The 47,202-nt window shown below is 55.5% G+C and carries 48 protein-coding genes (1 of these 48 running past the window's edge); 19 read left to right on the top strand and 29 right to left on the bottom strand.

The genetic code is table 11. The annotated features are described in order from the left end of the window. Positions 1-89: 89 nt before the first annotated feature. The 7 genes from fusA to VSX58_RS14830 form a co-directional block, all read right to left on the bottom strand. Positions 90-2,198: an elongation factor G gene (fusA, locus tag VSX58_RS14860; RefSeq protein WP_327613759.1), complete on the bottom strand. Its 2,109-nt coding sequence runs from the start codon at positions 2,196-2,198 to the stop codon at positions 90-92. A 94-nt stretch (positions 2,199-2,292) separates the two neighbouring features. Beyond that, positions 2,293-2,763, bottom strand: coding sequence for a 30S ribosomal protein S7 (gene rpsG / locus VSX58_RS14855; RefSeq protein ID WP_009111198.1), 471 nt, complete (start codon positions 2,761-2,763; stop codon positions 2,293-2,295). A 96-nt stretch (positions 2,764-2,859) separates the two neighbouring features. Next, entirely contained in the window at positions 2,860-3,234 is a 375-nt protein-coding gene (rpsL, locus tag VSX58_RS14850; RefSeq protein WP_021013355.1) for a 30S ribosomal protein S12, read from the bottom strand. Positions 3,235-3,365: 131 nt separating this feature from the next. Continuing rightward, complete coding sequence (tusB, locus tag VSX58_RS14845) at positions 3,366-3,653, bottom strand: sulfurtransferase complex subunit TusB (protein WP_327618768.1); 288 nt, start codon at positions 3,651-3,653, stop codon at positions 3,366-3,368. A 17-nt stretch (positions 3,654-3,670) separates the two neighbouring features. Continuing rightward, positions 3,671-4,030: a sulfurtransferase complex subunit TusC gene (gene tusC / locus VSX58_RS14840; protein WP_327618767.1), complete on the bottom strand. Its 360-nt coding sequence runs from the start codon at positions 4,028-4,030 to the stop codon at positions 3,671-3,673. A 20-nt stretch (positions 4,031-4,050) separates the two neighbouring features. Further along, positions 4,051-4,440, bottom strand: a complete 390-nt coding sequence (gene tusD / locus VSX58_RS14835) for a sulfurtransferase complex subunit TusD (RefSeq protein ID WP_327618766.1) — start codon at positions 4,438-4,440, stop codon at positions 4,051-4,053. After that, positions 4,440-5,162: a helix-turn-helix transcriptional regulator gene (locus VSX58_RS14830; protein WP_327613763.1), complete on the bottom strand. Its 723-nt coding sequence runs from the start codon at positions 5,160-5,162 to the stop codon at positions 4,440-4,442. The genes tusD and VSX58_RS14830 overlap by 1 nt, the downstream gene beginning before the upstream one ends. Before the next feature lie 473 nt (positions 5,163-5,635). Between VSX58_RS14830 and pmrA the strand changes: the two genes are divergently transcribed. Continuing rightward, positions 5,636-6,304 carry a two-component system response regulator PmrA gene (pmrA, locus tag VSX58_RS14825; RefSeq protein WP_327618765.1) on the top strand — a complete coding sequence of 223 codons (669 nt, stop codon included), beginning with the start codon at positions 5,636-5,638 and terminating at the stop codon, positions 6,302-6,304. After that, positions 6,301-7,395 (top strand): two-component system sensor histidine kinase PmrB, encoded by a 1,095-nt coding sequence (gene pmrB / locus VSX58_RS14820; protein WP_327618764.1) that lies wholly within the window; start codon positions 6,301-6,303, stop codon positions 7,393-7,395. The genes pmrA and pmrB overlap by 4 nt, the downstream gene beginning before the upstream one ends. A gap of 68 nt (positions 7,396-7,463) precedes the next feature. On the opposite strand, the gene fkpA is transcribed toward pmrB, so the two are convergent. Then, positions 7,464-8,279, bottom strand: a complete 816-nt coding sequence (fkpA, locus tag VSX58_RS14815) for an FKBP-type peptidyl-prolyl cis-trans isomerase (RefSeq protein ID WP_327618763.1) — start codon at positions 8,277-8,279, stop codon at positions 7,464-7,466. A 304-nt stretch (positions 8,280-8,583) separates the two neighbouring features. Here fkpA and VSX58_RS14810 point away from each other — a divergent pair, with 304 nt between their 5' ends. Further along, on the top strand, positions 8,584-8,802 hold the full coding sequence (locus tag VSX58_RS14810; RefSeq protein WP_327613767.1) for a SlyX family protein: 219 nt from the start codon (positions 8,584-8,586) through the stop codon (positions 8,800-8,802). A 149-nt stretch (positions 8,803-8,951) separates the two neighbouring features. On the opposite strand, the gene slyD is transcribed toward VSX58_RS14810, so the two are convergent. From slyD to kefG, 4 genes are all read right to left on the bottom strand, one after another. Next, positions 8,952-9,518, bottom strand: coding sequence for a peptidylprolyl isomerase (slyD, locus tag VSX58_RS14805; protein ID WP_327618762.1), 567 nt, complete (start codon positions 9,516-9,518; stop codon positions 8,952-8,954). A gap of 115 nt (positions 9,519-9,633) precedes the next feature. Continuing rightward, positions 9,634-9,828 (bottom strand): YheV family putative zinc ribbon protein, encoded by a 195-nt coding sequence (locus tag VSX58_RS14800; protein ID WP_327618761.1) that lies wholly within the window; start codon positions 9,826-9,828, stop codon positions 9,634-9,636. 34 nt (positions 9,829-9,862) lie between these two features. Continuing rightward, positions 9,863-11,671, bottom strand: coding sequence for a glutathione-regulated potassium-efflux system protein KefB (gene kefB / locus VSX58_RS14795; protein WP_327618760.1), 1,809 nt, complete (start codon positions 11,669-11,671; stop codon positions 9,863-9,865). Position 11,672: 1 nt separating this feature from the next. Further along, positions 11,673-12,224 carry a glutathione-regulated potassium-efflux system ancillary protein KefG gene (gene kefG, locus VSX58_RS14790; protein ID WP_327618778.1) on the bottom strand — a complete coding sequence of 184 codons (552 nt, stop codon included), beginning with the start codon at positions 12,222-12,224 and terminating at the stop codon, positions 11,673-11,675. 254 nt (positions 12,225-12,478) lie between these two features. On the opposite strand from kefG, the gene VSX58_RS14785 reads away from it, so the two are divergent. Then, on the top strand, positions 12,479-14,398 hold the full coding sequence (locus VSX58_RS14785) for an ABC transporter ATP-binding protein (protein ID WP_327618759.1): 1,920 nt from the start codon (positions 12,479-12,481) through the stop codon (positions 14,396-14,398). A gap of 46 nt (positions 14,399-14,444) precedes the next feature. On the opposite strand, the gene VSX58_RS14780 is transcribed toward VSX58_RS14785, so the two are convergent. Continuing rightward, positions 14,445-15,047, bottom strand: a complete 603-nt coding sequence (locus VSX58_RS14780; protein WP_327618758.1) for a LysE family translocator — start codon at positions 15,045-15,047, stop codon at positions 14,445-14,447. 244 nt (positions 15,048-15,291) lie between these two features. Between VSX58_RS14780 and VSX58_RS14775 the strand changes: the two genes are divergently transcribed. Both VSX58_RS14775 and VSX58_RS14770 read left to right on the top strand, forming a co-directional pair. Continuing rightward, complete coding sequence (locus tag VSX58_RS14775; RefSeq protein WP_327618757.1) at positions 15,292-15,528, top strand: YheU family protein; 237 nt, start codon at positions 15,292-15,294, stop codon at positions 15,526-15,528. Positions 15,529-15,670: 142 nt separating this feature from the next. Then, positions 15,671-16,540, top strand: coding sequence for a phosphoribulokinase (locus tag VSX58_RS14770; RefSeq protein WP_327618756.1), 870 nt, complete (start codon positions 15,671-15,673; stop codon positions 16,538-16,540). Between the two features lie 61 nt (positions 16,541-16,601). Here the strand turns inward: VSX58_RS14770 and VSX58_RS14765 are convergent, their stop codons facing one another. Beyond that, positions 16,602-17,009 (bottom strand): OsmC family protein, encoded by a 408-nt coding sequence (locus tag VSX58_RS14765; RefSeq protein ID WP_327618755.1) that lies wholly within the window; start codon positions 17,007-17,009, stop codon positions 16,602-16,604. Positions 17,010-17,327: 318 nt separating this feature from the next. Here VSX58_RS14765 and crp point away from each other — a divergent pair, with 318 nt between their 5' ends. Next, the gene (crp, locus tag VSX58_RS14760; RefSeq protein WP_004090925.1) at positions 17,328-17,960 is read left to right on the top strand and encodes a cAMP-activated global transcriptional regulator CRP; all 633 of its coding nucleotides are present in this window, start codon (positions 17,328-17,330) and stop codon (positions 17,958-17,960) included. Between the two features lie 73 nt (positions 17,961-18,033). Here crp and ppiA read toward each other — a convergent pair whose 3' ends face one another. Continuing rightward, entirely contained in the window at positions 18,034-18,603 is a 570-nt protein-coding gene (ppiA, locus tag VSX58_RS14755; protein ID WP_327618754.1) for a peptidylprolyl isomerase A, read from the bottom strand. A gap of 448 nt (positions 18,604-19,051) precedes the next feature. Here ppiA and cysG point away from each other — a divergent pair, with 448 nt between their 5' ends. The 6 genes from cysG (at position 19,052) to VSX58_RS14725 (ending at position 25,544) form a co-directional block, all read left to right on the top strand. Beyond that, positions 19,052-20,431, top strand: a complete 1,380-nt coding sequence (cysG, locus tag VSX58_RS14750) for a siroheme synthase CysG (protein ID WP_327618753.1) — start codon at positions 19,052-19,054, stop codon at positions 20,429-20,431. Positions 20,432-20,901: 470 nt separating this feature from the next. Further along, positions 20,902-21,618, top strand: coding sequence for an ABC transporter permease (locus VSX58_RS14745; protein ID WP_327618752.1), 717 nt, complete (start codon positions 20,902-20,904; stop codon positions 21,616-21,618). Then, positions 21,618-22,352, top strand: a complete 735-nt coding sequence (locus tag VSX58_RS14740) for an ABC transporter permease (protein WP_327618751.1) — start codon at positions 21,618-21,620, stop codon at positions 22,350-22,352. Before VSX58_RS14745 ends, VSX58_RS14740 begins: the two co-directional genes overlap by 1 nt. Beyond that, positions 22,349-23,113, top strand: a complete 765-nt coding sequence (locus VSX58_RS14735) for an ABC transporter ATP-binding protein (RefSeq protein ID WP_327618750.1) — start codon at positions 22,349-22,351, stop codon at positions 23,111-23,113. Before VSX58_RS14740 ends, VSX58_RS14735 begins: the two co-directional genes overlap by 4 nt. Positions 23,114-23,160: 47 nt before the next feature. After that, positions 23,161-24,030, top strand: a complete 870-nt coding sequence (locus VSX58_RS14730; protein WP_327618749.1) for a transporter substrate-binding domain-containing protein — start codon at positions 23,161-23,163, stop codon at positions 24,028-24,030. A gap of 59 nt (positions 24,031-24,089) precedes the next feature. Continuing rightward, positions 24,090-25,544: a M20 family metallopeptidase gene (locus VSX58_RS14725; RefSeq protein ID WP_327618748.1), complete on the top strand. Its 1,455-nt coding sequence runs from the start codon at positions 24,090-24,092 to the stop codon at positions 25,542-25,544. A 96-nt stretch (positions 25,545-25,640) separates the two neighbouring features. On the opposite strand, the gene trpS is transcribed toward VSX58_RS14725, so the two are convergent. The 12 genes from trpS to pilM all read right to left on the bottom strand — a co-directional run bounded on the left by trpS (position 25,641) and on the right by pilM (position 36,136). Then, positions 25,641-26,645: a tryptophan--tRNA ligase gene (trpS, locus tag VSX58_RS14720; RefSeq protein ID WP_327613782.1), complete on the bottom strand. Its 1,005-nt coding sequence runs from the start codon at positions 26,643-26,645 to the stop codon at positions 25,641-25,643. Next, a complete protein-coding gene (locus VSX58_RS14715; RefSeq protein WP_327618747.1) occupies positions 26,642-27,361 on the bottom strand; it encodes a phosphoglycolate phosphatase in 720 nt (239 codons plus the stop codon). Before VSX58_RS14715 ends, trpS begins: the two co-directional genes overlap by 4 nt. Then, complete coding sequence (rpe, locus tag VSX58_RS14710) at positions 27,354-28,031, bottom strand: ribulose-phosphate 3-epimerase (RefSeq protein WP_327618746.1); 678 nt, start codon at positions 28,029-28,031, stop codon at positions 27,354-27,356. The genes VSX58_RS14715 and rpe overlap by 8 nt, the downstream gene beginning before the upstream one ends. A gap of 252 nt (positions 28,032-28,283) precedes the next feature. After that, positions 28,284-29,096 (bottom strand): adenine-specific DNA-methyltransferase, encoded by an 813-nt coding sequence (gene dam, locus VSX58_RS14705; RefSeq protein ID WP_327613785.1) that lies wholly within the window; start codon positions 29,094-29,096, stop codon positions 28,284-28,286. A 79-nt stretch (positions 29,097-29,175) separates the two neighbouring features. After that, the gene (locus VSX58_RS14700; protein WP_327618745.1) at positions 29,176-30,156 is read right to left on the bottom strand and encodes an SPOR domain-containing protein; all 981 of its coding nucleotides are present in this window, start codon (positions 30,154-30,156) and stop codon (positions 29,176-29,178) included. Positions 30,157-30,304: 148 nt separating this feature from the next. After that, positions 30,305-31,390 carry a 3-dehydroquinate synthase gene (gene aroB / locus VSX58_RS14695; protein WP_327618744.1) on the bottom strand — a complete coding sequence of 362 codons (1,086 nt, stop codon included), beginning with the start codon at positions 31,388-31,390 and terminating at the stop codon, positions 30,305-30,307. A 52-nt stretch (positions 31,391-31,442) separates the two neighbouring features. Continuing rightward, positions 31,443-31,964, bottom strand: coding sequence for a shikimate kinase AroK (gene aroK, locus VSX58_RS14690; RefSeq protein WP_239784401.1), 522 nt, complete (start codon positions 31,962-31,964; stop codon positions 31,443-31,445). A gap of 457 nt (positions 31,965-32,421) precedes the next feature. Next, entirely contained in the window at positions 32,422-33,669 is a 1,248-nt protein-coding gene (hofQ, locus tag VSX58_RS14685) for a DNA uptake porin HofQ (protein ID WP_327618777.1), read from the bottom strand. Positions 33,670-33,732: 63 nt separating this feature from the next. Next, positions 33,733-34,188, bottom strand: a complete 456-nt coding sequence (locus VSX58_RS14680) for a HofP DNA utilization family protein (protein WP_327618743.1) — start codon at positions 34,186-34,188, stop codon at positions 33,733-33,735. Further along, positions 34,181-34,753 (bottom strand): hypothetical protein, encoded by a 573-nt coding sequence (locus VSX58_RS14675; protein ID WP_327618742.1) that lies wholly within the window; start codon positions 34,751-34,753, stop codon positions 34,181-34,183. The genes VSX58_RS14680 and VSX58_RS14675 overlap by 8 nt, the downstream gene beginning before the upstream one ends. Further along, on the bottom strand, positions 34,716-35,282 hold the full coding sequence (locus VSX58_RS14670; protein WP_327618741.1) for a PilN domain-containing protein: 567 nt from the start codon (positions 35,280-35,282) through the stop codon (positions 34,716-34,718). The genes VSX58_RS14675 and VSX58_RS14670 overlap by 38 nt, the downstream gene beginning before the upstream one ends. Positions 35,283-35,284: 2 nt before the next feature. Beyond that, the gene (pilM, locus tag VSX58_RS14665) at positions 35,285-36,136 is read right to left on the bottom strand and encodes a type IV pilus biogenesis protein PilM (protein WP_327618776.1); all 852 of its coding nucleotides are present in this window, start codon (positions 36,134-36,136) and stop codon (positions 35,285-35,287) included. Positions 36,137-36,243: 107 nt separating this feature from the next. Here pilM and mrcA point away from each other — a divergent pair, with 107 nt between their 5' ends. Beyond that, on the top strand, positions 36,244-38,802 hold the full coding sequence (gene mrcA / locus VSX58_RS14660; RefSeq protein ID WP_327618740.1) for a peptidoglycan glycosyltransferase/peptidoglycan DD-transpeptidase MrcA: 2,559 nt from the start codon (positions 36,244-36,246) through the stop codon (positions 38,800-38,802). An 87-nt stretch (positions 38,803-38,889) separates the two neighbouring features. On the opposite strand, the gene nudE is transcribed toward mrcA, so the two are convergent. Further along, positions 38,890-39,441 (bottom strand): ADP compounds hydrolase NudE, encoded by a 552-nt coding sequence (gene nudE, locus VSX58_RS14655; RefSeq protein ID WP_327618739.1) that lies wholly within the window; start codon positions 39,439-39,441, stop codon positions 38,890-38,892. A 588-nt stretch (positions 39,442-40,029) separates the two neighbouring features. On the opposite strand from nudE, the gene VSX58_RS14650 reads away from it, so the two are divergent. The 5 genes from VSX58_RS14650 (at position 40,030) to pckA (ending at position 46,286) form a co-directional block, all read left to right on the top strand. Beyond that, complete coding sequence (locus VSX58_RS14650) at positions 40,030-42,180, top strand: intracellular growth attenuator family protein (RefSeq protein WP_327618738.1); 2,151 nt, start codon at positions 40,030-40,032, stop codon at positions 42,178-42,180. Between the two features lie 164 nt (positions 42,181-42,344). Then, positions 42,345-43,031: a GMP/IMP nucleotidase gene (gene yrfG, locus VSX58_RS14645; RefSeq protein ID WP_327618737.1), complete on the top strand. Its 687-nt coding sequence runs from the start codon at positions 42,345-42,347 to the stop codon at positions 43,029-43,031. Positions 43,032-43,043: 12 nt separating this feature from the next. Continuing rightward, positions 43,044-43,454, top strand: a complete 411-nt coding sequence (hslR, locus tag VSX58_RS14640; protein ID WP_327613795.1) for a ribosome-associated heat shock protein Hsp15 — start codon at positions 43,044-43,046, stop codon at positions 43,452-43,454. Positions 43,455-43,541: 87 nt separating this feature from the next. Further along, the gene (gene hslO, locus VSX58_RS14635; protein ID WP_327618736.1) at positions 43,542-44,414 is read left to right on the top strand and encodes an Hsp33 family molecular chaperone HslO; all 873 of its coding nucleotides are present in this window, start codon (positions 43,542-43,544) and stop codon (positions 44,412-44,414) included. A gap of 252 nt (positions 44,415-44,666) precedes the next feature. Then, complete coding sequence (gene pckA, locus VSX58_RS14630) at positions 44,667-46,286, top strand: phosphoenolpyruvate carboxykinase (ATP) (RefSeq protein ID WP_327618735.1); 1,620 nt, start codon at positions 44,667-44,669, stop codon at positions 46,284-46,286. A 58-nt stretch (positions 46,287-46,344) separates the two neighbouring features. Here pckA and envZ read toward each other — a convergent pair whose 3' ends face one another. Next, positions 46,345-47,202: the 3' portion of a two-component system sensor histidine kinase EnvZ gene (gene envZ, locus VSX58_RS14625; RefSeq protein ID WP_327618734.1), read on the bottom strand. The gene runs 501 nt beyond the window's last position; 858 of the gene's 1,359 nt are visible here — the last part of the coding sequence; the start codon falls outside the window, past its right edge; its stop codon occupies positions 46,345-46,347.

The raw sequence follows: 47,202 nt of genomic DNA, 5'->3' as shown, positions 1-47,202 counted from the left end.
GTTCAAATTTTTCTTTAGACACGGCGATATTCCTTACTCTAATGCTCTCTCCCTTTGGAGAGAGCACGGTTCAATGTTTTAAACCCGGATTATTTACCACGGGCCTCAATAACGGCCTGAGCCACGTTGTTCGGCGCTTCTGCGTACTTCAGGAACTCCATGGAGTACGAAGCGCGACCCTGAGTCTGCGAACGCAGATCGGTAGCATACCCAAACATTTCGGATAACGGTACCTGGGCGCGAATAGTCTTGCCGGTTGCGGTATCTTCCATACCTTCGATGATACCGCGACGACGGTTCAGGTCGCCGATTACGTCACCCATGTAATCTTCAGGCGTTTCAACTTCAACTTTCATGACGGGTTCCAGCAGAACCGGCTTAGCACGTTTAAACGCTTCTTTAAACGCGATAGATGCCGCCAGTTTAAACGCCAATTCAGAGGAGTCGACATCGTGGTAAGAACCAAAATGTAAGCGAACGCCCAAGTCTACAACCGGATAGCCCGCCAGCGGACCTGATTTCAGCTGTTCCTGAACACCTTTGTCAACGGCCGGAATGTATTCGCCAGGGATTACGCCACCCTTGATTTCGTTGACGAATTCATAGCCAGCACCGCCTGGCTCCAGCGGGTACATGTCGATAACGACATGACCGTACTGACCACGACCACCAGACTGTTTCGCGTGTTTCCCTTCCACGTCCTTAACGGTATCGCGGATGGTTTCACGATAAGCAACCTGAGGTTTACCGATGTTGGCCTCTACGTTGAACTCACGACGCATACGGTCAACGATGATTTCCAGGTGCAGTTCGCCCATACCGGCGATGATGGTCTGGTTAGATTCTTCGTCGGTCCATACGCGGAAAGACGGGTCTTCTTTTGCCAGACGACCCAGAGCCAGACCCATTTTTTCCTGGTCGGCTTTGGTTTTCGGTTCTACCGCGATGGAAATAACCGGTTCAGGGAATTCCATACGTTCCAGAATAATCGCGTTATCCGGATCACACAGCGTATCGCCGGTGGTCACGTCTTTCAGGCCGATTGCCGCAGCAATATCGCCCGCGCGAACTTCTTTGATCTCTTCACGTTTGTTGGCGTGCATCTGAACGATACGGCCGAAACGCTCGCGCGCGGCCTTCACAGAGTTCAGTACGGTATCGCCGGAGTTAACCACACCGGAGTACACGCGGAAGAACGTCAGGTTGCCCACAAACGGGTCGGTTGCGATCTTGAACGCCAAGGCGGCAAAGGGTTCTTTGTCGTCGGAGTGACGTTCAGCCGGCGTATCTTTGCCGTCGTCCAAAATACCTTTGATAGCAGGTACGTCGGTCGGCGCCGGCAGATACTCGATAACGGCATCCAGCATCGCCTGTACGCCTTTATTCTTAAAGGCGGAACCACAGGTAACCAGGATGATCTCGTTATTCAGCACGCGTTGACGCAACGCTTTTTTAATTTCTTCTTCGGACAGTTCTTCACCGCCCAAATATTTATCCATCAGCTCTTCAGATGCTTCGGCTGCGGATTCAACCAGGTTCTGGTGCCATTCATGGGCCAGATCCTGCATATCAGCCGGAATATCTTCATAAGTGAAGGTGATGCCCTGATCGGCTTCATTCCAGTTGATGGCTTTCATTTTCACCAGGTCGACAACACCGGTGAAATGTTCTTCAGCGCCGATGGCTAACTGCAGCGGCACCGGATTCGCACCCAAACGGGTTTTGATCTGGCCGACCACTTTCAGGAAGTTAGCGCCCATACGGTCCATTTTGTTAACGAACGCGATACGCGGAACTTTATATTTGTTCGCCTGGCGCCATACGGTTTCAGACTGCGGCTGAACGCCACCAACAGCACAGTAAACCATGACTGCGCCGTCAAGAACACGCATGGAACGTTCTACTTCGATAGTGAAGTCAACGTGTCCCGGGGTGTCGATAATGTTGATGCGATGGGGTTCATACTGCTTGGCCATACCGGACCAGAAAGCAGTCGTCGCAGCAGAAGTAATGGTGATCCCACGCTCCTGCTCCTGCGCCATCCAGTCCATGGTGGCTGCGCCGTCATGAACTTCACCGATTTTATGGTTCACACCCGTGTAGAACAGAATACGTTCGGTCGTGGTGGTTTTACCGGCGTCGATGTGTGCACTGATACCGATATTGCGGTAGCGTGCAATAGGTGTTGTACGAGCCATTTGTTTCCTCTATATCCTAGGGCGTTCAATCAGTAACCCAAGCGGGTTGGCTTTTTGAAGCGCCCGCCTGGTTAGCATAACTACAGCGAAGGGATTACCAACGGTAGTGAGCGAACGCCTTGTTGGCTTCAGCCATACGGTGAACGTCTTCACGTTTCTTAACAGCAGTACCTTTGTTTTCTGCTGCATCAGAAAGTTCGTTCGCCAGGCGCAGAGCCATGGATTTATCACCGCGTTTACGAGCAGCTTCAACGATCCAACGCATTGCCAGAGCATTGCGGCGAACCGGACGGACTTCTACTGGCACCTGATAAGTAGACCCGCCGACGCGACGAGATTTAACTTCGACGGTCGGACGAACGTTGTCCAGGGCTACTTCAAAAGCTTCCAGGTGGTCTTTACCTGAACGCTGAGCCAGGGTCTCAAGCGCGGTATAGACGATTGCTTCGGCGGTAGATTTTTTACCATCTACCATCAGGATATTTACAAATTTGGCCAACAGCTCTGATCCGAACTTCGGATCCGGCAGAATTTTACGTTGACCAATGACGCGACGACGTGGCATGGAAATACTCCGTTGTTAATTCAGGATTGTCCAAAACTCTACGAGTTTAGTTTGACATTTAAGTTAAAACGTTTGGCCTTACTTAACGGAGAACCATTAAGCCTTTGGCTTCTTCACGCCGTATTTGGAACGGGATTGCTTCCGGTCTTTAACACCGGAGCAGTCCAGCGCACCACGAACGGTGTGGTAACGAACGCCTGGCAGGTCTTTAACACGACCGCCACGGATCAGGATCACGGAGTGCTCCTGAAGGTTATGACCTTCACCGCCGATGTAGGAGGTGACTTCAAAACCGTTGGTTAAACGAACACGGCAAACTTTACGCAGCGCGGAGTTCGGTTTTTTCGGAGTGGTGGTATATACGCGAGTACATACGCCACGTTTTTGCGGGCATGCTTCCAGCGCGGGAACGTTGCTTTTTGCAACCTTCAGGGCGCGTGGTTTGCGTACCAGCTGGTTAATTGTTGCCATTAATAAAGCTCCTGGTTTTTGCTTCGTAAACACGTAATAAATCATCTCGTACTTGCGCAGGGCAAAGTATGAGGACGCAGAATTTTATGGCTGGCCGTGGAAGGAGTCAAGAAATATACAAAAATTCAGCGCTACCAGGCCAGATGCCGAGAATATTTCACCGTCAACTGAACAAACTGATTATAGCCAATTAACGTGAATTTGCTCGAAATTCGTTCAGTCACGCCCCTGGCGTCCGCATCGTCTTTTAGCACGTACAGAGGGATGGAAGCGCCAAGCAGCCGATTCGCCCAATGGGTATCGGCCAGCGCGGCGATGACGCCGTCCTGCAGCAGCAGCAGCGCGTCATCCGGCCCTACGCATCGTAAAAGCGCATCGATGTCGCAATAATAAGGAGAGTGGGAAAGCGTATGTAACATGGATAAAAGACCCGCCGCTAAAATGAGAGCACGCTATGGTAATTAGCCAGCCGCAGCCGCAGCGCCTCGGGGGAGAGTGACTCCACGTCCAGAACCCAGTCGGTATCCAAAGCGATTCCCCGCTGCCGCAGAGATTCAACACAGACATAGCAGCGTTCGACGTCATACAGCGGCAGCACGCCGAATGTCGAAATATAATCGCGCATCAGAATTTTTTCCGGCTGCTGCCCCGGCAGTAATTGCAATACGCCATCGCCGATAAAGAAAACGCCGATATTCTCCGTCAGAGCGGACATGGCGAGGAGCGCATCCAGCCCTTCCCTGCCGGAAGCGTTTCCGTGGGGCGAATGGGTAAAAACAAAAGCGATATGCTTCATCACGCCGCCTTAACGTCAGATTAAAACTGGATGACCCGATCGCAGGTCAGAACGGATTGCGCCAGTTCGCCAAGACCGCTTAAGGTAAAGCCATCCTGCAGATTCGCCCCGCTCAATTTTAACTGTTCAGCCTGCTGCCGGTCGGTCACTCCGCGACGCAACGCGGCGGCGACACAGACATTCAACGCCACATGATGCTGCCGTCCCAGACGCTGCCAAGCTCGTACCAGATCAAATTCATCATTCGCCGGCAAGGTAAGCTGGTTGGCGTTCAGCACGCCTTCACGATAGAAGAAAACGCTTTCCAGCCGATGCCCCTCATCCAGCAGAGCCTGAGCGAACTGCAAAGCGCTGCTTGCTTGCTGCGTACCATAGGCCGGGCCGGTAACCAGCAGACAATAATTCAGCATCAGCGATCGTGCCCGCTGAAATCACCGCTTTTAAACTGACGGATATAGAGATACACCGTATGTTTGGAGATATTAAGACGTTCGGCGACCTGATTAATCGCGTCTTTGATATCAAAAATCCCCTTCTCATACAGACTCAGAACAATTTGCCGATTTTTCGCATTGTTAGACACGTTCCGGTCCGCGTTGACTTCTTCGATGGAGAACTCCAGCGTTTGCGCCACCAGGTCATCAACCGACGAAGCAAAGTTCACCGAGGAGGCGACCTCATGCGTTTCAGGGGGAATAAACGTCTGCACAACCTGAGAAAAAGGCACATCCAGGTTCATGTTAATGCAGAGCAAACCGATGACGCGTTGTTCACGGTTACGAATCGCGATAGTCACCGACTTCATCAGCACGCCGCTTTTAGCCCGGGTGAAATAGGCCTTCGAGACGCTGCTGTCTTCGCCGGCCATATCATGCAGCATACGTAATGCGAGATCGGTAATAGGCGAGCCGATTTTCCTGCCGGTATGTTCCCCATTGGCAATGCGTACGGCGGAACATTTCAAATCATCAAGCGAGTGCAGCACGATTTCGCAGTGCCCGCCGATCAGCATGGCCAATCCATCAACCACCGCTTCATACGATTTCAGGATCTCATAATCCGTTTGGCTAAACGGACGTTCATCCAGCAAATCAAGGTCATAAGATTCGCCAGACACAAGCGAACTAGACATGGTAAACACCATCCTCAAACGTCATTTATTTGTTGTCTTGACAGAAAACACAGTCTAGCAAATGTCCTCTCGCGCGTCCCTGAAATTAACAATCCGGATCTTAAGGTTGAATTAATTTAATCCCGCTAGAGTCGGCCTCTACGAATCCGGCCGCCTTGATTATCAAAGAGAGTTTTTATAAAAAGCCTGATTAAAATTGGCGGGCCTGGCTGGGGCGGCATAGCGTTCGCAATGGTTTTTGCCGCTTCCATCACATTTGCGCGAAATATCGCTGACTATCGACAAACGCGGCCCTGATAGATATGACCAACTAACGAGCTATTTTTATCGTCTGCCTTACGCCGTGACGCCAAACCGCAGGCATACTCACAAGGCCGCCTTTTTCATACCATACTGAAGATGTTTAATCTCAAGACTAAAGAATACCATCACCCACCGCTTGATGTTTCCCAGCCATGTCGGAACCGCGCATCATGAAGATATTGATTATCGAAGATGACAAGTTATTGCAGGAAGGGCTATTGCAGGCATTGAGTTATGAAGGCTATGCCTGTGACTGCGCCGGCTGCGCCAAAGAGGCCGACGCGTTGATCAACAACGCGAATTACAGTCTGATTATTCTCGATCTCGGCCTACCGGACGATGATGGCCTCTATCTGTTATCGCGCTGGCGCAAAGGGCAGCATCAGCAGCCGGTTTTAATTTTAACGGCTCGGGATACCGTCGCCGATCGCGTAACGGGATTGGACGCCGGCGCCGATGATTACCTGGTGAAACCTTTCGCGCTGACCGAACTGCTGGCCAGGACACGCGCATTAATCCGACGGGATAAGGGGTCGGGCCATAGCCTGATTCAGGTCGAAAACATTACTCTGGACTTAAACAGCCGGCAGGTTACGGTTGGCGGCAAGCCGGTGATTTTGACACCGAAAGAGTTCGCTATTTTATCCCGGCTGATGCTAAAAGCGGGGCTACAGGTGCACCGCGAAGTGCTGCATCAGGATATTTACAACTGGAAAGACACCCCGTCGTCGAACTCACTTGAAGTGCATATCTTTAACTTACGTCAGAAAATAGGCAAAGACCGTATTCAGACACTGCGTGGTTTCGGCTATTTACTAACAAAAGGCCCCCAGAGATGAAAAAAAAACCATTCAGCGGCCGTATAGCCAGCATGCGTTGGCGCCTGATATTGGTGCTGGGAACGATTCTGCTGGTATGCCAATTGATCAGCGTATTCTGGCTATGGCATGAAAGCGAAGAGCAAATTGGATTTCTGGTCGATAAAACGCTGAGCGCCCATAGTCAGAATATCAAAATCAGCAAGGAAATTCGTGAGGCCATCGCCTCTTTAAGCATCCCCAGCCTGGTGATGATAATCGCAGCCTTACTGCTGTGTTTTCAGGCGGTAAATTGGATAACCCGCCCGCTGTCACAGTTACAGAAAGAGTTGAGCAACCGAACGGCGGAGAACCTGGAACCCTTGCCGCAGCCCGGCAATATCCGCGAGATCGCGGCGGTCACGCAAACCATTAATCAGCTATTTCTGCGGCTGAATGAAACCTTACAGCGCGACAGGCAGTTTACCGCCGATGTCGCACACGAACTGCGCACGCCATTATCCGGCATACGCCTGCATCTGGAACTGCACGAAAAACAGCATCATATTGATTGCCGGCCGTTAATAAAACGCATCGATAAGATGAGCAAAACGGTGGAACAGCTGTTATTGCTCGCTCGGGCCGGGCAAGAGTTCTCTGCCGGTCACTATAAAGCCGTCTCTCTACAAAACGATGTTATTTATCCTATCCAAGATGAATTCAGCGAGATGGTGCAGGCGCATCGACAAACGCTGGAATGGCGGCTTGCCGATGAAGAGGCCATCATTCGCGGCAACGCCATTCTGCTTCAGCTGCTGTTGCATAATCTGGTGGAAAACGCCCATCGTTACAGCCCGGAGCAAAGCACAATAACCATTAGTGTCAGGGCCCATCCGTATATCGAATTGGTGGTGGAAGACATGGGGCCGGGTATTGATGAAAACAAAGTCGGCGAGTTAAGCAGAGCCTTCGTGCGTATGGACAGCCGCTACGGCGGCATTGGCCTGGGCCTGAGCATCGTTACGCGTATCGCTCAGTTACACGGCGGGCAATTCTTTCTGGTAAATCGCCATGAAGGCCCCGGCGCCATCGCCAGCGTTCGCTTTCCTGCGCCGGCGAGACGAGCCGGATAAGAGACTGGCTGTCGAAAAAAAACCGCAGACAGGGTCCGCGGTTTATAGACGTTAATTCAGTCGATGAATTACTTTGCGCTTTTCTCTTCAGCGGCCGGTTTCTCCGCTTTTGCGTCATCGGCCGCCTTCACATCGGCTTCAGATTTGATATCCAGCAGTTCGACATCGAACACCAGCGTGGAGTTGGCCGGGATTCCCGGAACGCCGTTCTCGCCGTAAGCCAGAGTCGGCGGGATAACCAGCTTGATCTTGCCGCCTTTCTTGACGTGTTTTAGCCCTTCGGTCCAGCCGGGGATAACGCCGTCAAGACGGAAAGACAACGGCTCACCGCGTTTGTAGGAGTTGTCGAACTCATTGCCGTCAACCAGCGTGCCTTTGTAGTTGACGACGACCGTATCGCTCTCTTTTGGCGCGCTGCCGCTGCCTTCTTTCTCAACCTGATACAGCAGACCGGATTCCGTTTTCTTCACGCCTTTTTCTTTAGCGAAAGTATCGCGATACTTGGCGCCTTTCTCCGCGTTCTCTTGCGCATCCTGCTTCATTTTGGCTTCAGCCGCCGCTTTTACCCGGCCTTCGAAACCCTGCAGCGTTTTTTCGATTTCTTCGTCAGTCAGCTTGCTCTTATCGGCAAACGCATCCTGAACGCCGGCAATCAGCTGATCTTTATCCAGCTTGATACCCAGTTTTTCTTGTTCTTTAAGGGAATTATCCATGTAACGCCCCAGGGATGCGCCTAACGCATAGGCCGCGGCCTGCTCATCATTCTTGAATTTGGCTGCCGCCGTATCAGACGCCTGCGCCGTTTCCGCCGCCAGAGCCTGGCCTGCGTTCAGAGTCAGAGCCATCGTCGTTGCCAACAGCGTTACTTTAAACAGTGATTTCATCCATTTCTCCAGCATCTGGAGCAATACGCTCCAGCCTTTATTAAAAATAAATTCGCAACTACTATAACTGCGCGCACGAAGACAACACAACGACACACGCGACAATCCGTTGAGAAAATTTTTAACGCCTTGAAGACGGCGCGAGAGTCGGCGTGATTTCACCGCAAACCGCGCGTTCGAAGCGCTCTCAAGCACAAGTCATACTCCCGGATTGCTTATTGCGCCCTACTCCGACCGTTTTTACTACCAGAAGTTTCCGCTTTCTGACAAACTCTCGGGGAAATGGAAAGGAAGAGGAAAACCGATGCCACCGTCTTTATTCGAAGAGCGGCTCGAGCTGCTGGAAAGCCGACAGGCTTTTCAGGAATTAACCATAGAAGAGCTGAATCAGACGATTATCCAACACCAGCGGGAAATCAGCCGGCTGCGCGAACAGCTGCGCCTGCTGACGGAAAGGCTGCGCACCCAGCAAACGTCATTGGTTGCCCCGCAGTCCGAAGAGACGCCGCCGCCTCACTATTGATCAATGCCGGCCATCCGGGGGGACGGCGGGAATAACCGCCGTAAAAAAAACATCAGGGCGACGCATCGCGCCGCCCTGATGTGCTAAGTCAAGCAAACTCTCCGCCATTCACCCGAACGCGGCTTTCAACGGCCGCCGGGCCGGACGGATTAGTGACAACCGCAGCCGCCGTGGCCGCCGCAGCCGCCTTTGCCGTGTTCATGGTCGTGGTCATGACCGCCGCAGCAGCCGTCGCCGTGCTCATGGTCGTGTTCGCCGTGAACATGGCCATGCTCCAGCTCTTCCTCGCTCGCTTCGCGAATAGCGACAACCTCGACGTTGAAGCTCAGGTTCTGACCGGCCAGCATATGGTTGCCGTCAACCACGACGTGATCGTCTTCAACTTCGGTGATTTCAACCGGCACCGGCCCCTGATCGGTTTCCGCCAGGAAACGCATGCCGACCTGAAGTTCGTCCACGCCCATGAATACATCTTTAGGCACGCGCTGAACCAGGTTTTCATCATAATTACCGTAGGCATCGTTAGAGGCGATATTAACGTCGAAACGCTCACCCACTGCCCGGCCTTCCAATGCTTTTTCCAGACCGGAAATCAACGAGCCGTGACCATGCAGATAGTCCAACGGCGCGCTCACCGGAGACTCATCAACCAATACACCGTCTTCTGTTCGTACCTGATAGGCCAGACTGACCACCAGATCTTTTGCTACTTTCATGATATCTCCTACCGTTGGAAATCGAACTGGCGCAAATTGTAGCTGAAAAAGATCCCTATGTACCGTCCGGAATCAAAAATCGTCTGGAACGATTTTCCCTACGCGGCCGGCGCGCCTATTCCGGATGAAAAATGCCGATTATCTCATCCGCCGGACGGCCGGCGACCGTTTCCGACTTGTCCGGCCGAGCCTGTCGATAACCGCACTTTACGCACACCACCACTTCCGTTTGCTCTTCGCGCCCGACGGCCAACGTATCCTGCGCCCGGCACTCGGGACAAACCGCCCCGGCGATAAAACGTTTACGCATATTTATTGTCCCGATCTATTTCAGCTTAGGCGCACTACTCGAATTCATCCCAATCATCCTGCCTGCGGCGCTCGTGCTGCATTTCCCGCTGGAATATGTCTTCCAGCTCGCGCCGGGCCTCCTTCACGCGGGATATCTGCGCCACATCGCTTTGCAGCTGCGGCATCAGTTCGCGCAGCATCCGCATATCCAGACGGCGAAAATGTTGCTGAGCGCGGTAGGCCTGATGAGGATGCATCCCCAGCGACATAAGCGCCTTGCAGCCCAGCTCCAGCGCGCTGGAGAAGGTCTCGCGGGAAAAGTGCTTCACGCCCGCCTGCAAAAGCTCATGCGCCTCGACGCGGCCGCGCGCCCGCGCCAGAATCTCCAGATGCGGGAAATGCTGTCGGCACAAATGCACGATCGCCATGGTATCTTCCGGCGAATTGCTGGTGATGACGATCGATTGCGCCTTTTCCGCCCCCGCCGAGCGCAACAGCTCCAGTTCCGTCGCATCGCCATAGTATACTTTATAACCATAGCCGCGCATCAGACTGACGGCGCTGATATCACGCTCCAGCACCGTGATGCGCATTTTATTCGCCATCAGCAGGCGGCCGATCACCTGCCCGAAACGCCCGAACCCGACCACAATCACCTGCGGTTCATCATCGGCGACATAGGGTTTTTCGTCAGGCACGTCCTGTATGTTATAGCGATGAACCAGAATCCGGTCGATAACCTGCATCAGCAACGGGGTAGTCATCATCGACAGCGTGACCGTCACCAGCAGCAGCGGCAGTTGGTTGCCCTGTAAAACCTTGTACGCCGACGCGGCGGAAAACAGCACAAACGCAAACTCGCCGCCCTGGCTTAAAACGCCGGCAAACTGCAAACGCTCCGAGCGGCGCACCCGGTTAATACGGGCCAACGCATAGAGCACCGTGCCTTTTACCGCCACCAGCGCCAAGACGGCAATCAGCACTTTTACGATATGGACATAGAGAACGCCCAGATTTAACGCCATACCGACGGAGATGAAAAACAGGCCGAGCAGCAATCCCTTAAACGGCTCGATGGCGATTTCCAACTCATGCCGGTATTCGCTTTCAGCCAACAGCACGCCCGCAATAAAGGTGCCCAGCGCCATCGAAAACCCTAACGCCTCCATAAACAGCGCCGACCCCAGCACCAGAAGCAGAGCGGCGGCGGTAAAAACCTCCCGAACTCCGGAAGCGGCGATAAAGCGGAATAGCGGACGCACCAGATAGCGGCCGCCGATCAGCATACCGGCAAAGGCCGCGACCTTGAGCGCCACCCGGCTCCAGTCGTCAATCTCGCCTTGCGCCCCCGCTAGGATCGGCACCAGAGCGAGCGCCGGAATCACCGCCAAATCCTGAAACAGCAGGACGGAAAAGCCCAATTGCCCGGATTCGTTGCGATTCATCCCTTTCTCGCGCATCAGTTGCAACGCCATCGCCGTCGACGACATCGCCAGCCCGACGCCGCCAATCAGCGCCGACTGCCAGGAAAAGTTCGTCAGATAGAGCGCACCCCCCAAGACCAGCGCGCTCAGCCCGACCTGCGCGGCACCGACGCCGAAAATAGAGCGCCGCAGCGTCCACAGTTTTTTCGGATTCAGCTCCAATCCGATGATAAACATCAGAAAAACCACGCCAAGTTCGGAAAAGTGCAGAATAGCGTCAACGTCGCGGATAAAGCCCAATCCCCAGGGGCCGATGGCGATCCCGGCGATCAGGTAACCCAATACGGCGCCAATGCCCATACGCGCGGCGATCGGTACGGCGACCACCGCCACAAACAGGAACAGAACGCCGGCGGTAAGCAGCGCGGAGCTTTCCATATCAGCGCACCTCGGGAGCGAAAGGGGCCGCCAGCCACTGGGCGTAAGCCAGTTCGTGGCTGGACAAGACATCGGGCGGCAGACGGCGCGCGCAATAAACGATCATCGGTTTAATCCAGTGCATGCGGCACAGCGACGCGGTCATTTCGAACGGCCGCAGAAAATCTTCCATCGGATAATGATTTTTCCCCCCGGAGCGGTAGGCCTCTTCCGGTTCGCCGGTGGTAATCACCGTGCGCCAATGCTTCCCCGCCAGCGCGTTGCCGCCGACGCCATTGGCGAAACCGCGCGATAATACCCGGTCAAACCACTCTTTCAGTAAAGCCGGACAGCCATAAGTATAAAACGGGTGCTGGAAGACAATGATCTGATGTTCGCGCAGCAGCTGCTGTTCATGATAAATATCGATGAAAAAATCAGGATAGTGAGCGTACAGATCGTGCACGGTAACATGATCCAACTGCCGCGCCGGTTGCAGTAAAACCCGGTTTGCCACCGAGTCCTGTGATTCCGGATGGGCATACAGCAGCAGGATCTTGGGTGGCTGCGACATCATTCCCCTCCAAAGCGTCGTCATGGTTGCCTTTTTCCGCTACCATGCAGCGCAACGACTAAAAAAACAGGGCGCAATTGCTAATGTCGATCGTTTAAGCATCGAGATACGCGGGGCGACCACCGGGGTGAGGCGTCCCTACGGGAACCTCCCCCGGTGTTTCCCCTAAAAATCGGCTTAAGTGACCCGCATTCGGCGCAATTACTCCTGATATCAAGTCAATAACTTAACATATTCTGAACATATGGCGCTTTATGATTGTATTCTCCTCGCTGCAAATTCGACGTGGTGTACATGTTCTACTGGATAACGCAACCGCGACGATTAACCCGGGCCAGAAAGTCGGATTGGTCGGCAAGAACGGTTGCGGTAAATCTACCCTGTTGGCGTTACTGAAAGGTGAAATCAGCGCCGACGGCGGCAGCGCCACGTTTCCTCAGGGATGGGCCCTGTCCTGGGTCAATCAGGAAACCCCGGCGCTGGATGTGGCGGCGCTTGATTACGTCATCGACGGCGACCGGGAATTCCGCCGGCTTGAGGCGGAGCTGCGACTCGCCAACGAAAATAACGACGGCCACGCCATCGCCACGCTGCACGGCAGGCTGGATGCGATTCAAGCCTGGACGATTCAGGCCAGAGCCGCTAGCCTACTCAACGGTCTCGGTTTCTCGCAGCCGCAATTGCAGCAGCCCGTCAGCGCCTTTTCCGGCGGCTGGCGCATGCGCCTCAACCTGGCTCAGGCTCTCATCTGCCGCTCCGATCTGCTGCTGCTTGACGAACCCACCAACCATCTCGATCTGGATGCGGTCATCTGGCTGGAGAAATGGCTGAAAAGCTACCCGGGAACCCTGGTGCTGATTTCGCACGACCGCGATTTTCTCGATCCCATCGTGAATAAAATATTGCATATCGAGCAACAAACGCTCAACGAATACACCGGCAACTACACTTCGTTCGAGCGGCAACGCGCCACCCGACTGGCGCAGCAGCAATCGCTGTATGAGCATCAGCAGGAGCGCGTCGCCCATCTGCAGCACTATATCGATCGCTTCCGCGCCAAAGCCACCAAGGCCAAACAGGCGCAAAGCCGGATAAAAATGCTGGAGCGCATGGAGATGATCGCCCCGGCGCACGTGGACAACCCTTTCCGCTTCAGCTTTCGGGCGCCGGAGTCGCTACCCAACCCGTTGCTTCGCATGGAGAAAGTCAGCGCCGGCTACGGCGACAGGCTGATTCTGGAGTCGATCAAGCTGAATCTGGTGCCGGGTTCGCGCATCGGTCTGCTGGGCCATAACGGCGCCGGTAAGTCGACGCTAATCAAACTGCTGGCGGGCACGCTTTCGCCGATTCAGGGTGAGATCGGGCTGTCAAAAGGCGTGAAGCTGGGTTACTTCGCCCAGCACCAGCTGGAATTCCTGCGCGCCGACGAGTCGCCGTTACAGCATATGACGCGTCTGGCAGAGCGGGAGACCGAACAGCAGTTGCGCGATTATCTCGGCGGCTTCGGTTTTCAGGGCGACAAGGTGACGGAAATCACCGAACGCTTCTCCGGCGGCGAAAAAGCCCGGCTGGTTCTGGCGCTGATTGTCTGGCAGCGGCCAAACCTGCTGCTGCTGGATGAACCGACCAACCACCTGGATCTCGATATGCGCCAGGCGCTGACGGAAGCGCTGATCGATTTCGAAGGCGCGCTGGTGGTGGTATCGCACGACCGGCATCTGATTCGCTCCACCACCGACGATCTCTATCTGGTCCATGACCGCAAGGTCGAGCCTTTCGACGGCGATCTGGAGGACTATCAGCAATGGCTGACGGATAAGCAGCGTCAGGAGAGCGCCGCCGGCGAGGCGCCCAAAGAGAACGCCGCCAACAGCGCTCAGGCCAGAAAGGAGCAAAAGCGCCGGGAGGCCGAACTGAGGGCCCAAACGCAGCCCCTGCGCAAGCAAATCGCCCGGCTCGAACAGCAGATGGAGAAGCTGGGCGCGGCGCTGGAAACCGTCGAGGCCAGCCTGGCGGACTCCGGGATTTATGACGCCAGCCGCAAGGCGGAGCTGACGGAGTGCTTACAGCGGCAGATAAAGGCGAAAGCGGATTTGGAAGAGAGCGAAATGGCGTGGCTTGAAGCCCAGGAACAGCTAGAGCGGATGAATCGGCAATTCTCGTCCTCGTCGTAGCAGGCCGTTGGCGCAGGCCGGGAGGCGGCTTGCCTGCGCCGCACGGCTAATGCCAAATCAGCAACACGCAGGCCGCCGTCAGCAATCCCATAGAGACGTTGAAGGTAATCCAGGCTTTTTTACTGCGCAACAGGCGGCCGATCAACGTACCGAACCCGAGCCATATCGCGCCGGCGACCAGGTTCACCAGTACGATACCGAAGCTTATCGCCATTACCGAGTGGTGATATTCCGCGCCCGGCAGGCTAAAGCTGGCGACCGCCCCCAGCGCCATCAGCCAGGCTTTGGGATTGAGAAATTGCAGCAGCCAGCCCTGATAAAACCGAATAGGCCGCGGCGGCGCGTCCAGGGTTTCCAGCTTTTCATAAGCGGCGGTGGCGACTTTCCACGCCAGCCAAAGCAGATACAAACTGCCCAGCGCTTTCAGCGCGAAATGCAAAGAGGGATAGACCAGGATCAGACTGCCGACGCCGAATGCCACCAGCAATAAAATGCTCTGCATGCCGAACAGAATGCCCAACATCAACCACAGAGAACGCAAAAAACCGAAATTGGCGCCCGACGTCGTCAGCAACATATTGTTCGGACCCGGCGTAATGGCGGCGACCCAGAGAAAACCTAACATCGACAGAAACAAACTCAATTCCATGTAATGGGCGCTCCTCACCCCGAAGCAATTTTGCGGTTATATCCCCGTCATACTTCAAGTTGCCTATGCGTTGACGTCGTTGCCCGCCCCCGCGGGAGCGCCGCAGGCGGATTTGTCGCAGCAATGCCGCCCTCCTGCAACTCGAATTATTTAGGGTATAGTTGTAAAGCATGGACTGTTAAGCGGCGGCATTGAAGCTAACAGCGTGATATTGATTGCACAACATTTTTTCTGGACAAATATCGTGATCATTCCCTGGCAACAGCTCGAACCTGAAACACTGGAAAATCTCATCGAATCCTTCGTTCTCCGCGAAGGCACGGATTACGGCGAGCAGGAGCGGACGCTGCCGCAGAAGGTTGCCGACGTGCGCCGGCAGTTGGAGTCCGGCGCCGTGGCGCTGGTATGGTCGGAGCTGCATGAAACCATCAACATCATGCCCCGCGACCAGCTTAGCGCCGGCAGACATCACCTAAGCTGAAGGCCAAAAAGAAGATGCATCGGCATCATTAACCATGCTAACAATGGTAGAAACCTTTTCAGCCGACTGAAACCTTGTTTTTTGATGACGCGGCTCCGTGAAGCGCCGGAGCGAGCGTCACCATCATGGAGTGAAGCGCCTTATGTCACATAAGCACCCGATTATTGCGGTTACCGGCTCCAGCGGCGCGGGAACCACAACGACCAGCCAGGCATTCCACAAGATTTTTCAGCAGTTAAACATGCGCGCCGCCCGGCTTGAGGGCGACAGTTTTCACCGCTATACCCGTCCGGAAATGGATATGGAGATCCGCAAGGCGCGGGATCTCGGCCGTCATATCAGCTATTTCGGCCCGGAGGCCAACGACTTTAGCCTGCTCGAGCAATCCTTTATCGAATATGGTCAGCACGGACGAGGGAAAACGCGTAAATACCTTCATACCTACGATGAAGCCATTCCCTACAATCAGGTGCCCGGCACATTCACGCCGTGGGAGCCGATGCCCGAGCCGACCGACGTGCTCTTTTATGAAGGGCTGCACGGCGGCGTCGTTACCGCTCAGCACAATGTGGCGCAGCATGTCGATTTGCTGGTCGGCGTGGTGCCTATCGTCAATCTGGAGTGGATTCAAAAGCTGATCCGCGATGTGAACGAACGCGGCCACTCGCGCGAAGCGGTAATGGATTCGGTCGTTCGCTCCATGGAAGATTACATCTCCTACATTACGCCGCAGTTTTCACGCACCCATATCAACTTCCAGCGGGTTCCCACCGTGGACACCTCCAATCCGTTCGCGGCAAAATCGATCCCTTCGCTGGACGAGAGCTTTGTGGTGATCCATTTTCAGGGGCTGGATAATATCGACTACCCCTATCTGCTGGCGATGTTGCAGGGATCGTTTATTTCTCATATCAATACGCTGGTGGTGCCCGGCGGGAAAATGGGGCTGGCGATGGAGTTAATTATGGCGCCGCTGGTGCAGCGGTTGCTGGAAGGGAAAAAAATTCAATAGCCCGACGGATAGGCGCGGCATAACCCGTCGGGTCAATACCGCGCGACGTCGGCTCGGAGCGCTACGCCAACTCCCTGACTTCATGACTGTGGGTCACCTCCACCGCCTGGCTCAGCATCAGCGCCACCGAGCAGTACCGTTCCGCGGAGAGCGCGACCGCGCGCGCTACGGCTTTTTCGGTCAACCCTTTGCCGCTTACGATAAAATGCAGGTTGATATGGGTAAACAGGCGCGGCGCTTCCGCTTTCCGTTCTGACGTAAGCTTAACCTCGCAGTCGGCGACGTCATTACGCCCTTTTTGCAGTATCGATACCACATCGATCGCGCTGCATCCGCCAACCGACATCAATACCATTTCCATCGGGCTCGGCGCTTTATCCCCCGAATTGCCATCCATTAAAACCTGATGTCCGGAAGATGATTCGCCAAGGAATGTTAAACCTTCAACCCACTTCACTCGAGCCCGCATGGCGCCCTCCGCTAAAAATTTTTTGAAATTTTATATCGTTACTGTACAAAATCATCTGATAACCAGAGCTTTATCATGCTGAGGTGAGACAACACAAGACACGTCCTTCAAGCTGTGTTAAAAACAACAGCAGAATCTGCCTTATTCTGGACAAACTCAGATGCCGGGAGATGATGACGTCGCCAGATAAAGGCTTCAGTATATTCCCGGACGTCGCTCTGCCTACACTGAATTTGAACTTTTAACAGTAAATACGCCGTACAGGGAACTCTGAGCCCTGTGATTTGCGCAGTGACTGACAACAGAGGATGATATCGAATGGTTCTCGGCAAACCGCAAACAGACCCGACTCTCGAATGGTTCCTTTCTCATTGCCATATCCACAAGTATCCATCGAAGAGTACGCTTATTCACCAGGGTGAAAAAGCAGAGACGCTTTACTACATCGTGAAAGGCTCTGTCGCCGTGCTGATCAAGGATGAAGAAGGCAAAGAGATGATCCTTTCTTACCTTAATCAGGGCGATTTTATCGGCGAGCTCGGCCTGTTTGAAGAGGGTCAGGAGCGCAGCGCCTGGGTGCGGGCGAAAACGGCTTGTGAAGTCGCTGAAATTTCCTATAAAAAATTCAGACAGCTGATTCAGGTGAACCCCGACATTCTGATGCGTCTGTCTGCTCAGATGGCCAGCAGGCTGCAGGTGACGTCGGAGAAAGTCGGCAATCTGGCATTCCTTGATGTCACCGGGCGTATTGCTCAGACCCTGCTGAACCTGGCGAAACAACCGGATGCCATGACCCACCCGGACGGCATGCAAATAAAAATTACGCGTCAGGAAATCGGCCAGATCGTCGGCTGTTCACGTGAAACCGTGGGGCGGATCCTGAAAATGTTAGAAGACCAAAACCTGATCTCCGCGCACGGCAAAACCATCGTGGTTTACGGCACCCGTTAAGCCGCAATATGATTCGACGATAAAAAACGTGAGAGTATTCTCACGTTTTTTTCCGCACGTAGGGAATGACCCGTCAGGGCAGAACTTTCGCTGACTGGATCACAATCGGCTTGGTGGGCACATTCTGATAAGGGCCGACGTTTTCGGTTTGCACCTGGGCGATTTTATCCGCCACATCCATCCCTTTCACCACTTTACCAAACACCGCATAGCCGAAATCACGCTGCCCATGATCGAGGAACGCATTGTCCGCCACGTTGATAAAGAATTGGCTGGTGGCGCTGTCTTTTTGCGCCGTACGCGCCATAGAAATGGTGCCGCGCAAATTGCGCAAGCCATTATCCGCTTCGTTAACGATCGCCGGATTGGTCGCTTTCTGCTTCATGTCGCTGGTGAAGCCGCCCCCTTGAATCATGAAGCCGGGGATCACCCGGTGAAACGTCGTCCCGTTATAAAAGCCGCTATTAACGTACTCGACAAAATTCTTCACCGAAACCGGCGCTTTTTGATTATCCAGCGCCAGTTCAATATTTCCTGCCGACGTGGTCAGTAAAACATGCGTTGTGCCGGAAGCGGCAAACGCCGGAGAAAAAGCGGTGAGAGAAATAAAGGCTGCCGCCGCAACCAGAGTACGTTTGAGCATGAGAATTCCTTTTTGAAGAAATCGACTACAGAAAGCGTAGTGATTGTAAGTATCCGCACCCGCCAACGCCACCCATTTACTTTTTTTTACGTACGGAATGCCTACCGTAACCCATCATCAGATACCGTACGGCTTGATGCCGGCTTTATTATTAAGGCCTCGCAGTCCGCGCCGCGATCGTTGATGGGTAACGACACAAAGAGTCAGTGAATTATTATTCGACAGCCCATTGAAAAAACAGCATTTTCGCCTATATGATGGTCGCGGTCTGGAAAATGCGCGCCGCACGGTTACGGGAAATGGCGTTCAGGTCAAAGACAGCAGCGTAGCTTATCCAGCGTCGACGGCCGCGGCGCGACGGATAAGAGATCGCCATCGATATTGCTCTTCCGTATTCTGTCCCGGCGGCAGGCGGCTTTTATCAACCCTAATTATCAAGAGGCACCACATGGATTTCCTGCCAATATTCTGTCAGTTACGCGACAAGCACTGTTTGCTGGTGGGCGGGGGAGAAGTGGCGGAACGCAAGGCCAGACTATTATTGGATGCCGGAGCCATTCTTACGGTGAACGCCATCGGCTTCAACGACAAATTTATTCACTGGCAGCAAGAAAAGCGGGCGACCCTGGTTCAGGGATCGTTCGATCCCAAGCTGTTGACGGGCACATGGCTGGTCATCGCCGCCACCGACGATAGCGAAATCAACAGGCAGGTTTACGACCATGCCAGCCAACGGCAGATTTTCTGCAACACCGTGGATGACCCGCAGAGCGCGAGTTTCATTATGCCGTCCATCATCGACCGCTCGCCGCTGATGGTTGCCGTCTCTTCCGGGGGAAGCGCGCCGGTGCTGGCGCGTATACTGCGTGAAAAATTGGAAAGTCTTCTGCCGCAGCACCTTGGCAAGCTGGCCGCCTTTGCCGGAGAACTGCGTCAGCGCGTGCAAAGCCGCTTCAGAAAATCGGATACTCGCCGTCGCTTCTGGGAAAAACTGTTTATTCACGATCGGCTGCTGCAATCGCTGGCGAATGACGACGCCGCCAGCGTCCAGCGCCTCACCGAGCAACTATTTTCTGAACCGCTCGATGACAGAGGGGAAGTAACGCTGGTGGGCGCGGGCCCCGGCGACGCCGGGCTATTAACGCTGAAAGGCTTACAGAAGCTACAGCAGGCGGATATCGTGGTTTACGATCGCCTGGTTTCAGAGGGGGTGCTTAACCTGATAAGACGCGACGCCGAGCGTATTTTCGTCGGCAAACAGTCGGGACATCATTGCATTCCTCAGGAACAGATTAATCAGCTGCTGCAGGAAAAAGCGCTGGCGGGAAAACGGGTCGTACGGCTGAAAGGCGGCGATCCTTTCATATTCGGCCGCGGCGGCGAGGAGCTGGAGCATTTGCGACAGGCCGGAATCCCCTTCTCTGTGGTGCCGGGCATTACCGCCGCCTCCGGCTGTTCGGCCTATAGCGGCATCCCGCTGACGCACCGCAACTACTCTCAGGGAGTACGGCTAATCACCGGCCATGTCCAGCATGACGCCGAGCTTGATTGGGCCAGTCTGGCGGCCGAAAAACAGACGCTGGTGTTCTACATGGGCCTGCAGCAGGCCGATTATATTCAGCGAAAATTGATAGAACAGCAGCTTCCTGAAACCGTACCGGTGGCGCTGGTCGAAAATGGCACTTCCACGGCGCAGCGGGTATTCGCCGGGCAGCTGTCGCAGCTTGGGGAGCTGGCAAAACAGGCCGTTAGCCCGAGCTTAATCATTGTCGGTAATGTCGTCGGCCTCAGAGAAAAACTGAACTGGTTTACCCAGCCGGCAGAATAACCGCCGGGCGCTTTTGCTATCCGAACGCCGCCGGCCGCGCGGAGAGAAACAAGGATCGCGACGCGCCAGCGCACCAAAATAGATCGCAAAGCCAAAATAGTGCAACACATGCACTATTTTGGTTACCTCCCGGCGAACAGAGCGACTCTTCTCCCCTCGCCTTCCATCCCGGCGATCATTTTCCCATTAAATTCATATTATTTTATAAGCAAAATATATGAATAATTAGTCAGTCGCCGAATCAACAAAAAGTGGCCTGGATATTGCTTAGTTCCCTAAGTACTTCAACAGAATAGCAAAGCGATACCCGGCTGAAATCCCGCAGACCCGGTCTGGACATATCTCTCTGTTTGTCTCTGAAGAAGCTACCTATCCGCATCGTCGTTCCCGAACAGGGTGAGCGGTCCTCTGATCACAAAAAACGTTCTGTATCTATCGGTATCGGAACAATAAATCGTTGGGAGCTATCTGTGGAAGAAGTGACTTTCTGGCAACTCATCAGTTTTGGTGAAAATGGCTGGGGAAAATTATTACTGATCGGTATGGGCATGACGCTGGCGCTGGCGTGCGGCGGGTTTCTGCTTGGCGCGCTGATCGGCACGCTCGGCGCCTGGGCGAAAATCTGCGGCAACCGTCCCGCGCGCTATCTGGCTGACGCCTACACCACGATCGTACGCGGCGTGCCCGATCTGCTTATCATCTATTTGCTCTATTTCGGCGGCAGTTCGGCGTTAACCACGATCGCCAATCTATTCGGCAGCAATGAATTTTTGGGCCTTCCCGGTTTTGTCGCCGGGGTTATCGCCGTCGGCGTCTCTTCCGGCGCGCAGCAGACAGAAGTGTTCCGCGGCGCGTTTTACGCCTTATCCAAAGGCGAGATCGAAGCGGCCAAGGCCTGCGGTATGTCAACCATGCTGCGCCTGCGGCGCATCATCATGCCGCTATTGCTGCGCCATGCGCTCCCCGCGCTGGGCAACGTTTGGCAATTGGTGTTGAAAGCCTCGGCCCTGGTATCCGTTACCGGCGTCGCCGAACTGCTGAGCCAGTCCCAGACCGGCGCCGGTTCGACAGGCAAACCGTTTGATTTCTTTATGGCGGCGGCGATGCTTTATCTGCTTATCTCTCTCTGTTCCGGCTGGATCATGCGCCGGACGGAAGCCTATTATTCCCGGGGTGTGAAACGCTGATGGATTTTTCTTTTATTTATGAAACGTTTCTGGAAATTATTCCCGGTATTCCCTTAACCCTGCAACTGGCGATCGGCTCCGTATTTCTCGGGTTCTTTCTGGCGCTGGGCCTGGCGTTAATGCAGATTGGCGGCAACCCCGTGCTACGCGGCATCGCCCGTACCTATGTGCTGTTTTTTCGCGGTACGCCGTTACTGGTGCAGCTATTCCTGATCTATTACGGACTGGGACAATTCTCCTGGATCAGGGAAAGCGTTCTCTGGCCGTTGCTGCGCGAGCCTTATTGGTGCGCGCTGCTGTCCCTCAGCCTGTGTACCGGCGCTTACGCCAGCGAAATTATCCGCGGCGGACTGCAGTCCGTCCCCGCAGGACAGATCGAAGCCGCCCGCGCCTGCGGCATGCCGACGCTGATGATTTTCAGACGCGTTATTTTTCCGCAGGCGTTGCGTCAGGCGCTGCCCGCTTACGGCAATGAATTGATCTCCATGATCAAATCCACGTCATTAGCGTCCATTATTACGCTGATGGAAATTACCGGCATCGCGGCGCGCATCATCTCTGAAACTTACCGGGCGCTCGAAGTGTTCCTGATCGCCGGCGCGATCTATCTCTTTATCAACCTTATTCTGACGCGTCTGCTGATATGGGCGGAATATAGCGTCACGCCTCACTTACGCGCGCCTGTCGCACAGCCGACGGCAAAAAAAATTAAGAAATTGGGAGATATCCAATGACCACGCCAGCGATTAGCCTGCGAAACATTCATAAAAGCTTCGACTCTCTGGAAGTGTTGAAAGGGATCTCTCTTGATGCCAACCAGGGAGAGGTGGTTTCCATTCTCGGTTCGTCCGGTTCGGGAAAATCCACCTTATTGCGCTGCATCAATATGTTGGAGCTGCCCGATCGGGGCGAAATCATCGTCGACGGCGAGACGATCGCCATGCAAACCAATCGCAAGGGGCAGAGCCGCCCGTCCAACCTCAAGCAGATCGAACGCATACGTTCACGGCTCGGGATGGTATTTCAGAACTTCAATCTGTGGTCGCATAAAACCGTATTGGAGAACGTGATCGAAGCGCCGGTGCACGTATTAAAACGCCCGCACGCGGAGTGCGTGGAGCACGCCCGGCACCTGCTGGAAAAAGTAGGGCTGGCCGATAAACAACATTATTACCCCGCCCACCTCTCCGGCGGCCAGCAGCAGCGGGCGGCCATCGCTCGCGCCTTGGCCATGGCGCCGAAAGTCATGCTGTTTGACGAACCGACCTCCGCGCTCGATCCGGAGCTGGTCGGCGAAGTTTTGCGCGTTATGCGCGCGCTGGCCGATGAAGGGATGACCATGCTGGTCGTCACCCATGAGATGGACTTCGCCCGCGAAGTCTCTAATCGCGTGGTCTTTTTGCATCAGGGCGCCATCGAGGAACAGGGAACGCCGGAACAGGTTTTCACCGCCAGCCAGTCGGCCCGTTTCCGTCAATTTATCGCCAGTTGGTAATGTAACAAACCCATTATTAAAGCTATTTACACCGGGAGAAGATCTTTATGTTGAAATCAAAATTAAAAACCATCGCCTGTTCACTGTGCCTGGCAAGCACGCTGATCGCCGCATTCAGCGCGTCCGCCGCGGAGAAGAAATGGACCACTGTACGGCTCGCCACCGAGGGAGCATACTACCCTTATAACTTCACCAAGCCGGACGGCACGCTAGACGGTTTTGAAATCGATCTGTACAAAGTGCTGTGCGACAACATGCAGGTGAAGTGCGAAATGATGGTGCAGCCATTTACCAGCTCGATTCCTGCGCTGAACGCAGGTAAGTTCGACGCCATCATCTCCGGGATGTCCGCCACCGACAAACGTCGTGAAGTGATCGACTTCAGCCAGCCATATACCCAGGCCGGACAAACCTTTGCAACCTTGAAATCCAGCCCGTTGGCCAAAGAAATGCCGGATATGGGCAAACGCTTCTCGATGAAACCGGAAAACGAAGCGGCGACATTGGCGGAAATTGAAAAACTGAAGCCGCTGCTGAAAGGCAAAACCATAGGCGTACAGTCCGCTTCAATCGCCAGCACCTTCCTGGATAAATATTTCAAAGGCGTAATGACCGTACGTGAGTATAAAACCACGCAAGAGCAAGATCTCGATCTGAAAGCAGGACGCGTGGATTTGGTGATCGCGTCGGCGGCTTACCTGACCGGCGTCACCCAAAAACCGGGCAACGAAAGTATCGTTCTGCCTGGACCACAGTTTGTCGGCGGCATTCTGGGCAGCGGCTCATCGGTCGGCCTGCGTAAATCCGATCCGGAATTAACCGCCCTGTTTAACTCGGCGATTGAGAAAGCGAAAAACGACGGCACGCTGAAAACGCTGAGTGAAAAGTGGTTTGGTATGGATACCGCGCCGCTCTGAGTTCTCTCAGCGATCGCACAATCCATATTTATTACCCAGCGAGAAACGAGTCTACCTAAATGAATGCGACACAAACTGAAGAGACATTGCCGCCGATCGACCCAAACATCGTAGAAGAGATCTGCGCATTGATCGCGGCGAAACGACAACAATTCTGCACGCTCAGCGACGCTATCTGGGATACGCCGGAGCTGAACTATGAGGAGCGCCGCTCCGCCGCGCGGCACGAGGCCGTGTTGCAAGCGGAAGGATTCCGTCTGACGACCGGCATCGCCGGCATGCCCACCGCGTTGCTGGGCGAATATGGCTCGGGCTCGCCGGTTATCGCCATCCTGGGCGAATATGATGCCTTACCGGGCCTAAGCCAGGCGGCGAACGTCGCCGAACCCAGGCCGTTGGAAAATGGCGGCAATGGACACGGCTGCGGACACAACCTGCTGGGCAGCGCGTCGCTACAGGCGGCGACCGCGGTTAAAGATTACCTGCGACAGCATAATCTGCCGGGCACCGTTCGCTTTTACGGCTGTCCCGCGGAAGAAGGCGGCTCATCCAAGGGCTTTATGGTAAAAGCCGGCGTGTTTGACGATGTGGATATCGCCATCTGCTGGCACCCTGCGGCGTTTACCGGGGTGAATAGCCCGGCGTCGCTGGCCTGCAACGAACTGAACTTCTACTTTAAAGGCCGCGCCTCCCACGCCGCCAGCAGCCCGCATCTGGGACGCAGCGCGCTGGACGCGGTGGAGCTGATGAACGTCGGCGTCAACTATATGCGCGAGCATATGCCCTCTTCCGCCCGCGTGCATTACGCGATTACCGACAGCGGCGGCCATGCGCCCAATGTGGTGCAGGCCAACGCCACCGTCCGCTACCTGGTGCGAGCCCGGCAACTGCCGGAGCTGCATCAGTTAGTGAACCGGGTGAAAAAAATCGCCGAAGGCGCCGCGCTGATGACGGAGACCGCGGTCAGCCATGAAGTGCTCAGCGGGGATGCCAATCTGCTCGGCAACGCGCCCCTGGAGCATCGGATGCATGAGCATTTGCTGGCGCTGGGTCCGATTGCGTTCGACGAACAAGACCGTCAGCTCGCCGCGAAATTCCAAGCGGCGATGACGACGGAAGATATCACCAACTCTTACGCCCGTTTCGGACTGAAACCTCAGCCTGGGCAGGCGCTGCATGAAGGCATTTATCCGCTTTATAGCCCCGACCCCGCCTTTATCGGCTCGACGGACGTCGGGACGGTAAGCTGGGTGGTGCCGACCGTGCAGATCCGCGCGGCGACCTACGCCATCGGCACGCCGGCCCACTCATGGCAGTTGGTCGCCCAGGGGAAAGCGGCGGCGGCGCACAAAGGAATGGAATATGCCGCCAGGGCGATGGCCTCGCTGGCGATAGATCTGCTGACAACGCCGAAATTAATTGCGCAGGCGAAGGCCGATCTCGACGCTCAATTGCGGCAAACGCCGTTTGAGAATCCCATCCCGGAGGATGTCTTCCCACCGCTGCCGAAGTGACGGAAACGATCACCACCTCCATAGGAGGTGGTTTAAGAGCGACAACAAAAAGGCCGGAGAATATCACCGGCCTTTTTTTCGTCTTAAGCGCGATGGTTACGGACGGCCGACAAACCCGACCGCATCATACACTTTCCGCAACGTTTCCTGCGCTCGCGCGCTGGCTTTCTCCGCGCCGTCGCGCATGATTTGCTGCAACAGCGCCTCGTCATTGCGAAAGTGGTGGTAGCGCGCCTGCAAATCCGTCAGCATGCCGGATACCGCATCGGCCACCGCGCCTTTCAGATGACCATACATCTGCCCGCTGAACTCCTGTTCCAGTTCGGCGATGGTTTTCCCCGTGACCGCGGAAAGAATATCCAGCAGGTTGGAAACCCCCGCCTTATTCACCACGTCATAACGAACGACGGGCGGCTCATCCGAGTCCGTCACCGCGCGTTTGATTTTCTTCACCACCGATTTAGGATCTTCCAGCAGCCCGATGACGTTATTGCGGTTATCGTCCGATTTGGACATTTTTTTAGTCGGCTCCAGCAAAGACATCACCCGAGCGCCCGACGGCGGAATAAAGGGTTCGGGAACCTTGAAGACATCGCCGTAGAGCGAGTTAAAACGCTGGGCAATATCGCGGCTCAGCTCCAGGTGCTGTTTCTGATCTTCGCCCACCGGCACCTGCGCGGTTTGATATAGCAGAATATCGGCCGCCATCAGCACCGGGTAATCGAACAGACCGGCGTTGATATTCTCGGCATAACGCGCGGATTTATCTTTAAACTGCGTCATACGGCTCAGCTCGCCGAAATAGGTGTAGCAGTTCAGCACCCAGCTCAGTTGGGTATGCTCGGGAACATGCGACTGCACGAAGATGGTGCTCTTTTGCGGATCGATGCCGCAGGCCAGATAGAGCGCCAGCGTATCCAGCGAGGCTTTTCTCAACTGCTGCGCATCCTGACGCACGGTGATGGCGTGCAGGTCGACGATGCAGTAGATGCAATCATAGTCATCCTGCATATTGACCCACTGACGTAACGCGCCCATGTAGTTGCCTATGGTCAGTTCACCAGACGGTTGTGCTCCGCTAAATACAATGGGCTTGCTCATACTAATGCTTCCTGATTTTTTGAAGATGACGCCCCGACAATGGGCAACAAATCGGCAAAACGGTCCAGCACCCTATCCGGATGACTCAGCGCGATCGCTTCACCATAGTTATATCCGTAGGTCATACCGACGCAGGGACAGCCGGCGGCCTGGGATGCCTGAATATCATTGCGAGAATCGCCGACGAACAGCAACTCATGCGCGCGCAGTCCGAGCTTGCCCAATACCAGATAGAGGGGAGCCGGATGCGGTTTTTTAGCGATGACGTCATCACCGCCGATAATAAGGGAAAAATAGGCGTCGATGCCCAGCGATGCCAGTAAAGGCGCGACAAACGGCGTCGGCTTGTTGGTCACTATCGCCATCGGCACCCCCTGCGCGGCCAGTTGGGCCAGCGTCTCTTTTACCTGGGGATAGAGCTTGCTGCCGCTATCGACCGTTTGCGCATAATAGCGGTCGAACGCCTCGCGGGTATCGCGGATACGCTGCGGCGTCGGTTCCACGCCGGCCCATTTCAAGGCGCGTTCGACCAGCACATCGGCGCCGTTGCCGATCCAGGCGGCAACCCGCGCCTCGCCCGCCGCGGGCAGAGCGTCCGCCTGCAGCGCCAAATCGATGGCGGCGGCCAATCCCGGCGCGCTGTTAATCAAGGTGCCGTCCAGATCGAACGCCACGCCCCGAATGGACAGATTTTCGCCGGACGTCGTATTATTCATTCGTCACCTTCGCCAGTTCGCCGCGCATCCGATCGATGACCGCGCGATAGTCAGGCTGGCTGAAAATCGCCGAGCCCGCGACAAACATATCCGCGCCCGCCGCCGCAATCGCGCCGATATTGTCCACCTTGACGCCGCCATCCACCTCCAGGCGGATATCATAGCCGCTGTCGTCAATCAGCTTACGCACCTGCCGCAGCTTATCGAACGTAGAGGGGATAAATGACTGGCCGCCGAACCCGGGGTTAACCGACATCAGCAAAATAATGTCCAGCTTATCCATAACATAATCAAGATAGCTGAGCGGGGTCGCCGGGTTGAAAACCAGACCGGTCTTGCAGCCGTGATCTTTGATCAGCTGCAGCGAGCGATCGACGTGATCTGAAGCTTCGGGATGAAACGTAATGAAACTGGCGCCCGCCTGGGCGAAGTCAGGAATAATGCGGTCGACCGGCTTCACCATCAAATGCACGTCGATCGGCGCCGTAATGCCATAATCCCGCAGCGACTTCAGCACCAGCGGGCCGATCGTCAGATTCGGCACATAGTGGTTATCCATTACATCGAAGTGAACCACGTCGGCGCCGGCCGACAGCGCGTTAGCGGTATCTTCGCCAAGACGGGCAAAATCAGCCGACAGAATAGACGGGGCGATTAAAAACGGTTTCATTCGCTTCTCCAAACGATAAAGTCTGAATTCCTGCTGCCTGAGATGCCTGTTTATCCCTCATCCCGTTCAGCGATGGTTTCTAAACCATACCTCATTTTTCAATCCGCGGGCGTATGAGTCCGTCCGCGGCCTGAAATCTACCGGGTATGCGCGCTTTTGAACAACCGGCACTCGGCCGATCGCTTGACCACGCCGCTCAGCTTACAACCGGTTGCGACCTGATTCATATAACCGCGATCAACAATACCGTTATCAACAATATAAGGCTAAAAGCTCGTTGACTTTACTCCGTCCCAAAATATTGCGGCTGATCGTCCGGCGCGCTTTTACCACATATAAAGACGCATCCTGATACCACTCCCGGGTCAGCAGCGTATCGTGATTGGAAATCAGCACCGGGATCTGGTTTTCAGCCGACAGACGATGGGCCAGCCGGGCCAGATTCTGCTGATCGACGGCATTAAAATTATTGGTGTGATACGCCGTAAAGTTCGCGGTGGCGGACAATGGCGCGTAGGGAGGATCGCAATAGACAACCGAACCGAACTCGGCTTTAGTCAACGTCTGCTGGTAGTGCTCGCAAACAAAAGTTGCGCTTCTGGCCTTAAAAGCGAACCACCGAATCTCCTCTTCCGGAAAATACGGTTTTTTATAGCGGCCAAACGGTACGTTAAACTCGCCGCGCAGGTTGTAGCGGCACAGGCCGTTATAGCAATGACGATTGAGGTAAAGAAACAGCACCGCCCGCCGATAGGCGTCGGTGCAAAGGTTAAACTCTTCGCGCAGCGAATAGAAAGTCTCTGACGTATTCACTTCATCAGTAAAAAGCTTGCGCGAGTCGCGAATAAAGTCGTCCGCATTTGACTTGACGATATTATAAAGATTAATCAAATCGCTATTAATATCGGCCAATATATAGCTGTCGTACTCTGTATTCAGAAATACGGAACCCGCGCCGACAAACGGCTCAATCAGGCAGTTTCCTGCGGGTAAGTAGCGACGAATCTCTTCCACCAGCGGATATTTACCACCAGCCCATTTTAAAAAAGCGCGGTTTTTTTTCATGCCGTCGTTAGTTACTCATACTTTTCAGAGCCGCGGATTGTACTCTGTGTCAGACAGCACATCAGGGCTAAAATTGACGTTACTTATTCAAGTCCTGCTTCACCTGACGGATCGGCTTAACCCATGGTTTTTTCGCTTGCACATCAGCAGGTAGCGCTGCTATCGCCTGCTTCGCTTCCGCAGAGGAAGCATAAACGCCGGTCACCAGCACATACCAGGATTTTCCGTCGCGTTTGGTCTCGTAAACCCACGAATGGGCCAAATTATGCTGTTTCGCATAGGCCTTCAACGTATCCGGGCGCGAAGCGCCGCTCAGTTGCAGAGTAAAGTGGCTGGCCGGGGCATTCTGAATCGAACTCCCCGCGCCGGCGGAAGCGGTCGGCGCGGGCTTATTCGCCGCGGCTGATGCGACGGCTTTCGGCGCATTCGCCGCCGCCGGTTTGCTCGCCGCGGGCGCCGGATGGCTGCTATGCGCGGCGGCGGCACTGCCGCCGTTGCCGTGCGCCGACGCTTTGGCCGGCGGCGGCGTCTGCCGCGGCGGAGCCGCCGGCGACGTGGAGACCGCGCCCGTAGAACCCTGGGAAAGGTCGTTGACACGCCCCTGCTGCTGCGAAAGCGCGTCGGTGATATTGCCCGGCAGCTCGACACGCTGCTGACCGCTTACCGGAGGCTGAGGCTGAGCCTGCGTCGGCGTGCTGGAAATAGGCGGCGCGCTCAGCGTTTGCGGCTGCTGGCCGGCAGTGGCGGCGGCGGAATCATCCACGGGCGTCGCGGTTTCCGCCCCCTGCGATAAAGGCGTCGATGAGGAGAGATCGATATTCTTTTCGCCGGCGGGTTGGTTCTGCGGCTGAGAAGTCTGAGGATGAGAAGGCGCTCGTAAAGCGGAACCGATACCCACGATCAGCAACAGCAGCACCAGTACCCCGATGCCAATCATCAGGTGTTGTCTGGAAAGCGTGATTTTCGGTACGGAAAAACTGCTGCTTCTTTTTTGCTGACGTGTTGGTCGACGGTCACTGGTATCAGGCTTCAGCTCATCTTCCGGCTTAAACTCATCCATTTAAAACCCCCCAACTGCAAAGCTAAAATTCGCCACATCATCCCCAGAGCGAATTATCAATTCATAACGCATTGTATTTTATTAACCATAAACCATCAGCACTTATCTGTCGTTAACACATTTGCCGTTAACAAAAAAAGAAGAGCGCTTAAGCAAGACAATCAGTTATTGACGCCAGCACGAGATCGTGAGCTACGCCGCCGCGAATCTCGGCGTGGCCGATGGACGTCGGCAGCACGAGGCGCAGTTCGCCGGCCAACACCTTCTTATCGCGCATCATATGGGGAAGATAGGATTCCGGCGACATGCGCGCCGGTCCGCTAACCGGCAGACCGGCGCGAACCAGCAGAGAAGTAACGCGCGCGACGTCGTCGGCCGAAAACTGCCCGAGACGCCGGGCGGCGTGCGCGGCCATCACCATACCCGCGGCAATCGCTTCGCCGTGCAGCCAGTTGCCGTATCCCATTTCCGCTTCGATGGCATGACCATAGGTATGCCCGAGGTTGAGCAACGCCCGCATGCCGCTTTCGCGTTCATCGGCGGCGACCACCGCGGCTTTCAGTTCACAGCAGCGGCGAATACAGTAAGCCAGCGCGTTATGATCCAAAGCCCGCAGGGCTTCGATATGCTCTTCCAGCCAGAGAAAGAAATCGCGATCCAGAATGACGCCGTACTTAATGACTTCCGCCAGCCCGGACGATAGCTCCCGCGCGGGCAAGGTTTTCAGGCAATTCAGATCGATCACCACCGATGCCGGCTGGTAGAAGGCGCCGATCATGTTTTTACCCAGCGGGTGATTCACCGCGGTTTTACCGCCGACGGAAGAATCAACCTGCGCCAACAGCGTTGTCGGCACCTGGATAAAACGCACGCCGCGCTGATAGCTGGCCGCGGCGAAACCGGCCAAATCGCCAATCACCCCGCCGCCTAAGGCGACGATCGTCGTATCACGGCCGTGGGGTTTGGTCAGCAACGCGGTAAACACCTGATCCAGTACGGTCAGGGATTTATATTTTTCGCCGTCAGGCAACACAACCTGATCGACACGCACGCCATTTTGCTCCAGCACGCGGCGAACATGTTCAAGGTAGAGGGGGGCCAATGTCTGGTTGGTCACCAGCATGGCCTGATCCCCGGCTTTCAACGGCATAAAAGAAGCCGAGTCATTAAACAATCCGGCGGCTATCGAGATAGGATAACTTCGTTCGGCTAATGTTACGGTAATTCTTTCCATGCTCGTTTAATAACCTGTTCAAAACCTGCGTCACGCAGATGATGTATTATACTCAGTTACTTTCCAGCATATTGATAATCTGGTTAGCAACGACCTTAGCGCTTTGTTCATCGGTTCGGATGGTGATGTCGGCGATCTCCTCATACAGCGGATTCCGCTCTCTCGCCAACTCTTCGAGAACCGCGCGCGGAGGCGCCTCAACTTGAAGTAGCGGACGTTTCTTATCGCGCTGCGTGCGGGCCAGCTGTTTCTCAATCGTCGTTTCCAGATAAACGACCACCCCACGCGCCGAAAGACGGTTGCGCGTCTCGCGTGATTTGACGGAGCCGCCGCCTGTCGCCAGCACGATGCCCTGCTTTTCCGTCAGTTCATTAATGACTTTCTCTTCACGATCGCGGAAGCCTTCTTCGCCTTCCACATCGAATACCCAGCCCACATCAGCCCCGGTGCGTCGCTCAATTTCTTGATCGGAGTCGAAAAACTCCATATTGAGTTGCTGAGCTAACTGACGGCCAATAGTGCTTTTGCCGGCACCCATAGGCCCAACCAGAAAGATATTGCGTTTCTCTGCCATGTTTTTTGGTATTACTAAGACAATTCGTTAATGATAACCCGCCCCGCCAATCAACCCAGCGGCGGGACCTAAACTGAAACCTCATGAGCGATAGTGCGAGAATCAGACAAAAAATTATCTCAATACTCAGGGTAGTTTGGCAACCGAATAAAATGTCACGCGCCCCGCAGGGGGAAATATAGCGCCATGATTCAAGTGGCATCCATACCGGCTTCACGCGCCAAAGCCAGGCGCATCGCCTACTCGGCGCCCGGAGATTGTTTTGTTTGCCGCCAGGCTGCAACTCGAACTATTTAGCGTATGGCGTATGTTTTATCGACATTTTCGGTGGAACAACACTTCTGTGCTCAATTCGCTAACCCTTGTAAGCTAAATCTGCCGCAGCGTCAAACTTAGAAGACACGAATCAACTAAAATGTTGCGCCGATCCGATGAAAATCCTGCCGCGTATTATCCTTTATCCTGGCGGAATCAGGGTCGGCGTAATAAAAATAACCAGTTCCCGACGGGTATCCCGCCGCGTACTATTTTTGAACAAATGGCCGAGCACGGGAATATCGCCCAATGCCGGAACCTGACTGTCGATACGGCTTTTCTGCCGCTGAAATATCCCGCCCAGCACGATGGTTTCGCCATCGGCGACGGTGACCTGGGTTTGTATTTCCTGCTTATCTATCGCCAGCGCCTCGCCGTTATCGCTCTGTTTTATCGTCTGCCCCGGCATGTTTTGACTGATCTTCAGATTCATGGTGATGCGCCCGCCCCGCAGAATGCTTGGCGTCACCTCCATCCCCAAGACCGCCTCTTTAAATTCGATCGAGGTGGAGCCGCTGGCGCCGCTGGATACCTGATAGGGAATCTCCGTTCCCTGCTTAATGCTGGCGGTTTGCTGATGAGCGGTAAGCAGACGGGGACTGGCGATGATTTCCACCTGATTTTCCTGCTCTAACGCCATAAGCTCCAGCTCAAGCAGGCGTCCGTTCAGCCGCGCCAGATGAAAACCCGCGTTGATCGCGGGCGTCTCTATCGGCAAGCTGATATTAAAATTGTTCAACCGCAGCGCTTTATTGGTTTTTTCGCCCGCGCCCAGCCCCCAGTTGACCCCCAGCTCCTGCAGGTTTTCGCTGCTGATGGTCACGATATGCGCCGCAAGCTGTACCTGCGACAGCGGCAAATCCAGCTCGCTCATCCACAGCTTCAACTGCTCCAGCGCCGCGGCCGTATCGCGGAGCAGCAAGGTATTGGTGCGCTTATCCACGGTAACGCTCCCCCGATCGGTAAGCAGCGCTGCGCGCTGAGCCTGGACGCTGGCGGCGATCTCCGCCGCATCGGCGTAGCGCAGCGAAACGGAAAGATTGCTCAATGGCTCTCTTTGCGCCTGCTGAGCAAGACGCGCCTCTTTTTGCTGCTGCAAGATGTCGAAGTGGGACGCGGGATACACCAGCAGTACATTACCCTGCCGCTCCACCCCAAGCTGCCCCATCTGCAAGACGATATCCAGCGCCTGCCGCCAGGGCACTTCCGATAGTCGCAGGCTAATCGTGCCTTCCACGCCCGGCGCCACGACCACGTTTAGCCGCCGATGATCCGCCAGAGCCTGCAATACCCGCTGTATCGGCGCCTCATCGAATGCCATGGAGACCGGCGCATCGCTCTGCGCCTGCGCCGCGATGCAAACAGCAAGCGACAGAGCCGGGATCGGCATTTTCTTCATCATTCGCATCGCCATAACACTCCCTGTTCCAAATTCGATTCCACAGCATTTTTCCTATTGCGCAGGCGTTTTTTTATGACGGGCTTCCTGCCCGGCGCCCTCCGGACCGTCGCCAGCGACGTTGAAAAACGCTCCCGGCGTTTTTTTAACGAAAGGCGACGCCATGGAAATCTCTGCCGGCGCGCCGGCACAGCGTTCATTGCGAACCACCGCCGTCAAGGTGGCGCCGGACTTGTCCAAACGGCTGACCTGCCAGTCTCCCGGCGGGATCACCGTCCCCGTCGTTAACCGCTGCCAGCCGTTTTCCATTTGCGCCAACCACCCCACCCACGTCTGGCCGGAGCCGATCACGCCCTTGAGTCGCCAGCGCCGCGTAACCTCAATCGAGGCGCAATCGGCGGCAAGTACCGGCTGGAAGGGATCCCGGACGGCCGTCCGCGCGTCGGTCGAGGTGATGGCGCATAAAGCGATAAACGCCAGAATAAAGCGGCCCTGCGCCGTTCTACTCAATTTCCTGCCTCCGTTCCGCCGTCGGTTTCATCAGACTCATTTCTATATGCAGCCCCTCTTCTGCCGACCTCATCGCCAATCCCTCGATCCGTAGCACATACGGCAGCGCGATATAGTTGCGCAACACCTGCAGCGCCCCCTGATAGTCGGCGCGAAAGGTTACTAGCCAGGCACTATGGCTATTCTGACGGGGCGAGGGCCGCCAGGAGAGCAACAGCGCGCCGGATCGCGACAAGGGTGCGGCGGCCAACGGCATATCCTCATGAGATAAGGTTTTTTCCTTTTCCCGCTCCGCCAACTGCATTTTCAATGCGGCGAAAGGGGGCATGGCGTCCAGCTGTTGCTGCATATGCCGTATCGCGGCGCGCCGCTCGGCAATCATTTGCTCAACCTGCGCCGTTCGCCGCTGCTCCGCCGCCGGAAGCAGCGCCGTGCCGAGTAGCGAAAAAACGCCGACCAATATGACCTGCGCCGCCGTCAACGCCCACAGCGGTTTACTCCCCCACCCCGGCCAATTAAGTATCAGGTTAATCACCGGCGCGCCCGTCCGTTGTTGAGTCGGCAAGCGCCCAATCCGCCTGAAGCGAAAAGAGCAGCGGCGTCCGGTCATTCTGGCGCCGAGCCTGGAGTACCCGAACCCGCGCCAGATCGGGATGGCGGGCCAGCGAACGATTCAGCCCGGTAATATCGCTATCGTTTGCGCTCAGCCCGGAAATCAGCATGCTATCGCCGCGATCGGCGAGCTCCGTCAGCCAGAGGCCTTTAGGCGCCATCGCCCCCAGTTGCTCCAGCAGATTCAGATAACGCCGGTTGTGGCGAAGCGCCGCCTCGTCGGCGTCGCGCTGCGCCTGATAATCGCGCAGCCGATGCCACATCAGGCGAGTTTGCTGATGTTGCAGCGTTAATCGCCGCTGCTGCGCCGCCAGGTCGCTCAGTTCGCGTTGCAATATCAGCCGTTGCTGGTGCCAAAACCAATAAAAACCGGCGAGCGCGATAGCGGCCAATGTCAGTTGCAGCAGCAATAACGCCAGCCAGCGGCGCGCGCGCCGGCGTAACCGCTGCCTGCGCCAGGGCAGAAGATTAACCAGTTGCATGTTCAAACATCCCCGGGTCGCAGCGCTAAGCCGCCGGCGATAACAAATGCCGATGGAAAATCGGGCAAAGGCGGCTGCATTTGGTCGAAGGCCGCAAGCGGCGACCACGGAATGAGGAAATCGGCCCGCCCGTCGGCCGGCTCGGGCAGCGAACTGCTGTAGTAGGCAACGTCGCCGGCAATATCGGGATAGTATTGACTTACCGCCGTGAGGAGATCGCCTTCGGCGTTCAGTTCATCGTGGTGTATCACTCCGCATTGAAAGGCCTGGCTTAGCGGAGATATCCATAGCCAGCTATCCGCCAGACGGTGCAGGAAAAGATGATTATCCTTAAGCCCGGCGGATCGCGCCATGCAGTGAATAGCGCAAGTTGAAACCTCAATCGCCTCAGGCAGTAAATCCGCATGCCGCAAACAGTCGAGCCAGTTATCCAATTCACGCCGCCGGGCCGCCGTAATCAGCAGCGTATCCGGCGTATGGGGATCCTCGCGATAGTCTATCGCCAATGAATCGCTGCCGATCGGCAGCTGACGGGCGGCCATCGCTTCGATGTACTCGTGGCGCTCCGCGCCTTGCAGCCGAGCGTCCGGCGCCGGAAAGCGCCGTTGCAACACAGACTGCGCGGGAAAACCGACCCGTAGGGAAATATGGCGGGGCAGCAGCCGGCGCCATTTTCGCAAGGCGCCACCCAGCGCTTCGGTATGGTGTAGACACCCCGCGCGCAGGGTGTCGCCCGGCAGCGGAAACTGCCACCAGCAGCGAAGCTGCCAGCCATAGCGACGGCGTTGAACCGCCAATGCGCGCATAAAACCGTTTTGTATATCCAACCCGACCCGCCAGATGCGATAAGCCATGTTTACCCCGATTTCCCGATCAGTTGTATCCACAGTGCTGGCTTACCTTTATACTAGCGCGCGATTGTTTATAAACCGTCCAAACGCTACTGAATGGAAAATCTCAGGTGAAGTTCGTAAAGTATCTACTCATCCTTGCAGTGACTTGCATCCTGCTGGGAGCAGCCTCGATATACGGTCTGTACCGCTATATCGAACCGCAGTTGCCCGATGTCGCCACGCTGAAAGACGTGCGCTTACAGACGCCTATGCAGGTATACAGCGCCGACGGCGAACTGATTGCGCAATTCGGCGAACACCGGCGCATTCCGCTGAAACTGGATCAAATCCCGCCGGTATTGGTGCAGGCGTTCATTGCCACTGAAGACAGCCGTTTCTATGAACACCACGGCGTCGATCCGGTAGGGATCATTCGCGCCGCGTCTATTGCGTTAACCTCCGGCCATGCATCCCAGGGGGCCAGCACCATTACGCAGCAGCTGGCGAGAAACTTTTTCCTTAGCCCGGAACGCACCCTGCTGCGTAAAATAAAGGAAGTTTTCCTGGCTATCCGTATTGAGCAACTCCTGACCAAAGATGAAATTCTTGAACTCTATCTGAACAAAATTTATCTCGGTTATCGCGCTTATGGCGTAGGGGCCGCCGCTCACGTTTACTTTGGCCGCCCGGTCGACCAGTTGACGCTGGGCGAAATGGCCATGATCGCCGGTCTGCCCAAGGCGCCCTCCACCTTCAACCCGCTCTACTCCTATGACCGCGCCATTGCCCGGCGTAATGTGGTTCTGGCGCGCATGAAAGATGAGAACTACATCACTCAGGCGCAATACGATGAGGCGCGCAGTGAAAAGCTGGAGGCGGACTACCACGCGCCGCAGATCGCCTTCTCCGCGCCTTATGTGGCGGAAATGGTGCGTCAGGAGATGATCGGCCGTTATGGCGATAACGCCTATAACGATGGCTACAAGGTCTACACCACGATCACCAGAAAATTGCAGATGGCCGCGCAGGACGCGCTGCGTAACAACGTTCTCGCCTATGATATGCGTCACGGCTACCGCGGTCCGACCGCCGTGCTGTGGAAAGTGGGCGAAAGCGCCTGGGATCGCGCCAGGATCGTCGCCGAACTGAAAAAACTGCCGGTTTACGGTCCGCTGTTTCCGGCCGTCGTCACCGCGGCCGATAGCGAGAAGGCCGTTGCGACGATGGCCGACGGCAGCAATATTTCATTGCCGATGGCGGGCATGCGCTGGGCGCGGCCTTATCGTTCCGATACGCAGCAAGGGCCGACGCCCAAGCGGGTTATCGACGTCGTGCAGACCGGCCAGCAAATATGGGTGAGAAAGGTCGATAACGACTGGTGGCTTGCTCAGGTGCCGGACGTGAACTCGGCGCTGGTGTCGCTCAATCCAAACAACGGCGCGATCGAAGCGCTGGTCGGCGGATTCGATTTCAACCAGAGTAAGTTTAACCGCGCCACGCAGGCGCTGCGTCAGTTGGGCTCCAACATCAAGCCCTTTCTCTATACCGCGGCGATGGACAAAGGCCTGACGCTCGCCACCATTCTCAATGACGTGCCGATCACGCGCTGGGATCCAGGCGCCGGTTCGGACTGGCGGCCGAAAAACTCGCCGGCCACTTACGACGGCCCGATCCGCCTGCGCCAGGGATTGGGACAGTCCAAAAACGTGGTGATGGTTCGCGCCATGCGGGCAATGGGCGTGGATTACGCCGCGGAGTATTTGCAGCGCTTCGGCTTCCCGAAACAAAACATCGTTCCGACGGAATCGCTGGCGCTGGGCGCGGCCTCCTTCACGCCGCTGCAGGTGGTGCGCGGCTACGCGGTTATGGCCAACGGGGGCTATCTGGTCGATCCCTATATCATCGCCAAAATCGAAACAGAAACCGGCGGCACCGTCTTTACCGCCGCGCCGAAAGTGGTTTGCGATACCTGCAATCTGCCGCTGGTGTACGGCGAGACGCGGCGCGACACGGCGCTGTCGGCGGACAGTATGGAAAATGTCGCGACATCCCGAGAAAATCCGGCGCCGGGCGCCTTGCCGCAGCCTCAGTTGGAGCCCGTCACGCCGCCGCTCGCGCAGCAAAATAGCCCGCAGCCCTATGCGCCGCACGTCATCAGCACTCCGCTGGCCTTCCTGATTAAAGACGCGCTTAACAGCAATATCTTTGGCGAACCGGGCTGGATGGGAACCGGCTGGCGTGCGGGGAAAGTGCTGAAACGCCATGATATCGGCGGTAAAACCGGTACGACGAACAGTTCCAAAGACGCCTGGTTCTCAGGCTACGGCCCGAATCTGGTGACTTCCGTTTGGATCGGTTTCGACGACCATCGGCGCGATTTAGGCACCAGCAGCGCATCCGGCGTGATTAAGGATCAGATCTCCGGATATGAAGGCGGCGCGAAAACGGCTCAGCCCGCCTGGGATGACTTTATGAAATCCGCGCTGGACGGCGTGCCGGAACAGGCGCTGACGCCGCCGCCCGGCATTGTCAGCGTGACGATCGACCGCAGCACCGGCAAGCTATCCAGCGGCGGGGGCAACAGCCGTTCCGAATATTTCATCGAGGGAACCCAGCCGACGGAATATGACGTGCATGAGGTCGGCACGACATTGATGGATAACGGACAAAGCGAAGAGCTGTTCTGATGGCGAATCAAACGTCTTAACGACACGCAAGGCGCAGATTCTGCGCCTTTTTTATTCATTTTTACTGATGCGATAACGGCATGAAATTTACCGGCGGCGCAGCCAATCCTGAGTTAAAAACAGGGCGCTAACGTTACGCGCTTCCCGGAAATCGGGTTCCTGCAGCAGCGACATCATATCGGCCAGCGGCCAACGCACCTTAGGCAGCGGTTCCGGTTCATCGCCTTCGCGACTCTGCGGATACAATCCCCGCGCGACGACGATATTCATCTGGCTGGAAAAATAGGACGGCGCCATCGTCAATGTCGCCAACAGTTCGAGCTGCTCCGCGCCGAACCCCGCCTCTTCCATCAGTTCCCGGTTCGCGGCCTCGAATACCGTCTCGCCGGGGTCAATCAGCCCTTTGGGAAATCCGAGTTCGTATTGCTCAATGCCGACGGCGTACTCACGGATCAGCACCAGCTCATCATTTATGATCGGCACAATCATCACCGCTTCCCGTCCGCTTGGGCGCATGCGCTCATATACCCGGCGGGCGCCGTTGCTGAACTCCAAATCAATGGATTCGACATTGAATAAGCGCGAACGCGCAACCGTTTCTACCTTGAGGATTTTAGGTTTTTGCAGGTTATGACTCATAATCGCCTCATAGAGAATTACGATCTGAACGACAACGTAGCCCAACCCGAATGATGATTTTATTTATACTCTTCATACTTCACGCTGCAGGGGCGTTGGCTTTGTTACTCGCTCCATCCGTGGGACTCGCCCCGTTGGGGCCGCCGCAGTGGCGTTTTTTTCCTGCAACTCGAATTATTTTGGGTATAGCTTCACCATAGATACGGCATGTCGATGAATGAAAAGCGATCGTTAATGCTCTTTTTTTATTTTGCTAAGATTTTTGACGTTGCTCACATTGTGCGTTAACAGCGCGCCGCGCTGCAACCGTCACAATTATTAATTTACTTGTTAATAACATTAGATACACATTATTAATATTGCCGAATTAAATAAAAAATAAAAAGTCAAGAATGCATTCCGAAAATCAGATTTTCCTCATTTTAGACACCCCGACTGGTTGTTACCATCTTCCCCTTACGTAGATAATTTCTGTTACTTTTTAGTTATTAAATTAATAAAACAAGACCATGCAGGTTATCATCGATTGTACAGCTTTGTTAACATTCACTATGCACAGGGAGTACGTCACGTTGGGATGGAGATGACATGAGCACAATATTTACCATATTGGCTATATTGCTTGCCTGTCTGCTCGCTATCGGAGGTTTCATTGGCTACCGTATGCGCCGGCGCCTGCCGTTCGTCGCGCCTCTCCCGGTGGAGCCAGCCTTGCTGCGTCAGCTAACTCCCGAAGAGCGCGCCGCCGTCGAGCACTACCTTGCCCAGGAACATCGCCTGCAGCCGACGCCTCTTGATATACCGAACGCTCAACCCAAACTGCCTCGATCGCTGCAAAGCAATCAGGTCTATCCGCTCACCCATACCATCACCCGCTACGGCCTGAGCACCGACGCCCAGAATAAGTGGCGATACTATATCGATACGCAGGAGATTCACCTGCCCCCTTGCTGGGAACAGTATATTACCGAGAAAAACAGCGTTGAGCTGATTAAAACCGCGTCTATTCCGCTGGTGATTTCGCTGAACGGACACTCGTTGGTGGAGTGCGTCAATAACAAAAATTATCAGATGGTTCCCGTTGCCGACAGCCCGATGCCGAACGCTTCCATTCGCCATGAAGAGAATGAGCATGCGGAACTGGTGAACATTCGCAAGGAGACCCGGGAAGAGCACGCCCTGCATCACGCAAAGGGGCTAAAAGAATCCGGCGTATTATGCCTGTCGTTTCTGCTGCTATTTATCAGCATTAATAGTCCGATAGCGCTGCTTCCCTGGTTCATCGGCACCGCCTCGCTGCTTGCCGCCTGGAGCCTCTGGCGGCTTTTTCGCGCCCCTTCGCAACAGGAGTTGCAAGACGTGCACTGCCTTTCCGGCGTACCGCAGGGGCTTGGTCTTTTCGGCGAATCGAATCAAGGGGAGCTCGGCAACGTCTCGCTAGGCAATATCGACCTGATTTATCCCCCCTACTGGAATCCGTACATCACCTATGATTTAGGGAAAAAAACCAATGTCGATATTTACCTTAATCATCAGGTCGTTCGTCAAGGAAAATACCTATCGCTGCATGACGAAGTAAAAAACTTTCCTCAGCAACGCTGGGGGAAGAATCTGATTCTCTCTTCCGGCGCGCTGCTCAGCCTGGTGCTGTTATTGGCCTATGTTCCCCTTGAACTGCCGATAAAGCTCAGCATGGCCTGGCTACAAGGCGCGCAGAATATCCAGGTCAATCAGGTCGATGAACTGGGCAAAATGCCGCTGCAAATCGGCGATACCCTGAAAGTTCAAGGAGTCGGGATGTGCTATGTCCCGGCGAATATCCACATTTCGGATAACGCGCCGTCCTATGCTTTTACGCCTTTTGATTGTTCGGCCATTTATTGGAATAAGGCCGCATCGTTGCCGCTGCCGGAATCCGAGATCATCGAAAAGACCTCGGCACTGCTGAAGACGGTGAATAATCAGTTGCACCCGCAGACCGAGGGGGAAGGCGAGGGCCAGGTCAACTCGCAGCTTGCCTCGGCCATTCAGAAGTCAGGCATGATCCTGTTGAATGACTTTTCGGACATCGTGCTGAAAACGCAAGATCTTTGCGAACAGGAGAAAGACTGTGTGCGCCTGAAAAACGCCCTGATCAACCTCGGCAACGTGAAGAACTGGGACACGCTGGTGAAACAGGCGCGCTCGGGGTCGCTTAAGGGCATGAACGTTCTGCTGCGGCCGGTCAGCGCGGAGACGCTGGAGTCCCTGGTCGACAGCGCCACGGACTATTTCTTCCGGCAGGAAGTCAACAACGCGGCGGATTCGCTCAATAGCCCTCCGCCGGGCGGATTTTTAATCCGCAGCGACGAAGGCCGCCAGTTCGTCAGCTACCCGTTGCCGATCGTCCCGTTGAGCGAATACCACGCCGCCGACCAGTGGAAAGAGCTTCAGCGGCTATCGTCTATGCTGCTGCACACGCCGTTTAGCGCGTCGGGCGTTATCACCAACCTCAGCACCGACGCCAACGGCACGCAGCATATCAGCCTGCATAGCGAACCCGACGTCATCACGCTGTGGCGCTATCTGGGCAGTTGCCTGCTGCTGCTGCTCTTCTCCATCACGCTGCTGGTCAACGCCGCGCTGTTGGCAATAAAAATCGGCAAGAGCAAACAGCGGATAGACAATATTCAACGCTACTACGCCGCTCTTTTCGGCTTGACGCCGTCGCTGGCGGACAGCCGGACGCGCCGGTTTTAAACATCGTTGAGCGCCGTTATTCCGACGAACCGCCGTTTTGATACGCCATATCCGCTTAAAGGGCGAATCTGCGCCGTACCGCGAAATATGGCGCGCCTACCCGGCAATCAGACTCTATCCGCGCGTTCGCCATCGGGAAATCATTCTGCATCCGGAGTATTGATATGAGTCCTCACGTTAACTGGCGCGACATTGATACCGTCATATTGGATATGGACGGCACGCTGCTCGATCTGGCCTTTGACAACTATTTTTGGCTACAGCTGGTGCCGCAGTCGCTCAGCGCTCAGCGCGGCATCACGCTTGAACAGGCGCGGCGGTTTATTACCGCGGAGTATCAGGCTGTGCAGCATACGATGAACTGGTACTGCTTCGATTACTGGAGTGAAAAACTGGGGCTGGATATCTATAAAATGACCACGGATATCGGCCCGCGCGCCCGTCTGAGAGCGGATACCGAGCCATTCCTAAGCGCCCTGCGCGCCAGCGGCAAGCGAACGATTCTGCTGACCAACGCGCATCCGCATGGCCTGGCGGTTAAAATTGAACACACCGGGCTAGACAGGCACCTTGATTTATTGCTTTCCACCCATATTTATGGATATCCGAAAGAGAATCAGCGGCTATGGCGGGCAGTGCGGCGGCAAACCGGTTTCGATCCGGAGAAAACGCTATTTGTCGATGACAGCGAACCCATTCTGGACGCCGCCAAAACTTTCGGTATCCGTTACTGCCTGGGCGTCAGCAATCCTGACTCCAGTCAGCGGGAAAAGTCATTCCGGCAGCATCCGTCAATAAATGACTATCTGGCGCTGTTACCGTCGTTACATCGATCGGTAAACTGCCGTTAATCAGAAGGGGTTATGATGAAATCGAGCGAAAACGCCGACCAGACGGTCCGTTTGGACAAATGGCTTTGGGCCGCCCGCTTCTATAAAACCCGGGCCATCGCCCGCGAAATGATTGACGGCGGCAAAGTGCACTACAATGGACAACGCGGCAAGCCCAGCAAAATGGTTGAACTGAATGCCGAAATCAAGCTTCGTCAGGGAAACGACGAGCGCACCGTCATCGTCTGCGCCCTCAGCGGACAACGCAGGACGGCGGCGGAAGCACAGGCGCTATATCGGGAAACCGCCGACAGTATCGAGAAACGGGAAAAACAGGCGCTGGCGCGAAAAATGAATGCGCTGACCATGCCGCACCCGGATCGTCGCCCTGACAAGAAAGAGCGGCGGGATCTGATTAAATTTAAATACAGCGATCGGGAATAAGCCCAAAAGATTTCAAGACACCGGCGGCCGACGCGCCGACGGCTTGAAAAATAAAGGGAATAACTGTCGCCACAGCGAGAGAAAACTATGTCCATCCATGACCAACTGCATCGTTACCTGTTCGAAAATCACGCCGTCCGCGGCGAACTGGTGACGGTCAGCGACACCTACCAACAGATTCTGGCGCATCACGACTATCCGGAGCCGGTGCAAAAATTGCTGGGAGAAATGCTGGTCGCCACCAGCCTGTTGACCGCCACATTAAAATTCAACGGCGATATCACCGTTCAGCTTCAGGGGGACGGCGCGCTGAAACTGGCCGTGATTAACGGCAACCATCAGCAGCAGATGCGCGGCGTAGCGCGTTTACAGGGCGAGATAGCGCCGGATAGCTCGCTCAAGGAGATGGTTGGCAACGGTTATCTGGTCATCACCATTACCCCGACGCAGGGCGAGCCGTACCAGGGCGTGGTCGGATTAGAGGGCGATACCGTCGCCGACTGCCTGGAAAACTACTTCCGGCAATCCGAGCAGCTCCCTACCCGGCTATTTATCCGTACCGGCCGGCATGACGACAAGATGGCCGCTGCGGGCATGCTGCTGCAGGTGCTGCCCGCACAAAACACCGGGGAAGACGATTTCGAACACCTGGCGCAGCTCACCGCCACGATCAAGTCGGAAGAGTTATTCACGCTGGCGGCTAACGACGTTCTCTATCGTCTCTACCATCAGGAAGAAGTGACGGTATACCCGCCTCAGCCGGTCAGGTTCCAATGCCACTGTTCGCGCGATCGTTGCGCAGCGGCATTAATGACGCTTGCCGATCGGGAAGTCGATGAGATGCTGGAGGAGGATGGCGAGATCGATATGCACTGCGACTACTGCGGCAATCACTATATCTTCAACGCCGAAGACGTGCGGGCGTTCAAACAGCACAACGCCCCGAACCAGCTGCATTAATCCCGTCGCGGGTACGGCCTCGTACCCGCCGATTTTGCGCCTATAAAGACCACAGAATTTTATCCTGCCCGGCTATACAACATTTTGAATAAGCAAAGTTATTAATTAATTTATTGAATTTTATGATTGTCATCGCGGTTAAAATACACTCGCGCTCTACAATAATAGCAATACAACTCTACGTACCCGATAAATTTCAAGATGCATACGCGAAAATGAAAATAAGGGGCATAACCATTGAGGAGTAGCAACATGCGGTTCAACGGCGTAACACCAAAGGTTCTTTCGTCCTATGGAATCCAGGATGTCGGCGATATTGTCTACAACCCCAGCTATGACTTGCTTTTTCAAGAAGAAACTTCCCCAGCCCTGCAAGGTTATGAACGCGGCATAGAAACCCGGCTCGGCGCTGTGGCCGTCGACACCGGCATTTTTACCGGCCGCTCCCCAAAAGATAAATACATCGTGCGCGATGACGTCACCCGCGACAGCGTTTGGTGGGCGGATCAGGGAAAAGGGAAAAACGATAACCATCCCCTGAGTCAGGAAACCTGGACGCACCTCAAACAGCTCGTCACCAGGCAGCTTTCGGGAAAACGCCTGTTTATCGTTGACGCGTTCTGCGGCGCCAACCCCGATAGCCGGCTGAAAGTGCGTTTTATTACCGAAGTCGCCTGGCAGGCGCACTTTGTGAAAAATATGTTTATCCGCCCAAGCGATGAAGAGTTGCAGAATTTTTCCCCTGATTTCATCGTGATGAACGGCGCGAAGTGCACCAACCCGCAATGGCGGGAGCAGGGACTGAACTCCGAAAACTTCGTCGCCTTTAACCTGACGGAACGTATTCAACTGATTGGCGGCACCTGGTACGGCGGCGAAATGAAAAAAGGGATGTTCTCCATCATGAACTACCTGCTGCCGCTGCAGGGCATCGCCTCTATGCACTGTTCGGCCAACGTGGGCGAACGGGGCGACGTCGCCGTCTTTTTCGGCCTTTCGGGCACCGGTAAAACTACCCTCTCCACCGATCCCAAACGCCAGCTGATCGGCGATGACGAGCACGGCTGGGACGACGACGGCGTCTTCAACTTTGAAGGCGGCTGCTACGCGAAAACCATCAAACTTTCCAAAGAAGCGGAACCGGACATTTACGGCGCCATCAGGCGCGACGCGCTGCTGGAAAACGTCACCGTCCTGGCCGACGGCACGGTCGATTTCAACGACGGTTCAAAAACCGAAAATACCCGCGTTTCCTATCCGATCTACCATATCCATAATATCGTCAAACCCGTATCCAAGGCCGGGCACGCCACAAAAGTGATTTTCCTGACGGCGGACGCATTCGGCGTTCTGCCGCCGGTATCCCGCCTGACGTCGGACCAAACGCAATACCATTTCCTGTCCGGCTTCACCGCTAAGCTGGCGGGAACGGAACGCGGCGTCACCGAACCTACGCCGACCTTCTCCGCCTGCTTCGGCGCGGCGTTCCTGTCGCTGCATCCCACGCAATACGCGGAAGTGCTGGTGAAACGTATGAAAGCGTCGGGCGCTCAGGCCTATCTGGTCAATACCGGCTGGAACGGCACAGGAAAACGTATCTCGCTGAAAGATACGCGCGGAATTATCGACGCCATCCTGAGCGGCGCCATCGACGACGCGGAAATGCAGACGCTGCCGATCTTCGATCTGGCGATGCCCAAGTCATTGCCAGGCGTCGACTCCGATATTCTCGATCCGCGCGCTACCTACGCCGATCGCGCGCAGTGGCAGGAGAAAGCGGAAGATCTGGCGCGGCGCTTTATCACCAACTTTGATAAATACACCGATGCGCCCGCGGGCGCCGCGCTGGTTGCCGCCGGGCCCAAGCTGTAACCCGGCGTTAATCACCAGAGAGGCGCGGAACCCGCGCCTCTTTTTTTATGCTTTCTTTTTATGCCTTCGCTGAACCGGCGTGGGCATCGGCGGGCTCAAGCAGCAGCGGCAAATAGGCGCGAACGCACAGCCCGCCGCGTTCGCTGGCGCCGACATCCAGTACGCCGTCATGGGCATCGACGATGCGCTGCACAATCGCCAGCCCTAACCCGGTGCCGCTGGTGCTGCGCGCGCTGTCGCCCCGGACAAAGGGCTGGAAAAGATGTTGAAGCTGGGCGGGATCGATTCCCGGACCGTCATCCTCCACCTGGAACCAGACGCGCTGCAGCTCCCGGCCGGTGCTGACCTTTATCCAGCCGTTGCCGTAACGCGCGGCGTTCACCACCAGATTCAGCGCGGCGCGCTTAATCGACAGCGGGCTGACGCAAACCGGCAGCTCGCCGTCGACGAACTCGCTGTCGATCTGACGTTCATACCCGCTTTCATCGGCCACCACCTCGCCCATAATGGCATTGAGGTCGGCCACTTCCGTCTGCATCTCCTGGCCGGTGCGCAAATAGTCGATGAACTGTTCAATAATCGCATTGCACTCTTCAATGTCTTTATTGATGGACTCCGCCAGATAGTCATCGTTTTTGTTCATCATTTCCGTCGCCAGACGGATGCGCGTCAGCGGCGTGCGCAGATCGTGGCTGACTCCCGCCATCAGCAGGGTGCGGTCGTCGGCCAGCAGCTTCACGCCGGACGCCATCTGGTTAAAGGCGCGGGTCACCGAACGCACTTCCGAGGCGCCATACTCGCGCAACGGCGGCGGAATAATCCCTTTCCCCACCTGTAAAGCCGCGTGCTCCAGCTCGACCAACGGACGGTTCTGTACGCGGATAAACAGCCAGGCGCCGCCGATCACCAGCAGCAT

It is taken from the genome of Brenneria populi, from assembly GCF_036016195.1.
GTDB lineage: Bacteria > Pseudomonadota > Gammaproteobacteria > Enterobacterales > Enterobacteriaceae > Brenneria > Brenneria populi.
This window is presented reverse-complemented; position numbering and strand designations above follow the sequence as displayed.

What these genes read in the sequence shown, in the direction of transcription:
- fusA (WP_327613759.1), bottom strand. Translation starts at nt 2,198, where the DNA reads ATGGCTCGTACAACACCTATTGCACGCTACCGCAATATCGGTATCAGT.
- rpsG (WP_009111198.1), bottom strand. Translation starts at nt 2,763, where the DNA reads ATGCCACGTCGTCGCGTCATTGGTCAACGTAAAATTCTGCCGGATCCG.
- rpsL (WP_021013355.1), bottom strand. Translation starts at nt 3,234, where the DNA reads ATGGCAACAATTAACCAGCTGGTACGCAAACCACGCGCCCTGAAGGTT.
- tusB (WP_327618768.1), bottom strand. Translation starts at nt 3,653, where the DNA reads ATGTTACATACGCTTTCCCACTCTCCTTATTATTGCGACATCGATGCG.
- tusC (WP_327618767.1), bottom strand. Translation starts at nt 4,030, where the DNA reads ATGAAGCATATCGCTTTTGTTTTTACCCATTCGCCCCACGGAAACGCT.
- tusD (WP_327618766.1), bottom strand. Translation starts at nt 4,440, where the DNA reads ATGCTGAATTATTGTCTGCTGGTTACCGGCCCGGCCTATGGTACGCAG.
- VSX58_RS14830 (WP_327613763.1), bottom strand. Translation starts at nt 5,162, where the DNA reads ATGTCTAGTTCGCTTGTGTCTGGCGAATCTTATGACCTTGATTTGCTG.
- pmrA (WP_327618765.1), top strand. Translation starts at nt 5,636, where the DNA reads ATGAAGATATTGATTATCGAAGATGACAAGTTATTGCAGGAAGGGCTA.
- pmrB (WP_327618764.1), top strand. Translation starts at nt 6,301, where the DNA reads ATGAAAAAAAAACCATTCAGCGGCCGTATAGCCAGCATGCGTTGGCGC.
- fkpA (WP_327618763.1), bottom strand. Translation starts at nt 8,279, where the DNA reads ATGAAATCACTGTTTAAAGTAACGCTGTTGGCAACGACGATGGCTCTG.
- VSX58_RS14810 (WP_327613767.1), top strand. Translation starts at nt 8,584, where the DNA reads ATGCCACCGTCTTTATTCGAAGAGCGGCTCGAGCTGCTGGAAAGCCGA.
- slyD (WP_327618762.1), bottom strand. Translation starts at nt 9,518, where the DNA reads ATGAAAGTAGCAAAAGATCTGGTGGTCAGTCTGGCCTATCAGGTACGA.
- VSX58_RS14800 (WP_327618761.1), bottom strand. Translation starts at nt 9,828, where the DNA reads ATGCGTAAACGTTTTATCGCCGGGGCGGTTTGTCCCGAGTGCCGGGCG.
- kefB (WP_327618760.1), bottom strand. Translation starts at nt 11,671, where the DNA reads ATGGAAAGCTCCGCGCTGCTTACCGCCGGCGTTCTGTTCCTGTTTGTG.
- kefG (WP_327618778.1), bottom strand. Translation starts at nt 12,224, where the DNA reads ATGTCGCAGCCACCCAAGATCCTGCTGCTGTATGCCCATCCGGAATCA.
- VSX58_RS14785 (WP_327618759.1), top strand. Translation starts at nt 12,479, where the DNA reads ATGATTGTATTCTCCTCGCTGCAAATTCGACGTGGTGTACATGTTCTA.
- VSX58_RS14780 (WP_327618758.1), bottom strand. Translation starts at nt 15,047, where the DNA reads ATGGAATTGAGTTTGTTTCTGTCGATGTTAGGTTTTCTCTGGGTCGCC.
- VSX58_RS14770 (WP_327618756.1), top strand. Translation starts at nt 15,671, where the DNA reads ATGTCACATAAGCACCCGATTATTGCGGTTACCGGCTCCAGCGGCGCG.
- VSX58_RS14765 (WP_327618755.1), bottom strand. Translation starts at nt 17,009, where the DNA reads ATGCGGGCTCGAGTGAAGTGGGTTGAAGGTTTAACATTCCTTGGCGAA.
- crp (WP_004090925.1), top strand. Translation starts at nt 17,328, where the DNA reads ATGGTTCTCGGCAAACCGCAAACAGACCCGACTCTCGAATGGTTCCTT.
- ppiA (WP_327618754.1), bottom strand. Translation starts at nt 18,603, where the DNA reads ATGCTCAAACGTACTCTGGTTGCGGCGGCAGCCTTTATTTCTCTCACC.
- cysG (WP_327618753.1), top strand. Translation starts at nt 19,052, where the DNA reads ATGGATTTCCTGCCAATATTCTGTCAGTTACGCGACAAGCACTGTTTG.
- VSX58_RS14740 (WP_327618751.1), top strand. Translation starts at nt 21,618, where the DNA reads ATGGATTTTTCTTTTATTTATGAAACGTTTCTGGAAATTATTCCCGGT.
- VSX58_RS14735 (WP_327618750.1), top strand. Translation starts at nt 22,349, where the DNA reads ATGACCACGCCAGCGATTAGCCTGCGAAACATTCATAAAAGCTTCGAC.
- VSX58_RS14730 (WP_327618749.1), top strand. Translation starts at nt 23,161, where the DNA reads ATGTTGAAATCAAAATTAAAAACCATCGCCTGTTCACTGTGCCTGGCA.
- VSX58_RS14725 (WP_327618748.1), top strand. Translation starts at nt 24,090, where the DNA reads ATGAATGCGACACAAACTGAAGAGACATTGCCGCCGATCGACCCAAAC.
- trpS (WP_327613782.1), bottom strand. Translation starts at nt 26,645, where the DNA reads ATGAGCAAGCCCATTGTATTTAGCGGAGCACAACCGTCTGGTGAACTG.
- VSX58_RS14715 (WP_327618747.1), bottom strand. Translation starts at nt 27,361, where the DNA reads ATGAATAATACGACGTCCGGCGAAAATCTGTCCATTCGGGGCGTGGCG.
- rpe (WP_327618746.1), bottom strand. Translation starts at nt 28,031, where the DNA reads ATGAAACCGTTTTTAATCGCCCCGTCTATTCTGTCGGCTGATTTTGCC.
- dam (WP_327613785.1), bottom strand. Translation starts at nt 29,096, where the DNA reads ATGAAAAAAAACCGCGCTTTTTTAAAATGGGCTGGTGGTAAATATCCG.
- VSX58_RS14700 (WP_327618745.1), bottom strand. Translation starts at nt 30,156, where the DNA reads ATGGATGAGTTTAAGCCGGAAGATGAGCTGAAGCCTGATACCAGTGAC.
- aroB (WP_327618744.1), bottom strand. Translation starts at nt 31,390, where the DNA reads ATGGAAAGAATTACCGTAACATTAGCCGAACGAAGTTATCCTATCTCG.
- aroK (WP_239784401.1), bottom strand. Translation starts at nt 31,964, where the DNA reads ATGGCAGAGAAACGCAATATCTTTCTGGTTGGGCCTATGGGTGCCGGC.
- hofQ (WP_327618777.1), bottom strand. Translation starts at nt 33,669, where the DNA reads ATGCCGATCCCGGCTCTGTCGCTTGCTGTTTGCATCGCGGCGCAGGCG.
- VSX58_RS14670 (WP_327618741.1), bottom strand. Translation starts at nt 35,282, where the DNA reads ATGCAACTGGTTAATCTTCTGCCCTGGCGCAGGCAGCGGTTACGCCGG.
- pilM (WP_327618776.1), bottom strand. Translation starts at nt 36,136, where the DNA reads ATGGCTTATCGCATCTGGCGGGTCGGGTTGGATATACAAAACGGTTTT.
- nudE (WP_327618739.1), bottom strand. Translation starts at nt 39,441, where the DNA reads ATGAGTCATAACCTGCAAAAACCTAAAATCCTCAAGGTAGAAACGGTT.
- VSX58_RS14650 (WP_327618738.1), top strand. Translation starts at nt 40,030, where the DNA reads ATGAGCACAATATTTACCATATTGGCTATATTGCTTGCCTGTCTGCTC.
- yrfG (WP_327618737.1), top strand. Translation starts at nt 42,345, where the DNA reads ATGAGTCCTCACGTTAACTGGCGCGACATTGATACCGTCATATTGGAT.
- hslR (WP_327613795.1), top strand. Translation starts at nt 43,044, where the DNA reads ATGATGAAATCGAGCGAAAACGCCGACCAGACGGTCCGTTTGGACAAA.
- hslO (WP_327618736.1), top strand. Translation starts at nt 43,542, where the DNA reads ATGTCCATCCATGACCAACTGCATCGTTACCTGTTCGAAAATCACGCC.
- pckA (WP_327618735.1), top strand. Translation starts at nt 44,667, where the DNA reads ATGCGGTTCAACGGCGTAACACCAAAGGTTCTTTCGTCCTATGGAATC.